Source organism: Pseudohalocynthiibacter aestuariivivens (assembly GCF_018457175.1).
Taxonomy (GTDB): Bacteria; Pseudomonadota; Alphaproteobacteria; order Rhodobacterales; family Rhodobacteraceae; genus Pseudohalocynthiibacter; species Pseudohalocynthiibacter aestuariivivens.
In genome coordinates this window covers 115344-170852 of sequence record NZ_JAGFNU010000008.1, presented here as the reverse complement: position 1 = coordinate 170852, position 55509 = coordinate 115344, and the positions used below count along the sequence as shown (strand labels likewise).

At 53.5% G+C, this 55509-nt stretch carries 55 protein-coding genes and 1 tRNA gene (1 of these 56 cut by a window edge); 28 read left to right on the top strand and 28 right to left on the bottom strand.

Annotation, left to right across the window (positions count from 1 at the left end; genetic code table 11):
- Positions 1-753: the 3' portion of a bifunctional diaminohydroxyphosphoribosylaminopyrimidine deaminase/5-amino-6-(5-phosphoribosylamino)uracil reductase RibD gene (ribD, locus tag J4E70_RS13100; RefSeq protein WP_247077957.1), read on the top strand. Its footprint begins 342 nt before the window's first position; only the last 753 of its 1095 coding nucleotides appear in the window; the start codon falls outside the window, past its left edge; its stop codon occupies positions 751-753.
- 2 nt (positions 754-755) lie between these two features.
- Here ribD and J4E70_RS13095 read toward each other — a convergent pair whose 3' ends face one another.
- From J4E70_RS13095 to J4E70_RS13085, 3 genes are all read right to left on the bottom strand, one after another.
- Positions 756-2813: a capsular polysaccharide biosynthesis protein gene (locus tag J4E70_RS13095; protein WP_213890040.1), complete on the bottom strand. Its 2058-nt coding sequence runs from the start codon at positions 2811-2813 to the stop codon at positions 756-758.
- 8 nt (positions 2814-2821) lie between these two features.
- Positions 2822-3952 carry a polysaccharide biosynthesis/export family protein gene (locus J4E70_RS13090; RefSeq protein ID WP_213890039.1) on the bottom strand — a complete coding sequence of 377 codons (1131 nt, stop codon included), beginning with the start codon at positions 3950-3952 and terminating at the stop codon, positions 2822-2824.
- Between the two features lie 92 nt (positions 3953-4044).
- Complete coding sequence (locus J4E70_RS13085) at positions 4045-5337, bottom strand: capsule biosynthesis protein (protein ID WP_213890127.1); 1293 nt, start codon at positions 5335-5337, stop codon at positions 4045-4047.
- A 179-nt stretch (positions 5338-5516) separates the two neighbouring features.
- Here J4E70_RS13085 and J4E70_RS13080 point away from each other — a divergent pair, with 179 nt between their 5' ends.
- From J4E70_RS13080 to J4E70_RS13050, 7 genes are all read left to right on the top strand, one after another.
- Positions 5517-6119, top strand: a complete 603-nt coding sequence (locus J4E70_RS13080) for a riboflavin synthase (RefSeq protein WP_213890036.1) — start codon at positions 5517-5519, stop codon at positions 6117-6119.
- Positions 6116-6700 carry a hypothetical protein gene (locus tag J4E70_RS13075; protein ID WP_213890033.1) on the top strand — a complete coding sequence of 195 codons (585 nt, stop codon included), beginning with the start codon at positions 6116-6118 and terminating at the stop codon, positions 6698-6700. The genes J4E70_RS13080 and J4E70_RS13075 overlap by 4 nt, the downstream gene beginning before the upstream one ends.
- A 42-nt stretch (positions 6701-6742) precedes the next feature.
- The gene (gene ribB / locus J4E70_RS13070; protein ID WP_213890032.1) at positions 6743-7852 is read left to right on the top strand and encodes a 3,4-dihydroxy-2-butanone-4-phosphate synthase; all 1110 of its coding nucleotides are present in this window, start codon (positions 6743-6745) and stop codon (positions 7850-7852) included.
- Between the two features lie 5 nt (positions 7853-7857).
- The gene (locus J4E70_RS13065) at positions 7858-8409 is read left to right on the top strand and encodes a 6,7-dimethyl-8-ribityllumazine synthase (protein WP_213890031.1); all 552 of its coding nucleotides are present in this window, start codon (positions 7858-7860) and stop codon (positions 8407-8409) included.
- The gene (gene nusB, locus J4E70_RS13060) at positions 8406-8876 is read left to right on the top strand and encodes a transcription antitermination factor NusB (protein ID WP_213890030.1); all 471 of its coding nucleotides are present in this window, start codon (positions 8406-8408) and stop codon (positions 8874-8876) included. Before J4E70_RS13065 ends, nusB begins: the two co-directional genes overlap by 4 nt.
- 374 nt (positions 8877-9250) lie before the next feature.
- Complete coding sequence (locus J4E70_RS13055) at positions 9251-9565, top strand: hypothetical protein (protein WP_213890028.1); 315 nt, start codon at positions 9251-9253, stop codon at positions 9563-9565.
- A 342-nt stretch (positions 9566-9907) separates the two neighbouring features.
- Positions 9908-10357 carry an MmcB family DNA repair protein gene (locus tag J4E70_RS13050; protein ID WP_213890027.1) on the top strand — a complete coding sequence of 150 codons (450 nt, stop codon included), beginning with the start codon at positions 9908-9910 and terminating at the stop codon, positions 10355-10357.
- Here the strand turns inward: J4E70_RS13050 and J4E70_RS13045 are convergent.
- Entirely contained in the window at positions 10341-10526 is a 186-nt protein-coding gene (locus tag J4E70_RS13045) for a DUF6324 family protein (RefSeq protein ID WP_213890025.1), read from the bottom strand. The two genes, J4E70_RS13050 and J4E70_RS13045, sit on opposite strands and share 17 nt — an antisense overlap.
- 117 nt (positions 10527-10643) lie before the next feature.
- Between J4E70_RS13045 and J4E70_RS19620 the strand changes: the two genes are divergently transcribed.
- The 3 genes from J4E70_RS19620 to J4E70_RS13030 all read left to right on the top strand — a co-directional run bounded on the left by J4E70_RS19620 (position 10644) and on the right by J4E70_RS13030 (position 13989).
- Positions 10644-11549: a GNAT family N-acetyltransferase gene (locus tag J4E70_RS19620; protein ID WP_213890019.1), complete on the top strand. Its 906-nt coding sequence runs from the start codon at positions 10644-10646 to the stop codon at positions 11547-11549.
- A 71-nt stretch (positions 11550-11620) separates the two neighbouring features.
- Positions 11621-11697, top strand: a tRNA-His gene (locus J4E70_RS13035).
- A 117-nt stretch (positions 11698-11814) separates the two neighbouring features.
- Entirely contained in the window at positions 11815-13989 is a 2175-nt protein-coding gene (locus J4E70_RS13030) for a DEAD/DEAH box helicase (protein ID WP_246531743.1), read from the top strand.
- Here the strand turns inward: J4E70_RS13030 and J4E70_RS13025 are convergent.
- On the bottom strand, positions 13986-14297 hold the full coding sequence (locus J4E70_RS13025) for a DUF6476 family protein (RefSeq protein WP_213890018.1): 312 nt from the start codon (positions 14295-14297) through the stop codon (positions 13986-13988). The genes J4E70_RS13030 and J4E70_RS13025 overlap by 4 nt on opposite strands.
- Between J4E70_RS13025 and J4E70_RS13020 the strand changes: the two genes are divergently transcribed.
- Positions 14296-15354 (top strand): RluA family pseudouridine synthase, encoded by a 1059-nt coding sequence (locus J4E70_RS13020; protein ID WP_213890017.1) that lies wholly within the window; start codon positions 14296-14298, stop codon positions 15352-15354. The genes J4E70_RS13025 and J4E70_RS13020 overlap by 2 nt on opposite strands.
- Before the next feature lie 158 nt (positions 15355-15512).
- Positions 15513-16409, top strand: coding sequence for an RNA polymerase sigma factor RpoH (gene rpoH, locus J4E70_RS13015; protein ID WP_213890016.1), 897 nt, complete (start codon positions 15513-15515; stop codon positions 16407-16409).
- Between the two features lie 89 nt (positions 16410-16498).
- Here rpoH and J4E70_RS13010 read toward each other — a convergent pair whose 3' ends face one another.
- From J4E70_RS13010 to J4E70_RS13000, 3 genes are all read right to left on the bottom strand, one after another.
- On the bottom strand, positions 16499-18325 hold the full coding sequence (locus tag J4E70_RS13010) for a M3 family oligoendopeptidase (protein ID WP_213890015.1): 1827 nt from the start codon (positions 18323-18325) through the stop codon (positions 16499-16501).
- A gap of 95 nt (positions 18326-18420) precedes the next feature.
- Positions 18421-19353 (bottom strand): alpha/beta fold hydrolase, encoded by a 933-nt coding sequence (locus J4E70_RS13005; RefSeq protein ID WP_213890014.1) that lies wholly within the window; start codon positions 19351-19353, stop codon positions 18421-18423.
- A gap of 3 nt (positions 19354-19356) precedes the next feature.
- On the bottom strand, positions 19357-19644 hold the full coding sequence (locus tag J4E70_RS13000) for an SCP2 sterol-binding domain-containing protein (protein ID WP_213890007.1): 288 nt from the start codon (positions 19642-19644) through the stop codon (positions 19357-19359).
- Positions 19645-19713: 69 nt separating this feature from the next.
- Here J4E70_RS13000 and J4E70_RS12995 point away from each other — a divergent pair, with 69 nt between their 5' ends.
- From J4E70_RS12995 to J4E70_RS12975, 5 genes are all read left to right on the top strand, one after another.
- Positions 19714-20271, top strand: coding sequence for a tetratricopeptide repeat protein (locus tag J4E70_RS12995; RefSeq protein WP_213890005.1), 558 nt, complete (start codon positions 19714-19716; stop codon positions 20269-20271).
- Between the two features lie 24 nt (positions 20272-20295).
- Positions 20296-23028 (top strand): helicase-related protein, encoded by a 2733-nt coding sequence (locus J4E70_RS12990; RefSeq protein ID WP_213890124.1) that lies wholly within the window; start codon positions 20296-20298, stop codon positions 23026-23028.
- Positions 23029-23427, top strand: a complete 399-nt coding sequence (locus J4E70_RS12985; RefSeq protein WP_247077964.1) for an RNA-binding S4 domain-containing protein — start codon at positions 23029-23031, stop codon at positions 23425-23427. It begins immediately after the preceding gene.
- 52 nt (positions 23428-23479) lie between these two features.
- The gene (gene fdxA, locus J4E70_RS12980; protein WP_213890003.1) at positions 23480-23818 is read left to right on the top strand and encodes a ferredoxin FdxA; all 339 of its coding nucleotides are present in this window, start codon (positions 23480-23482) and stop codon (positions 23816-23818) included.
- Between the two features lie 305 nt (positions 23819-24123).
- The gene (locus J4E70_RS12975; RefSeq protein ID WP_213890002.1) at positions 24124-24648 is read left to right on the top strand and encodes a CarD family transcriptional regulator; all 525 of its coding nucleotides are present in this window, start codon (positions 24124-24126) and stop codon (positions 24646-24648) included.
- A gap of 64 nt (positions 24649-24712) precedes the next feature.
- Here J4E70_RS12975 and cobS read toward each other — a convergent pair whose 3' ends face one another.
- Positions 24713-25486: an adenosylcobinamide-GDP ribazoletransferase gene (cobS, locus tag J4E70_RS12970; RefSeq protein ID WP_213890001.1), complete on the bottom strand. Its 774-nt coding sequence runs from the start codon at positions 25484-25486 to the stop codon at positions 24713-24715.
- A 78-nt stretch (positions 25487-25564) separates the two neighbouring features.
- On the opposite strand from cobS, the gene cobT reads away from it, so the two are divergent.
- On the top strand, positions 25565-26578 hold the full coding sequence (gene cobT / locus J4E70_RS12965; RefSeq protein WP_213889999.1) for a nicotinate-nucleotide--dimethylbenzimidazole phosphoribosyltransferase: 1014 nt from the start codon (positions 25565-25567) through the stop codon (positions 26576-26578).
- Here cobT and J4E70_RS12960 read toward each other — a convergent pair.
- Both J4E70_RS12960 and J4E70_RS12955 read right to left on the bottom strand, forming a co-directional pair.
- Positions 26575-28440 carry a cation:proton antiporter domain-containing protein gene (locus tag J4E70_RS12960; protein ID WP_213889997.1) on the bottom strand — a complete coding sequence of 622 codons (1866 nt, stop codon included), beginning with the start codon at positions 28438-28440 and terminating at the stop codon, positions 26575-26577. The genes cobT and J4E70_RS12960 overlap by 4 nt on opposite strands.
- A 10-nt stretch (positions 28441-28450) precedes the next feature.
- On the bottom strand, positions 28451-28924 hold the full coding sequence (locus J4E70_RS12955) for an Lrp/AsnC family transcriptional regulator (RefSeq protein WP_213889988.1): 474 nt from the start codon (positions 28922-28924) through the stop codon (positions 28451-28453).
- Positions 28925-29043: 119 nt separating this feature from the next.
- On the opposite strand from J4E70_RS12955, the gene hppD reads away from it, so the two are divergent.
- On the top strand, positions 29044-30141 hold the full coding sequence (gene hppD / locus J4E70_RS12950) for a 4-hydroxyphenylpyruvate dioxygenase (protein ID WP_213890120.1): 1098 nt from the start codon (positions 29044-29046) through the stop codon (positions 30139-30141).
- Positions 30142-30187: 46 nt separating this feature from the next.
- On the opposite strand, the gene J4E70_RS12945 is transcribed toward hppD, so the two are convergent.
- A complete protein-coding gene (locus J4E70_RS12945) occupies positions 30188-32722 on the bottom strand; it encodes a hypothetical protein (RefSeq protein ID WP_213889986.1) in 2535 nt (844 codons plus the stop codon).
- Positions 32723-32877: 155 nt separating this feature from the next.
- Here J4E70_RS12945 and J4E70_RS12940 point away from each other — a divergent pair, with 155 nt between their 5' ends.
- The gene (locus J4E70_RS12940) at positions 32878-33573 is read left to right on the top strand and encodes an SIMPL domain-containing protein (RefSeq protein WP_213889985.1); all 696 of its coding nucleotides are present in this window, start codon (positions 32878-32880) and stop codon (positions 33571-33573) included.
- A gap of 19 nt (positions 33574-33592) precedes the next feature.
- On the opposite strand, the gene J4E70_RS12935 is transcribed toward J4E70_RS12940, so the two are convergent.
- On the bottom strand, positions 33593-34885 hold the full coding sequence (locus tag J4E70_RS12935; protein ID WP_213889984.1) for an O-acetylhomoserine aminocarboxypropyltransferase/cysteine synthase family protein: 1293 nt from the start codon (positions 34883-34885) through the stop codon (positions 33593-33595).
- A gap of 209 nt (positions 34886-35094) precedes the next feature.
- On the bottom strand, positions 35095-36099 hold the full coding sequence (locus J4E70_RS12930) for a hypothetical protein (protein WP_213889983.1): 1005 nt from the start codon (positions 36097-36099) through the stop codon (positions 35095-35097).
- 166 nt (positions 36100-36265) lie between these two features.
- Here J4E70_RS12930 and J4E70_RS12925 point away from each other — a divergent pair, with 166 nt between their 5' ends.
- From J4E70_RS12925 to J4E70_RS12915, 3 genes are read left to right on the top strand one after another with little or no spacing between them, the layout of a single operon-like run.
- Complete coding sequence (locus J4E70_RS12925) at positions 36266-37042, top strand: LamB/YcsF family protein (protein WP_213889981.1); 777 nt, start codon at positions 36266-36268, stop codon at positions 37040-37042.
- Entirely contained in the window at positions 37039-37743 is a 705-nt protein-coding gene (locus J4E70_RS12920; protein WP_247077968.1) for a 5-oxoprolinase subunit B family protein, read from the top strand. Before J4E70_RS12925 ends, J4E70_RS12920 begins: the two co-directional genes overlap by 4 nt.
- A complete protein-coding gene (locus J4E70_RS12915; protein ID WP_213889980.1) occupies positions 37740-38747 on the top strand; it encodes a 5-oxoprolinase subunit C family protein in 1008 nt (335 codons plus the stop codon). The genes J4E70_RS12920 and J4E70_RS12915 overlap by 4 nt, the downstream gene beginning before the upstream one ends.
- Before the next feature lie 15 nt (positions 38748-38762).
- Here the strand turns inward: J4E70_RS12915 and J4E70_RS12910 are convergent, their stop codons facing one another.
- From J4E70_RS12910 to J4E70_RS12890, 5 genes are all read right to left on the bottom strand, one after another.
- The gene (locus J4E70_RS12910; RefSeq protein WP_213889979.1) at positions 38763-39407 is read right to left on the bottom strand and encodes a DUF3726 domain-containing protein; all 645 of its coding nucleotides are present in this window, start codon (positions 39405-39407) and stop codon (positions 38763-38765) included.
- A complete protein-coding gene (locus J4E70_RS12905) occupies positions 39404-41047 on the bottom strand; it encodes a hypothetical protein (protein ID WP_213890117.1) in 1644 nt (547 codons plus the stop codon). The genes J4E70_RS12910 and J4E70_RS12905 overlap by 4 nt, the downstream gene beginning before the upstream one ends.
- A gap of 80 nt (positions 41048-41127) precedes the next feature.
- Positions 41128-42117, bottom strand: a complete 990-nt coding sequence (locus J4E70_RS12900) for a membrane dipeptidase (RefSeq protein WP_213889978.1) — start codon at positions 42115-42117, stop codon at positions 41128-41130.
- Positions 42118-42121: 4 nt separating this feature from the next.
- Positions 42122-43573 carry an aldehyde dehydrogenase family protein gene (locus tag J4E70_RS12895; protein ID WP_213889977.1) on the bottom strand — a complete coding sequence of 484 codons (1452 nt, stop codon included), beginning with the start codon at positions 43571-43573 and terminating at the stop codon, positions 42122-42124.
- A 137-nt stretch (positions 43574-43710) separates the two neighbouring features.
- Positions 43711-44595 carry a LysR family transcriptional regulator gene (locus tag J4E70_RS12890; RefSeq protein ID WP_213889976.1) on the bottom strand — a complete coding sequence of 295 codons (885 nt, stop codon included), beginning with the start codon at positions 44593-44595 and terminating at the stop codon, positions 43711-43713.
- A 164-nt stretch (positions 44596-44759) separates the two neighbouring features.
- On the opposite strand from J4E70_RS12890, the gene J4E70_RS12885 reads away from it, so the two are divergent.
- Positions 44760-46010 carry an NAD(P)/FAD-dependent oxidoreductase gene (locus J4E70_RS12885; RefSeq protein WP_213889975.1) on the top strand — a complete coding sequence of 417 codons (1251 nt, stop codon included), beginning with the start codon at positions 44760-44762 and terminating at the stop codon, positions 46008-46010.
- A gap of 133 nt (positions 46011-46143) precedes the next feature.
- On the opposite strand, the gene J4E70_RS12880 is transcribed toward J4E70_RS12885, so the two are convergent.
- The 4 genes from J4E70_RS12880 to msrB form a co-directional block, all read right to left on the bottom strand.
- Positions 46144-47580 (bottom strand): FAD-binding oxidoreductase, encoded by a 1437-nt coding sequence (locus J4E70_RS12880; RefSeq protein WP_213889974.1) that lies wholly within the window; start codon positions 47578-47580, stop codon positions 46144-46146.
- A 17-nt stretch (positions 47581-47597) separates the two neighbouring features.
- Complete coding sequence (locus tag J4E70_RS12875) at positions 47598-49118, bottom strand: malonate--CoA ligase (protein WP_213889972.1); 1521 nt, start codon at positions 49116-49118, stop codon at positions 47598-47600.
- Between the two features lie 106 nt (positions 49119-49224).
- Positions 49225-49743 (bottom strand): peptide-methionine (S)-S-oxide reductase MsrA, encoded by a 519-nt coding sequence (gene msrA, locus J4E70_RS12870; protein ID WP_213889970.1) that lies wholly within the window; start codon positions 49741-49743, stop codon positions 49225-49227.
- A complete protein-coding gene (gene msrB, locus J4E70_RS12865) occupies positions 49743-50198 on the bottom strand; it encodes a peptide-methionine (R)-S-oxide reductase MsrB (protein ID WP_213889969.1) in 456 nt (151 codons plus the stop codon). The genes msrA and msrB overlap by 1 nt, the downstream gene beginning before the upstream one ends.
- 205 nt (positions 50199-50403) lie before the next feature.
- On the opposite strand from msrB, the gene J4E70_RS12860 reads away from it, so the two are divergent.
- Positions 50404-51321 carry a fumarylacetoacetate hydrolase family protein gene (locus J4E70_RS12860; RefSeq protein ID WP_213889968.1) on the top strand — a complete coding sequence of 306 codons (918 nt, stop codon included), beginning with the start codon at positions 50404-50406 and terminating at the stop codon, positions 51319-51321.
- Here J4E70_RS12860 and J4E70_RS12855 read toward each other — a convergent pair.
- Positions 51318-51635 (bottom strand): phosphoribosyl-ATP diphosphatase, encoded by a 318-nt coding sequence (locus tag J4E70_RS12855; RefSeq protein WP_213889966.1) that lies wholly within the window; start codon positions 51633-51635, stop codon positions 51318-51320. The two genes, J4E70_RS12860 and J4E70_RS12855, sit on opposite strands and share 4 nt — an antisense overlap.
- On the bottom strand, positions 51632-52393 hold the full coding sequence (gene hisF, locus J4E70_RS12850; protein ID WP_213889964.1) for an imidazole glycerol phosphate synthase subunit HisF: 762 nt from the start codon (positions 52391-52393) through the stop codon (positions 51632-51634). The genes J4E70_RS12855 and hisF overlap by 4 nt, the downstream gene beginning before the upstream one ends.
- A gap of 105 nt (positions 52394-52498) precedes the next feature.
- Here hisF and J4E70_RS12845 point away from each other — a divergent pair, with 105 nt between their 5' ends.
- Complete coding sequence (locus J4E70_RS12845) at positions 52499-52942, top strand: DUF302 domain-containing protein (RefSeq protein ID WP_213889962.1); 444 nt, start codon at positions 52499-52501, stop codon at positions 52940-52942.
- Here J4E70_RS12845 and hisA read toward each other — a convergent pair.
- Entirely contained in the window at positions 52939-53661 is a 723-nt protein-coding gene (hisA, locus tag J4E70_RS12840; protein WP_213889961.1) for a 1-(5-phosphoribosyl)-5-[(5-phosphoribosylamino)methylideneamino]imidazole-4-carboxamide isomerase, read from the bottom strand. The two genes, J4E70_RS12845 and hisA, sit on opposite strands and share 4 nt — an antisense overlap.
- A 155-nt stretch (positions 53662-53816) precedes the next feature.
- On the opposite strand from hisA, the gene J4E70_RS12835 reads away from it, so the two are divergent.
- Entirely contained in the window at positions 53817-54206 is a 390-nt protein-coding gene (locus J4E70_RS12835; protein ID WP_213889960.1) for a DUF2147 domain-containing protein, read from the top strand.
- On the opposite strand, the gene hisH is transcribed toward J4E70_RS12835, so the two are convergent.
- Positions 54203-54841, bottom strand: a complete 639-nt coding sequence (hisH, locus tag J4E70_RS12830) for an imidazole glycerol phosphate synthase subunit HisH (protein WP_213889958.1) — start codon at positions 54839-54841, stop codon at positions 54203-54205. The genes J4E70_RS12835 and hisH overlap by 4 nt on opposite strands.
- Before the next feature lie 3 nt (positions 54842-54844).
- Positions 54845-55432: an imidazoleglycerol-phosphate dehydratase HisB gene (gene hisB, locus J4E70_RS12825; RefSeq protein WP_213889955.1), complete on the bottom strand. Its 588-nt coding sequence runs from the start codon at positions 55430-55432 to the stop codon at positions 54845-54847.
- Between the last annotated feature and the right edge of the window lie 77 nt (positions 55433-55509).

Genomic DNA, 55509 nt, shown 5'->3' with positions numbered 1-55509 from the left:
GAAAAGCTTCGCCAAGCTGGTATTGAAGTTGCAACGGGTGTGATGCACGCCGAAGCGGAAGGCCTAAACCGTGGCTTTCTTTTACGCGTCGAACAAAACCGGCCATTGCTGACGCTGAAGCTTGCCAGCAGTTTTGATGGGCGTATCGCAACCGCGACAGGGGAAAGCAAATGGATCACAGGGCCGGATGCGCGCCGTGCCGTTCATGCGATGCGTGCACGGCACGATGCGGTGATGGTTGGGGCAGGTACTGCACGGGCGGATGACCCGTCGCTGACGGTGCGTGGACTCGGCGTTACGCGCCAGCCTGTTCGTGTTGTCGCGTCGCGCAGGCTCGACTTGCCGCTTTCCAGTCAACTTGCCAGCACGGCAAAAGAAGTTCCGGTCTGGATTTGTCATGGACCCGAAGCCGATTCATCTCTGGTTTCTGCCTGGCAAGGGATTGGTGCGAAAACCTTGGTCTGTAAAACGGTTTCCGGGCAGCTTGATGCTGCATCTATTTTGCAGGCTCTGGCGGAACAGGGTCTTACGCGGGTTTTTTGTGAAGGCGGTGGCGCGCTTGCTGCATCGCTTCTGAGCGCTGATCTCGTTGATGATCTGATTGGCTTTGGCGCGGGCGTGACAATCGGCGCTGAAGGCCAGCCCTCGATTGGGGCTTTGGGCCTTGCCCGGCTTTCCGAAGCGCGCCGTTTCAGGCTGCTCTCCGTTCGTTCAGTTGGCTCTGACATCCTGCATCACTGGACGCGATCCTGAGGCTATCGCCATAAATACGCGTAACTGGAGAAAAGCCCCTGCAGCTTTGAAAGCGTACGATTTAAGGGGCCATGATTTGGCAACTCTCCGGTTTCCAGCCGATCAAGAATAACCTCGATCGGGCAGGGGCGATTTGTGACCGGGTCATGATACCGCGGATAGTCAATAAGCGCGGCATAGGCCAAAGCTTCCAAAGAAACTCTTACATTTCGTCTTGCCGGAACTGGGCCAAAATCCTGTGTCAAACCCCAGCCCGCATAAAACGGCGCACCGAGGCAAGTCACTGGTTTTCCGCGTAATAGTGCCTCAAAACCCAGTAATGACGTCATTGTCCAGACTCTGTTGCACGCCTCGATCAGGGCGATAGGGTCCGTGTCTGACATAACCTGATCCGCATGTCTTAATGCCTCGATCTCAGGGATTGCCCCCTTTCGCAGACCCGCCATGACGTCGGGGTGTGGTTTGTACAGGATCGTGGCATCAGGATTCGCCTCTCGTACCGCTTCCAGCAGTTCGAGATTGCTTTTAATGTCATCACATCCCTTTATGATCGACGCGTCATCTTCAACCTGGCCTGGAACCAGAATAAAGGCGCCTTCCGGAAGGTTCAAAGAGCTATCGGATTTTAGGTTGTACTTCGAAATTCCAGAACGCCTAATGCGTTGTAGAATATCAGTTATCCGACTTTCAGCGCCACTTTCCAATTCGGCCCGCGCTGCGATCATCTTCTCCAGACGGCTCTCGCGTTCCGGGTCATAGTAAATACCCAGATCATCGACAACCAGTGAAAGCGGCGGAACAAGCTCTGCTCCCAACCCTTTGGAACGAAGAAAGCCGTCTTCAATGCGCGCTACAGGTAATTCGTTTGCGGCATTTACCAGTTCGAATGTTTCCTTGCCGGCCCAGACCAACATGTTTCGGCCTTCGGCGCGCGCACGTTCTGCTGCGCGGTTTGGCCTATCTTCAAACCGAAGTTTCCGCGTCTGGCCAAAAAAGGCCTGCAGCGACTTGCGCTTCCAAAGGCGCATGCCGACCGCGACATATCCAGCGTTATCTTCGCGCCATGCGCGTGCCTCTGCGCCTAAGGCGTTCATTGCACCTTCAAGGTCGCAAAGCCGGTCATGGTAAGGGTCGTACCAGGTGGGATAGAGGATCATCGTTGCAGCAAACAGTTGCGCACGCGAAAGCTTGCGTTCACGGCGGGCAACCGGGTTTTCGTCTTGTGTAAGGCCCCAGCCGGAATAAAACGGCTGGCCAAAGACACGCGGTTTGTGACCCGCAAATATTGCCTCAAATCCGAGTTGTGAGGTGACTGTATAGACAGCAACCGCACCTTCCAGCAGTTTCCAGGGCGATACAGCGTTGCTGAGCAGCGAAACCCGGCCACGCGCGTCGGCCGTGTTGAAATGCCCTTCTCGGTGCCCTGCCTGAGTGTCCGGATGGGTTTTGATGACAATGCGCGAGGCCGGGTTCTCCGCCTGTGCAAAAACCAACATTTCGCGGAACATTGCTTCGTTTGCCGCACCGTACGTGATTGAAGCGTCATCTTTTGTTTGGTCGATGACAAGGACGTAACCTGGCTCGGGTACAGGAAGAGACGGATCAAACGCATTGTATTTGGATAGATGGGCGTCACGAAGGCGCGCGATTGCGGCGCGGGCCCTATTAAGAAGTGCTGTATCATCAAGCGCATGCGTTGTCAGCAAATGTTCAAGGTCACTGGGGTGCGCGCTGTCAAAATAAACCCCGCGTTTGTCGAGATGAAGACCAATCGGTGCACTGCCGGATCGCCCCGGGTGGACCGAGCGCAAAAGCGCATCTTCAACACGCAGTATTGGCGTTTCCTGCTCTGCAGCAACTTTTTCACCGCGCGGCGAAGTAGGGCTTTTCCCCCAGACACCAATCATGTCGCCGTTTTTTGGGCGCCCTACACGAATCTTGTAGCCCGAGAGTTCCAGAATGCGACGGACACGCCCTTGCGTGAGGAAGCCACCGTTGTAAACGAGCAATCGCTGAGGAGAGATCTCCTCAGCGACTTCTGTATCGTTTTTCGCTTGCATGAACCGGCTTAGTTTTCAGCCAGAGAGCTTACCGATTCCACAGCTGTGAGTGAGCCGGTGATCGACCCGAGGGTTTTGCTCCACTGTACGAACGGCGCTTCTGTAACATAGACGGTATCGCCATCCCGGATTGAAAAATCCCGTGCCATAAACATGCCCGAAGGTTCCGTTAAATCAAGCACATAGATAACCCGTTGCGCACCAACCAAGTCGTCGCGTCCGAGGACGATATTGGCGATTTCTGCGGGCTCATTTCTGAACACAAAAACACCGGTCGGATCAGCAATTCCGCTTTGCAGGCCGCCGACCTGAGCGATAGCTTCAATCGCAGACATATTTTGACGTTGGAAGTTTACGCGGCTTTGCGCACCGGTTGCGCCAAGCGCGGTAAACGAACGTGTATCCTGTTCGACCAAAATACGGTCACCGGGGCGCAGCGCAATATCCAACTCAGGGTTACTGTAAAGATCTTCAAACCAAATTTGGCCCATAACATCGCCGCGGCTGACCTTGATCAATGCAATTTCGGGTTGGATTGCAATGCCGCCCGCCCGCGCAAGCATTGAAGATAGCGTTCTTGTTGGTCGCTCGATCGGGTAAACGCCTTGGCCAGCGACCCCCCCAACGATAGAAACCGTTGCCCCGTCACCCGCCAACCGGCGGACCATGACCTGCGGGTCTGGTGTCTGGGTATCAAGTTTCGACGTGATCAGACGGCGCAGTGCCTCTGGCGTATTGTCAGCGGCCCGTATGCGTCCGGCGTAGGGTACAAAGATAAACCCGGCGCTATCGACCTGTACCTCTTCCAATGATGCGGGAACACCTGCGGTTGTTAAGATACCGTCGTCCACGTTTTCCCAGAAGCTAAGACCCAAACGGTCGCCCGGGCGGATCGTATCGGACCCAACAAGTCTTGCGTTCTTGAATGCATCCGAGAAGCCGAGCGATGGTGTTACGGCGGTTGCGCGCGTTACCCTGTCGTTCACAGAAATGACAAAGGCATCACCCTGCTGTTGTATCGAGCTGCTATAAATCTCGCGTTTATTCGGGCCCGAACGGGGCAACCCGCACGAAGATACTGTGGCAACAAGCGTGATAAGGGCCACACTTTTAGCCCACCGCGAAGACGTGATTTTCACTGCCCTGCGCTCCTTATTATAAAATTCTGCCTCAACTTTTCGTGCAAACTACGAGAATCTCGTATGAAAAGCTAGTTCGGCCTTTTTCAAGTTTACGTCACCAATCGAAACTGTTGCCGTGGAGTCGCGTTGCCAGAATCGAGTGCATCGTAGGGATCATTGTGTTCCAGCATCATATCAACCACCTGACGCAGCAGTTGTCGTCGCCCACGCGCCGAATAAAAACCACCGGGTACTTGTGATGTTTGTAGCAGGTATTTGCGATAGTCTTTATATGCGCGTGCATCGGGGCCATTTGGATCAGAGAAGAATGCATCAAGCGCTTGGTGAGATACAAATTCTGGTTTGGCGTAGACAGCACTGCCAAAAACTTTGATCGGTAGCCCGCGCCATAGAACCTGTTGCGCAGCGGTCGAGTTTACTGTGACAGCACTTCGGGCGTGGTCCAGCAGCCGGGCGAGTTTTCCGCCACGTACGTAGTGTACCCTGTCTGATACACCGTATTTCGACGCGTCTTTCTTGATGGTCCGGCGTTGTGGTGCGCGTCCGTCTTCAAGAGGATGCGCCTTGAAAACAAGGTGATGATGACGGGGGGCACCCTTGGCGAACCCTTCTATGGTCAGGTCAATGAACTCAGAATTTGAGTCAAACGGGCTATGGTTTTGAAAACTACTGTCATGTTCCAGTTGAAGCAGCGCAAGATGATAAGGAAAACCACCCTGTTTAATGCGCCGAGTTGCCAGAATACGTTTGACTGCGTGCCAAGGCATTAACAGAAGGCTGAGCAAATAAAACTGAAATTCCTTGGTGACGGAAAGCGCCCTGTGGGGGCGGAAATTTTGGTAGGCACCGTTTCGGAACATGACAAACCAATGGTAGAGCGCACCGTAAAACACGTGCTGGCGCATATCACCCCAGTGGGCAGGGACCTCGTGAACATCAAGATCATTGTCAGCCAACGCAGTTTGCATTTCTTTGACGTTGATATTCATCAGGCGCGAATGGCCATTTATCCCGTCCCGTTCATAGGTCACCCAATAGGGCCTTAAGTACCCCTCTTCAAAAACATGAACCGTCAGGTCAGCTGATTTGGCACGTTTGATAGCCTCAGCGTGAATTGGGCGTGTATCCCCGTAAAGCACTATGTCTGTTATGTTTTTTTCTTCAATCAGCGCATCAAAGTGCGTGGGCCATTCCGATTGTGTGCTTTGAAAAGGAATGAAGCTTTTTTTGTCAAACCAGAACGCCTTGTCGCCAGCGTTGAACCCGACACGCCACACGTCTGCCCCTGCGGCGCGCAGCATATTGCCCAGCCGATAGAAAATGGGCCCGTGGGGTCCCTGTAAAAACAGGAATGTTCGGTTGGATCCGGTAATTTTACCCATCATGTCATTTTGCTATCATATCAATCGTGCCGGGCTACAGTACTTTTTGTTCTGTGAGAGGGGCCAAAGTAAGGCGAAAATAGTTAACAAGTCGTTATTTTCTGTGGTGTACAAGGCTTGCGCACATGCAGTGCAAAGGCTAGGTCAATGGACTAGGTCAGAGGGCAGAGAGGGCCAATATGTTTACCGGCATTATTACAGATATCGGACGTATTCTGGAACTGGAACAGCGCGGTGATTTGCGTGCACGGATCGGCACCAGCTACGATATCAGCGGGATCAACATCGGCGCGTCTATTGCATGTGATGGTGTTTGTCTGACTGTTATTGAATTGGGGACGAAACCTCAAAACTGGTTTGATGCCGAAATTTCTGCGGAAAGCGTGTCAAAAACCAATATAAAAAGCTGGACAATCGGCAAGCGCCTCAACCTGGAACGCGCCTTGAAAGTTGGTGATGAACTCGGCGGTCATATTGTTTCGGGGCATGTGGACGGTGTTGCTGAGATTACATCGATGACTGACGAAGGGGACAGTACACGTGTGATGTTCCGCTCACCCACGGAACTTGCAGGTTTTATTGCACCTAAAGGATCGGTTGCGTTAAACGGCACCTCCCTGACCGTGAACGAAGTAGAGGGTGTAAACTTCGGTGTGAACTTCATTCCACACACTAAAATTGCGACAACATGGGGTGATGTTTCGGTCGGTGATATGATCAATCTCGAAATTGATACGCTTGCCCGCTATGTTTCAAGGCTTCGGGAATGGAACGCTGCATGAACCTGATTGGTCACAACAACGGTCCCACGATCGAGAAAGGTCAGGGCTGGCGCGCACATTGCTGGAAAAAAGCACGCCGTGAGTTGCTACCGCAATTGCCGCTCGAAGTGATCCGAATGCGCGTGAAGCGAGCGAAACAACTTGGGCTGGAATATAAAACCTACGCGTCGCTTCGCTCTGCCTCGGGCCGGGATGTTATCGCGTTTCTGTTTTCCTCGAATTCTTTGCGTATATTTAAGACGAACGAAGCTTTGCCGGAAGACCGGGAAGCCAGGCTGAAAGCTGTTCAGAAATGCGGTAAGTTACTGCTTGTTTCCAAGCCCCTTCAGCCAGAGATCACAAAGGCGCGGATATTACAGGACCATGGCATTGTTCTGGATGATGTAAAATCGGCACCTCGGTTCACAGACGGCTGGGCTGAGGTTAAGTCGGGCGTACGCGCCGTGCTTGATCCGATGAAGTTACCCGGTGCCGCAGTTGTCATGGTCGGAGACACAAGCTGGGAACGCGAATGGACTGTTGCAGGTAAGCTTGGTTCCTATCTGCCTGCTGAAATTTTCTTTGGCGACAGAACAAACTGATAATCTGCCCAGCGGGCACTACGAGATAGAAAGTTAAAGCGGATGGCCGAAGGCAACTACAGCGACCATATTTCTCCAATAGAAGATATCATCGAAGACGCCAGAAACGGGCGTATGTTTATTCTGGTCGATCATGAAGATCGCGAAAACGAAGGTGATCTGGTGGTTCCTGCAGAAAAGGCGACGCCAGAGGCTATTAATTTCATGGCAAAACACGGGCGCGGGCTTGTCTGTCTGACGCTGACGGGTGAGAGGATTGACGCGTTGGGTCTGCCTTTGATGGCGTCTTACAATTCTTCGCGTCATGAGACCGCTTTTACAATCTCGATTGAAGCGCGCGAAGGTGTAACCACCGGCATATCCGCGCATGACCGGGCGCACACGGTCGCCGTTGCAATCGATGAAGCAAAAACAGGTGCGGATATTGCAACACCTGGTCATGTCTTCCCGTTGCGCGCGCGCGATGGCGGGGTTCTTGTACGCGCGGGACATACGGAAGCAGCAGTAGATGTAAGCAGGCTCGCGGGTCTTAATCCCTCTGGCGTGATCTGTGAAATCATGAACGAAGACGGGAGCATGGCCCGGTTGCCAGATTTAGTCGGCTACGCGAAACAACACGGCCTTAAGATCGGAACGATCAGCGATCTGATTGCCTATCGGTTGCGTCACGACAACCTCGTTCGCGAAACTGTGCGGCGCGACGTTACATCGGCTTATGGTGGAGAATGGGAGTTGCGGGTCTTCACAGATCAGGTTGAAGGAACAGAGCATGTCGTGTTGTCCAAGGGTGACATCACAACACCGGAGCCGGTTCTGGTGCGAACGCACGCGCTGAAAGTGCTTGAAGATGTTCTTGGGCTTGGCCCAAGCGCGCCCGATGAAATGGCGCTGGCAATGGAACGTATTGCAGAGGCTGGGCGTGGTGCCGTAATCCTGTTCCGCGAGGCGCAACCCAAGTTGCATCTTGACGAAGCCGCAACCCCGCGCACCCTGCGCCACACAGGGCTTGGTGCGCAGATCATGTCGACCATGGGTTTGCGGAAAATCATTTTGCTTAGTGATTCACCCATGCCGAAAGTGATTGGTCTTGAAGCCTATGACCTGGAAATTGTGGGGACGCATCCCATCACCGGTGATGGCAGCAAGGAGTAAAACTGATGGCCACTGCAGAGCAGCATTACATCCTTGAGCGACCAAGTTTTGACAAACCCGTCAAACTGCTGATCGTCGTGGCACCCTACTACAAAGACATCGCCGATAATCTGGTTGCCGGTGCAAAAGCGGAAATTGAAGCTGTGGGCGCAGGCTGGGATATTGTGGAAGTGCCCGGCGCGCTTGAAGTTCCAACGGCAATCGGCCTTGCCGAACGACTTTCAAATTATGATGGGTTTGTTGCGCTCGGATGTGTCATTCGAGGCGAAACCACGCACTATGATACCGTTTGCAACGACAGTTCACGCGCTTTGCAATTGATGGGGCTGCAAGGTGTTTGCATCGGAAATGGCATACTGACGGTTGAAAACCGCAAGCAGGCCGACGTGCGCGCCGATGTCAAAGATCAGAATAAAGGGGGCGGGGCGGCGGCGGCAGCCTTGCATCTCGTTGCGCTTTGTCGCAAATGGGGTCGCCAAAGCAAGGATGTGGGTTTTAAACCTTCACCAGACAGCTTTCGGATAGCCGATGAACAAAGCAGGCCTAAAAAAGTATGACTCAAGACCGCGGCACTCAAAGGCGGCAGATGCGCGCCGCAGCACGATACTATGCCGTACAGGCGCTGTTTCAGATGGAACAGTCCGATAGCAGCGTTGATGATGTACGTCGCGAATTTGAAGATTTCCGGTTTGGGGAAATCTTTGAAGACGTTGAAATGGCCGAAGGCGATGTGAAGCTGTTTCGTAAGCTGATTGAAGACGCAGTCACGCATCAGTCAAGGATCGATCAAATGACAGACCGCGCTTTGGTCGCCAAATGGCCAATCGCGCGGATTGATCCAACCCTGCGCGCGCTGTTTCGCGCGGCTGGCGCCGAGCTTTGCGAAGGCGCCGCACCTCCGAAAGTTGTGATTAACGAATTTGTCGATATTGCCAAGGCGTTTCATCCAGACGGGAGAGAGCCCAAATTTGTGAACGCTGTTCTGGACCATATGGCGCGTGAAGCGAAATCCGACGCGTTTTAAACAGATGGCGCACTGAAGTTTTTCTGACGGCAGAGCCAAACAGGTTTTTTATTTTTTATATAGCGCTACTTTCAAATTGAGGCGTGCAAACGCACCAAATCTTTTGGCACTTCGTGCGGTTTGCGTTTCGCGCGAAGATATTTAGAGGATAAAGAAATGTGCCTGAATTGTTTCTTTTTCCCATAAATATCCCCGCCGGAGGCTAATATCACCCAAAGGGCGAAAACAAAAACGGTGCGGAACACACCTCGATTTTGATTATTTTTGGCAGGACAGTTATTTAGGCCCCAGTGGTGCGCTGCGACCAATAAGCACGTTTATTTTGGTTTTGATTCCAATATCTTTAGGGGAGCGCGTGCTTTGGAGAGGGTGCTATGCCTAAGCTTGTTCGTCTTTACATCATTCACGTCTTGATTGGATTCTTGCTTTCAGCGGTATTCGTTGCGTTGCTGTTAGTAAGTAATGTTGGCAATCTTTGGCACCTGATCTCAACCAGTTCTATGGGTTTGGTTGCGGTTGTTATGCTGTTCGTGTTCAACGGAATCGTTTTTGCAGGTGTGCAATTTGGTTGGGCGATTATGCGAATGTCGTCTGATGATACCCCGTCTGGCGGAACCCGGATGCGTATTAAACGCCCAATTGGCGGCCCGATCAGGGTTCAGGCTGAGGTAAAATCAAAACCTTGGTAGACGTGAGTGGCGGGCCCGCCGCAGCCGTTGAGGTAAGCTAATTCCCGAGGACCTGGTTTTACAGGTGGGCGCCGGGTAATCGGACCAGGATCTGAACAGAGCCAGCTCCCTCGGAGTTGCTTAAGGCCACTGGAATTTGACCTCAGGATACGAGAAGGGCAGAACCCGCCGATCCCCTATCTATGGGTGTCGGAGCTGCGGGGCAAGGTCATGCTTGCTTATTTTACAAAAGCGTCGCGGTGAATTGTTTTTGGGTTTCGCAATGTGGCGTTTGAAATGAGTCCGTCGACGTGTTTTGAAAAACAACTTGCTTAATGTTCCCCTATTGTTCATGTTTTTTCTATGATTGAGACGCTTAAGCCTGGTCAATTGCTTGCGCGCGGTGTGTGTCGGCACCTGCGGCAGCATAACTTTGTTTCAATAGAAGAATTTGTCCCGGAACGGGGTTTGCGCGTTGATATTATGGCGCTGGGTCCGAAAGGTGAAATTTGGGTGGTTGAGTGTAAATCGAGCCGCGCTGATTTTCAGACCGATCAAAAATGGCAGGGATATCTTGATTGGTGTGATCGATATTTTTGGGCCGTAGATGAGGCGTTTCCGACAGAGTTGCTGCCAGATGAAACCGGGCTTTTGATTGCTGACGCTTATGACGCAGAAATCATTCGCATGGGACCGGAAGAGAAACTAGCAGCCCCGAGGCGCAGGCAATTGACCCATAAGTTCGCGCGTCATGCAGCACAGAGGTTGCTCGACTTCCGTGATCCGGGCGTTGCGGCTATTTCTGTGCTTTGACTGCCTCTGCAGCGACGCGCAGTTCCTCAGCGATCTCAAGCGCCTCTTCCGGATCAAAATCCAGCGGGAGTTCGACGCCTTCTGCCTCAATGTAAATCCGGACCATTCCAAGTGATGTAGGTCCTATTTGAAGATTTGCGGCGGCGTCGCTTTCGCTGTCGATACCCATAGGCGTGTCTCCTCTTTATAGGTGCGACCTAGCGCCAAGAGTGAGGGCTGGCAAGACGACAAAAGCTTGACTTAGGCAAGGAAACTGGCAATCGTGATCTTAAATCTGGAGGGATTGATGAACACTGTTTCCCGAATTCGAGCATTCAACAGGTTTTACACACGACATCTGGGTCTTCTTGAGAAGAGTTATCTGGGCAGCGGTCACAGCCTGAGCGAAGTTCGCGTCCTGTACGAGATTTCAAACAACCAAGGAATGACCGCACGGCAGTTGATAGAGAGCTTAAATTTAGACGAGGGATACCTGAGTAGAATTTTAAAACGTCTGGAAACAGAGGGTTGGATTGAGAGGGCGCAGTCGAAAAAAGACCGACGCCAATGGCTTTTGGCCATGTCGCCTGCAGGGTACGAAAAGATTGCAACGCTTCAACATCGATCAAACAGCGAAATTGAAACCATGTTAAGGCCGATTTCAGAAAACGATCAGTCCGCATTAACGGGCGCGATGGCAACGATAGAGAACGTACTGACGAAACAACAGCAATGCGATGTCCAGTTTCACGATCTGAGAACTGGTGATGTGGGCTGGATTATTATGCGTCACGCAGAGCTTTATGCCGAAGAAGAAGGGTTTAAAGCGGAGTTTGAGGTGCTCGTCGCTGAGATTTTGGCGGCGTATATGCGAAATCACGATCCTGATTGTGAGAGAGCCTGGATCGCAGAGCAGGGTGGTCAAAGGCTTGGCTCTATTTTTTGCGTCCGTCAAAGCCGGAAAGTCGCAAAACTGCGGCTGTTTTTTCTGGAGCCACAGGCGCGCGGTCTTGGCCTTGGGCAAAAAATGCTGGACATGTGCATGGGTTATGCACGTGGCAAAGGCTACGAGAAAATGGTGCTCTGGACGCACGAAAGCCACGAGGCCGCCTGTGCCCTCTATCGCAAGTTTGGCTTTGAACTGATTGACAGCAAACCTGAACGGTCCTTTGGTCGGGATCTCGTCACGCAGAACTGGCAGATTGCGTTATAAAGCAATTCATATGCTTGTTCTTCAATCTGGCACTTGCATTAAAAGAGAGCTAACGCTAAATCACGGCGTGTGCCGCCTTAGCTCAGTAGGTTAGAGCGCTTGATTGTGGATCAAGAGGTCCCCCGTTCGAGCCGGGGAGGTGGTACCATTCTCAAACTTGTAAAGATCGCCTCTACCCGAACGGTCATTGCTTTCTTTGGCGGGCAGGCGTAAGAGGCACGCTTCCCTGCTGGCTAAACCCGCTTCCGTATCTGAAAGACCCGAAATGACTGAATTTGAAGGCATCCCCGCGCCGCTGTCCCGAGCGCTGGTCGCGCGTGGATACACAGCGTTGACTCCGATACAGGAAGCGATCTTGGAGCCAGACCTCGAAGAGCGCGACCTGCTGGTCTCTGCTCAGACGGGTTCGGGCAAAACAGTTGCATTCGGGTTTGCGCTGGCGCCAACGTTGCTGGGGGAAGAAGAACGTTTTGAGCGGGCAGGGGCTCCTCTGGCTCTGGTCGTTGCGCCGACGCGCGAACTGGCTTTGCAAGTCGAACGTGAATTGCAGTGGTTGTTTGCGGAAACAGGTGCACGCATCGGTTCTTGTGTCGGTGGGATGGACATGCGCACGCAAAGGCGGATGCTCGACAAGGGCGCACATATTATCGTTGGAACGCCGGGTCGTTTGCGCGACCACATTGAACGCGGCTCTCTTGATATGAGCGAGCTGCGCGCTGCGGTTCTCGATGAAGCAGACGAAATGCTTGACCTCGGGTTTCGCGAGGACCTGGAGTTTATTCTGGGTGCGGCTCCGGAAGACCGGCGTACATTGATGTTTTCTGCAACCGTGCCAAAGCAAATCGCACAACTTGCGCAGACCTATCAAAACAATGCGCGGCGTATTTCAACAACTGCAGAGCAGAAACAGCATGTCGATATTGAATACCGCGCGCTGGTGACAACGGATAAAGATCGTGAAAACGCCATTATTAACGTGCTGCGCTACTATGATGCGCCAACAGCCATCGTTTTTTGTGCAACCCGAGCGGCGGTGACGCATTTGACTGCGCGGTTCAACAACCGCGGTTTTACTGTCGTCGCGTTGTCTGGAGAATTGAGCCAGACAGAGCGCAGCCATGCCTTGCAAGCCTTGCGGGACGGACGTGCTCAGGTCTGTATTGCAACGGATGTTGCGGCGCGTGGGATCGACCTGCCGGGGCTCGAGCTCGTCGTGCACGCTGACCTGCCGCAAAACAAAGAAGCATTGTTGCACAGATCAGGCAGAACTGGCCGCGCTGGCCAAAAAGGGGTTAGCGCGATTATTGTTCCCGTCCGGGCGCGCAAGAAAGCAGAGCGCTTGCTGCAATTTGCCAAAATCAACGCCTCTTGGGCAAACCCGCCCACCGCCGCCGAGGTCAGCGCGCGGGATGACGAACGCTTGATTGCAGATATGGCTGCTGCGGCCAGTTCAGAGTTGGAACTGACCACCTTGACGAAAGAATTACTGGAACGGTTTTCACCGGAACAGATTGCGACGGCCTATGTTCAATTGCATCAGTCGCGCAGATCAGCGCCAGAAGAATTACAAACACTCGATCTTGGCGCAGCGCCGGAACAGCGCAAAGCGCGTGAAGGATTTGCAAAAAGCACCTGGATCAGGCTTTCGATCGGGCGTGATCAGCGTGCAGAGCCGCGCTGGATTTTACCGATGCTGTGCCGTGCCGGAGACATTACCAAGGACGATATTGGTGCGATCCGGATGCAGCAGAATGAAACCAGCGTAGAGTTGGAACATAGCATCGCCGAAAAATTCTTTGGGTCCCTTGGCCCGAAGGCCGAACTGGAAGATGGCATCAAAGTAACGGAAATGGATGGTCCGCCAGCGGGTCAATCTAGTTTTAAACCTCGCGATGGAGCGCCAAAAGAAAGGTACAAGAAGCCTTTCGGCAAGCCTCGTGGTGACAAAACGAATGAAGAACGGGTTAAGCCCGGTAAATTTACAAAGCCCGGAAAACCCGAGAAAGCAGAACGCGCGCCACGGCCTGCGTATGCGGACAAGCCCCGTGCCAAGCCAGCAAAGCAATGGGAGTCGAAATTTGGGGGCGCAGCCGACGCAGCACCGCGACGTCCGGGTTCTGAGGCATCAAATAGAGCTGAGCCAGCAGAAAATGCGCCGCGCAAAGCACGCCATGTTTCAAAAACCCCGGGCGCAAAGTACAGTGGGAAGCCAGGCGTAAAATCTGATGCGAAATCTGGTGGTTTTGGTGACAAACCTGCGGGCAAGCCTTTTACGAAATCGGGCCCTAAACCTGCGGGAAATGCAGGCGGAACACCGCCTGGCAAACCGAAGCGTAAGGGAAGCGCCTACAGCGACCCCAGCAAGTCGTTCAAAGCGCCAAAATCAAAAGCGCGCGCAGGCGGATCAAAACCAAAAAGCAAGATCAAACCACGCGACTAGGGTTCTATACGGATCGTCTGGCGCAAGGTGCCAGACGTGCGATCAAAGATCAGGATTTCGTCGCTTGCGGTGACGACTGCATACCAGTCGCGCCCTTGTGTAAAGGCTGTGGCTGTGGTGCCATCCGGTAAAGTGATTGCCTCTGGTAGTGGTGCAGACTGAGCTACAGGTTTCTCACTGAAGCGGATGACAAACAACGCGATGATGATTACAAGTCCCGCAATCATAGTGCCGGTCAGAACGGTCACCAACAGGCGCAGAAATTTCAGGTTTGCCGGAAGCTCTTCCGGTGTCGGAGCATCGTCCATGGCCAAGCCATCCCTTTCTATCATCACGGTCGTGATTGCGGCTGATCCGCCGCCCCGCCTTGATAAGGCGCTTTCGCGTGACGTGCCAGAGGAAGCGTCGCTTTCGCGCTCAAGGCTGGTGAAACTGATCGGGGCGGGTGCCGTGTCGCGGGGTGGTGAAAAATTGACTGACCCCAAGGCAAAGGTTTCCGAAGGAGATGAGATTACCATAGAAATTCCGATTGCGGAGGAAACCCACATGAAGCCCGAGGATATCGCGCTTGATGTGGTCTATGAAGATGACGATCTTATTGTTGTGAACAAACCTGTTGGCATGGTCGTTCATCCGGCACCGGGAACACCATCGGGTACGCTGGTAAATGCGCTGCTCGCGCATTGCGGTGATACGCTGTCGGGCGTTGGCGGGTCTAAACGCCCTGGAATCGTACACAGGATCGACAAAGATACCTCTGGTTTGCTCGTCGTTGCCAAATCAGACAAGGCGCATCATGGGCTGGCTGAGCAGTTTGAAAAACATAGCGTTGAACGGCACTATCTGGCGGTTGTTTACGGTGCACCGGACGCTGCGGACCCGCGTGTGCGTGGCACAAAAGGCGTTAGCTTTGAAACTGGCAACATCATGCGGATTACAACACAGCTCGCGCGTCACAAACATGATCGCCAGAAACAGGCAGTTCTTTTTTCAGGTGGACGTCATGCGGTTACACGTGCGCGGATTGTCGAAACCTTTGGTACGCCGACTGTTGCGTCTCTGGTGGAATGCTGGCTGGAAACAGGTCGGACGCACCAGATCAGGGTTCATATGGCGCATGCGGGGCATGGCCTTATAGGGGATCCAACCTACGGAGGGCGGCGCAAACTGGCGCTGAAGGCCGTGGGCGAAGCAGGAACCGAGGCCGCCAAACATTTTCCGCGTCAGGCGCTGCATGCTGCGACTTTGGGGTTCAAGCATCCTGTTACAGGCGAAGTGCTTCGCTTTTCAGCCCCTTTACCGGATGATATGCAACAGTTGGTCGCTTCATTGCGGGGTGAAACATCCGTAACAGTTTCGCGATAATACGTTTCAATCACTGGCATTTGACATCTGGTGTTCACAGTTTGTGGTAATCTTGTTTGGTAACGATTTCGACCTTGAAACCGAGTGCTTGGATACTTAGTTAATGCTATGTTAATGCCCTATACATGAGGGCAAGAGGAAGGAATAGGGGCCGCAAAATGAGCAATTATACAACGCTACCGGCACCATCGCCGGAACAAGGCTTGAACCGCTATTTACAGGAAATCCGTAAATTCCCGCTTTTGGAGCCGGAAGAAGAATACATGCTGGCCAAAAGCTGGGTCGAACGCGAAGATAGTGAAGCCGCGCACAGGCTCGTCACATCGCACCTGCGTTTGGCCGCAAAGATTGCGATGGGTTACCGTGGCTACGGGTTGCCGCAAGCAGAAGTGATTTCCGAGGCGAATGTTGGCCTGATGCAGGCTGTGAAACGCTTTGACCCGGAAAAAGGCTTTCGCCTCGCGACTTACGCGATGTGGTGGATTCGCGCCTCGATTCAGGAATATGTGCTGCGCTCCTGGTCACTTGTAAAGCTTGGGACGACATCGGCACAGAAAAAGCTATTTTTCAATCTGCGCAAGGCCAAAAGCCGTATCGGCGCTTTGGAAGAAGGGGATCTTACGCCTGATCACCTCACCAGAATCGCGACGGATCTGAATGTGACCGAAAACGAGGTCATCTCGATGAACCGGCGTCTGTCGGGCGGGGACGCGTCATTGAACGCTGTAGTCGGCTCTGAAGGCGAAGGCACGATGCAATGGCAGGATTGGCTGGAAGACGAAGACGCTGATCAGGCAGGTGACTATGAGGCGCGAGACGAGCTTGAAGTTCGGCGCGAACTGTTGTCAGAGGCCATGGATGTGCTGAATGAGCGCGAGCGTGACATTCTTATGCAGCGCCGCCTGCAAGACCAGCCGCTTACGCTGGAAGAACTTTCAGGCCAATATAACGTTAGCCGCGAACGTATTCGCCAGATCGAAGTGCGCGCTTTTGAAAAGCTGCAAAAACGTATGCGTGAATTGGCCCGCTCAAAGGGTATTCTGGAAAGCACCTAAAAATTGCCCGGCCAGTGGAAGCTTTGAGAGCATCTGGCCGGGCTTTTTGTATCTTGCATAGCAATGAGAAACTTCTTGGTTTTGGCGTCTCAGCCTTCCATTGCTTCAAGCTCGTCAATCATACCTGAAATCATTGAGAGCCCCTTTTCCCAGAATTTCGGGTCAGAGGCGTCAAGACCGAAGGGTGCAAGCAGTTCTTTGTGATGCATGGAGCCACCTGCTTTCAGCATCTTGAAATACTTCTCCTGAAAGTCTGCATCACCTTCTTCGTAAACCGCATAAAGCGCATTCACGAGGCCGTCGCCAAAGGCATAGGCATAAACGTAAAACGGCGAATGCACAAAATGCGGAATATAGCTCCAGAAGGTTTCATAGCCGTCCATGTACTCGAAAACAGGACCCAGACTTTCGGCCTGAACAGACATCCAGAGCGCGTTGATATCTTCGGGCGTCAGTTCACCACCAGCACGGGCAGCGTGAAGTTTGCACTCAAAATCATAAAACGCAATCTGGCGGACCACCGTGTTGATCATGTCTTCGACCTTGCCGGCCAAAAGCGTTTTACGCGCTCCGTCGGTTTTTGCGCCTGCCAGCAGTTTGCGGAAGGTCAGCATTTCGCCAAAAACGCTTGCGGTTTCAGCCAAAGTAAGCGGCGTTGACGACAGAAGTTCGCCCTGATCTGCAGCAAGAACCTGATGTACGCCGTGCCCAAGTTCATGCGCCAGCGTCATCACATCGCGGGGTTTACCAAGATAGTTCAGCATCACGTAGGGATGCACGTTGGTTACGGTCGGGTGTGCAAAGGCACCGGGGGCTTTGCCGGGTTTTACTTCGGCATCAATCCAGCCGTCGGTAAAGAATGGCTTGGCGATTTCGGCCATTTCGGGTGCAAAATCAGAATAGGCGTCGAGCACTGTTTTCTCAGCCTCGTCCCAGCCAACGATCTTTTCGTCTTCGACGGGCAGGGGGGCGTTCCTGTCCCAGACCTGCATTTTATCAAGCCCAAGCCATTTCGCTTTCAGCGCGTAGTAACGGTGCGAAAGTTTTGGATAAGCGGCGACAACCGCATTGCGCAGGGCTTCGACAACCTCGGGTTCCACATGGTTTGACAGATGGCGCCCTGTCTGTGGTGTTTCCATGCCGCGCCAGCGGTCTTCGATCTCTTTTTCCTTGGCTAATGTGTTGTGGACGCGGCCAAAAAGTTTCACGTTTTCACCAAATACCCGCGCCAGTTCACGTGTCGCAGCCTCGCGTTTGCTGCGATCCTGATCTGTCAGGAAATTGAGCGTTGCTTCGATGTTCAGCTCTTCGCCTTCAATTTCGAACGTGAGGCCGGCAATGGTTTCATCAAACAGCTTGTTCCAAGCCGAAGACCCGACGCTGGATTGATCGTGCAAAAATTTTTCAAGCTCATCCGAAAGCTGGTAAGGCTTCATCGTGCGCAAACGGTCGAAAATAGGTTTGTACCGCGCAAGCGCGGCGTTCTTGTCAAACAAAGCCTGAAGCGCGCTGTCATCTAGCCTGTTGATTTCAAGCGAGAAAAACACAAGCTTCGAGGTGAAATCGGTAATCTTTTCCTGACAGTTTTGCATGAACTGCGCACGCCCACCGTCCGTTGTAAGCTGGTAATAGCGTAGACCCGCAAAAGACATGACGCGCCCGGCAATCATTTCAATCTTCTCGTAGGCTTCGATGCATCCGAGCAGGCCATCAGCATTAAGCGTGTTCAGTTTACCTTCGTAGCTCTCAGCGAAGTCTGCACAGGCTTTTTCCAGCCAGGTCATATCGTTCGTCAGTTCGACAGCGTCTTCACCCTTGTAAAGATCGCTGAGATCCCATTCAGGCAGCTTCCCCAGGTTTCCGCTGGCCGGGCTGGCGTTGGCATCAAAAACGGGGCAGGGCAGATCAAAACGCATTGGAACCTCATCTATGTTTCAGAACCAGAGATAGGGCGCGTTGCCGGGGGGGTGCAAGTCGCCATTCTGAATTGTCACTAAGAATTTGAGAAAACTTACCTGTTTCCGGCAAAAAATGCGGTGGTTTGATCGGTTATGGACCGTCTCGTTTCCGGCCCTTCCATCATGACCTCATGTTCAGCGCCATCAACAATTACGAACTGCCCTGATGGCCAGTTTGCCATTCTTTGGTGTACGGCCTTGCTATCTACAATGCGTTCGTTGCTGCCAAGAAACGTCAAAACCGGTGTATCGGGTGCAGACATCAAGCCCAGAGAGCGCGTTTCAGTCAGCGCTTCGTACAACCATTGCAAGCTTGGCCCACCGAGGGCGAGGTCTGGGTGTTTCGCAACCTGATCCTGCATGTATTTATACATGTCAGCATCCGTGGTTAGCAGGTTATTCTCATACTGTGCTGCCGAGACATAGGTTTCAGGTCTCGTGCCCGGTGCGTATTTGTGCCCAAATCCAAGCTGCGCACCCGCCCAGGACAAAGCCCAGGCGGCGGGTCGCACAGGTGGCCCCATGAGGATGCCCCACATAGGCGCACTGAACATCGCTGCTTTGACATCAAAGCCTTCGATTAGCGATCGAAGCCCAATGCAGCCTCCCATGGAGTGTGCGGCAAGGTAGTAGGGTTCCGGTAAACCAAGGGTGCGCGCAGCCTTAACAACAGCGTCAACGTCATACTGGTAGTCCTTGAACTCAACGACATGGCCGGTAGCCGGGTCATCAAGCGACCGGTCGGCCAGGCCTTGTCCACGCCAGTCGATAGATAGCATTGCATAGCCGCGCGTGGCAAAGTCACGCGCGGTCCGGCCGTATTTCTCGACGTATTCCGTCCGGCCCGGGAACAGCAAAATTGTACCCTTGTTGCCTTTGTCCCAGACCCCAATCCGAATACGTACGTCATCGACAGTGTTCAGCCAGTAGGCTGCGCCTCCATCCGGTGCATCGGCGACATCTGAGTAAAGCGGGGCCGGTTGCATCGCTTAGCTCAGCACAGCGCCAAGCTGCATTGCAAGGCCCATATCGCCGTCAACGCTCAGTTTGCCAGTCATAAATGCGGTGGTTGGGTTTACGTCACCATCCAGAATACCTTTGAAGGTATCTGCGTCGGAACTCAGCGTAACCTCTGCCTCTTCGTCACCCGCGCGGGCGCCATCAGAATCGATCATAAGCGCGCCTTCGCCCTCGATCACAAATTTTGCTGTTCCGCTAAAACCGGCAATACCTTTTCCGTTCAATGTGGCTACAGCTGCCTCAACAACATCGCTCATGCGCGATCCTCCAATTGTGAACTGCGGGTTCTGGATTTCCCCGACAGTTAGGTTACACTCGCACTCGTTATGAGCGTATTTTTCAACATACTCAAACCTATCGTTGCGTTATTTTGCGTATTGTTAACTTTTTCTGTACCTGTTCGGGCTGAAGAGGGTCTGGATGATCTTTTTACGCTTCTCGCACAGCCTGATTTACAGAATTGGGAGGTTGTGGAGGAAAAGATCTGGCAAGAATGGTCGCGTAGCGGATCGGCCTCGATGAATTTGCTGCTTCAACGCGGCAATCAGGCGCTTGAGGAAGAAGATTACGAGGCCGCCATAGAGCATTTAACTGCTCTCATTGATCATGCGCCAGATTTTGCCGAAGGGTGGAACGCACGCGCGCGCGCTTATTATCAGATAGGTCTGTATGGTCCTGCAATGGCTGATCTTTACACCACGCTTTCCTTAAACCCGCGCCATTTTGCAGCCCTCACTGGATTGGGCGTGATGCTCGAAGACCTTGAAAGGCCTTCAGAGGCGCTGGCTGTTTTTCGTCAGGTCACCGCTATACATCCGCATCGTCCTGACGTAATTACTGCCATCGAACGGCTTGAAAGCCAGGTGGATGGTCAGGATATCTGACGACAGCTAAGATTGGTTATGACGATGGGCGAGCAGGCTCGGATTACGGCTGTTCTGGGCCCGACAAATACCGGAAAAACCCATTATGCGATTGAACGCATGTTGGCACACAGAACGGGTGTGATCGGCCTGCCTTTGCGTCTGCTTGCGCGCGAAGTATACGATAAGATTGTCACGTTACGCGGGCCCAGCGTGGTGGCGCTTGTAACTGGCGAAGAGCGGATTGTGCCAGCGCGGGTTCAGTATTGGGTTTGCACTGTCGAAGCGATGCCAGATGGCATGGGTGTTGATTTTCTGGCGGTCGATGAGATTCAGCTATGCGCCGATCCGGAGCGCGGGCATGTCTTTACGGACCGGCTATTGCGGGCACGCGGGCAATTGGAAACCCTGTTCATGGGCGCATCCACGATGAAAAGCGTTATCGCTGATCTTGTTCCCCGGGCTCAATATCTTTATCGCGAGCGGTTTTCAGAGCTAAGCTATTCAGGTTCGAAAAAGATAAGCAAAATGCCACCCAGAAGCGCAATTGTCGGGTTTTCAGTCGAAAACCTTTACGCGATTGCAGAGCTTTTACGCCGGCAAAAGGGTGGGGCTGCTGTTGTTATGGGGGCTTTGTCACCGCGCACGCGGAATGCTCAGGTCGAAATGTACCAGAATGGGGATGTGGACTACCTTGTTGCGACAGACGCGATTGGAATGGGGCTGAACCTGGATATTGACCATGTCGCTTTTTCAGGACTCAGCAAATTTGACGGGCGCCGTATGCGCGCGCTTGCCCCAAATGAGCTTGCGCAAATCGCGGGACGTGCCGGGCGCCACATGAGCGACGGTACTTTTGGCGTGACGGGCGAAGCAATGCCCTTTGACGACGGTTTGGTCGACGCCATTTGCAATCATCGCTTCGCGCCACTGAAGAAACTGCAATGGCGCAATGCTCGGCTTGAATTCGGGTCTGCTGAACGGTTGATCACATCGCTCGAACAAAACACGGACGACCCGCGTCTTGTGCGGGTGCGCGATGCAGATGATCTGCTTGCCCTGCGCAGCATTTCAGAAACGGGAGACGTTCGGCAAAAGATAGGATCGGCAAAAGATGTGCGCTTGCTTTGGGACGTGTGCCGGATTCCTGATTTCCGGGGAATCTCGCACGCGGAACATGCCGCCTTGCTCGCGCAGATTTTTGAATATTTGCATGATCTTGGCCGGGTCCCGGATGGCTGGCTTGCGGCACAGATAAAAAGGATAGACCGCGTCGATGGCGACATTGACACATTGTCGAAAAGACTGGCTTATATTCGCACCTGGACATATGTCGCGCAAAGAAGCGGGTGGGTCGATGACGAAAACCATTGGCGAGAGGCGACGCGCGCTGTAGAAGATCGCCTGTCAGATGCGTTACACAATGCGCTGACCCAAAGATTTGTTGATCGGCGTACAAGCATTCTGTTGCGGCGGTTGAAGCAGAAGGAGGGCCTGGTGGCCAACGTAAATGATAAAGGTGAAGTGACGGTTGAGGGCGAGTTTGTCGGCCGTCTCGAAGGGTTTCGTTTCAGTCAGGATAAAACCGCCTCTCCGGATCAGGCAAAAACGTTACGCGCGGCCGCATTTCAGGCGCTGGCGCCGGAATTTCATCTGCGTGCTGACAGGTTCTACAATGCTCCCGACACAGAGATAGATTACACTGAACAGGGTGGTCTGATGTGGGGCGCGTATGCGGTTGGTAAGGTCATGGCTGGCGACGAAGCAACCAAACCAAGCGTTGAAGCCTTTGTTGACGAAGAGGCAGGATCTGACGTCGCGGAAAAGGTGAATCGCAGGCTCCAGCATTTCATCGACAGAAAAATTGCTACGTTGTTCGAACCCCTGATGGCGATGTCACGTGATGAAACACTGACTGGCATTGCACGGGGGTTTGCGTTTCGGATTGTCGAGGCGAACGGTTTGCTGCCACGCGAACAGGTCGCTGCCGAGGTCAAAGAACTTGATCAGGATGCACGGGGTGCGCTGCGTAAGCACGGAATTCGGTTTGGGCAGTTCACGATCTTTATGCCAATTTTGCTTAAACCTGCGGCGACACGCTTGCGCTTGTTGTTGTGGTCCATAAAGCAAAATCTTTCAGAGTTCCCGGAAAGCCCACCACCTGGTCTGGTAACGATTCCTGCCGTTAAAGATGCCCCCGAAGGCTATCACCTGATGGCCGGGTACCGCCAAGCCGGAGAACGTGCAATTCGTGTTGATATGCTGGAACGGCTTGCCGATTTGCTTCGGACGGAAGATAGCCGGAACGGCTTTGAGGCCAAGCCCGACATGCTTTCGATCACCGGAATGACGCTTGAACAGTTCAGCGACCTTATGAAGGGTCTGGGGTACAACGCCGAACGCGGCGAACGTGATAAAATAAAAGCCGAACCCGTCGTAGAGGCGGTTGAACCCGCTGAAATATCGCAAGAATCAGCCGTTCCAGAACTTGTGGATAAACCCGAAACCGCAGAGGAAGCGGAATCGCCGGCAACCAGTGACGGCGAAGCTGAACAAGTGGAGCCAGTCGAGAAGGAGGTGTTCTACACCTTCACCTGGGCGCGCAGCAAACCGCAGGTTAAAGCAGGTGCCAAGGGCAAACCACGTGGAAAACCCAAGCCAAATCGCGCGTCGCATCAAAATGCCGTACCGGTACAGTCCCGGCTGCAAAAGAAAGACCGGATTGATCCGGACAATCCATTTGCGGCCGCACTTATGGGGTTGAGGAACAAATCGTAAGTGGCTCAGAGGCAAATACAGCCGGAAGAGGGCAAACACCCATCTATCAGGCTCGACAAATGGCTCTGGCACGCAAGGTTCTTTAAGACACGTGGCCTTGCAACCAAGCTGGTTTCTGGTGGTCACGTACATGTAAATGCTGACAAAGTATCAAAACCGGCATTCGGTTTAAAGGTGGGGGATATCCTCAGTTTCCCGCAAGGCAAGACCATAAGAGTGGTGAAAGTTCTTACGCTTAGCACCCGGCGAGGCCCTGCAACTGAGGCGCAGGCGCTTTACGAAGATCGCACTCCCATTCGGGAAAGCGTTCCGGGTGCGCCAAGAACCGAAGGAAAAGGTCGTCCAACTAAGAAAGATCGCCGCACTATGCTTCTTTCCAACCCTAGAATGCTTGAATGATCCGCGCCTCTGCACTAGCTAGGCGCAAAGTCACATCAGCCTGAGTATCCGCATGACCTATATTGTCAACGACGCCTGTATCGCCTGCAAATACACCGATTGTGTAGAAGTATGCCCGGTTGATTGCTTTTACGAAGGCGAAAACATGTTGGTTATCCATCCGGATGAATGCATCGACTGCGGTGTTTGCGAGCCTGAATGCCCTGCAGACGCGATCCGCCCCGATACCGAGCCGGATATGGACAAGTGGGTTGAATTTAACCGGAAGTATTCAGAGCTTTGGCCAGTCATCATCACGAAAAAAGACCCGTTGCCAGAGGCAGAAGATCGTGACGGGGAAGAAGGTAAGCTCGAGAAGTATTTTTCGGAAACGCCGGGTGAAGGTGGCTGATAAGGTGATTCGTTTTTCTGCGGCGTAGACACACGCTGAATGACACAGTTTTACTGGAAGTTTATCTTATAAGTCATTGAAATATATGTCTTAAGAGACTCTTCTGCGCTGCGGCGCTTTCGAAGGAGCCGTTTTTCTGTTATACTGGCACTATAAATGTTGAAAGATACCTGAATCACCATCCTGGGGGCGGCGAGCCTTGAGGGTGGTTTTATTAGCGCCAAAAACTAGAAACCGGGAAAAGTGTTTTTTCCGTTTATTTTTTTTCGCTGACTTTCAGGTGCAATCGAGGAAGACAAGAACATATGAGTAAATCTAAAAAGCCTGACTTTCGTCCGAATGATTTTGTTGTGTACCCATCTCATGGTGTCGGAAAAATCATATCGATTGAAGAGCAGGAAGTCGCAGGCCTGAATCTGGAGCTTTTTGTGATCTCTTTTGAGAAGGACAAGATGACTCTGCGTGTGCCAACGAACAAGGCAACAGAAGTTGGGATGCGGTCTCTTTCCTCGCCTGATATCGTAGCGCGCGCCATGGCCACGCTAAAAGGCAAGGCGAAAGTGAAGCGCGCAATGTGGTCGCGCCGGGCGCAAGAGTACGAGCAAAAAATCAACTCTGGTGATTTGATTGCGATTGCTGAAGTCGTGCGCGACCTTCATCGTACGGATGATCAACGCGAGCAGAGCTATTCGGAGCGTCAGCTTTACGAAGCAGCGCTTGAACGGATGACCCGCGAAGTTGCAGCAGTTTCCGGCGCAGATGAGCTGAGCGCACAGCGCGAAGTTGGCGATGTTCTTGCACGCAGAGCGCCGCCACCTGCTGCTGCCTGAGTTAAATAACTGCCCAAATTGGGCGATACATCAAAATCAAGCCGTTCCTTCGGGGGCGGCTTTTTTAGAGCGTAATTTGTGAACAGAGCACCGCAAGAACGGTGATTTCGCAGATTTGTTGGGTTGCGCCAAGGATGTCACCCGTCTGGCCGCCGATTTTTGCACGCGCAAGCAGCGCTACTGAAAAAGCTGCAACGCAAATCCAGAGTACCGCCCAAACTGCCGTGCCCCCCAAAATCAAAAGGCCAAGCACAGCTGCGAGACCAGTTGCTATCCAGACTGTTCGTGTCTGAGGTTTACCAACCGTTGCAGAAAATCCGCCCTGCCGTGCATTTGGAAGCCAGGACATCACCGCAACCATTGGCGCACGGGAAAGCGCGGCGGTTGCAACGAGAAACATCAGTCCGGAACCGCCCGCGATCAAGGCACTGATCGCCGCCCAGCGGGCCAGCAATGACAGAACAAGCGCGACAACACCGTAGGTTCCGATATGGCTGTCTTTCATAATCTCAAGACGTTTTGCCCGGTCCCATCCCCCCCAAAGACCATCGGCGGTGTCGGCAAGCCCGTCTTCGTGCATCGCCCCGGTGATCATGATTTGCGTGCACAAAGTAAAGGCAGCGACAAGCGGCGCAGAAAGGCCCAGCCAAAGTGCGACCCATCCGACAATCATTGCTATGGCGCCCAGTACTGCCCCTACAAGCGGGTAGGCCCAAGCGGCGGCAGCACCGCGCAAGGTTGCGGCATTCGTGTCGACAGGGATGGGCAATCGGCTGAGCAGACCAAGGGAATTCAAAAAATCCCCTGCCGCAATCAGTTTTGTGTCGGCTTCGGCCATTAATTTGCCTTTCTGTCTCTTTCCAAGTCTGCGCCAAGCGTTAAACAGAGCGCAACGCATATTCAACGAGGCCCATACATGTCAAACGCTGCCTTTTCCACGCTCGCAGAATTTCGCGCCTGCCTAAAGGCGGGGCCGAAGCTTGATAGTGGGTCGATGAAAGCTGCCGAGGCACGCAACGGTCAATTGACCAAACCCCCTGGCGCGCTTGGCCGACTGGAAGACATTGCGATCTGGTATGCCGGATGGCGCGGCACGGACAGGCCTTCGCTGGATAATCCACAGATTATTATCTTTGCGGCCAATCATGGCGTGACGGCACAGGGGGTCTCTGCGTTCCCGGCCGAAGTCACCGCGCAGATGGTTTTGAATTTCGAGCACGGCGGCGCCGCTATAAACCAGTTGGCTGATTGTTTTGGTGCAAAACTGGATGTGCACGCGCTGTCGCTTGACACACCAACGGCTGATTTTACCAAATCGCCAGCCATGAGCGAAGCAGAAGTGGTTGACGCGTTGGCCACGGGGTGGAAGGCGGTTGATCCGGCGGCGGACCTTCTGGTTACGGGCGAAATGGGGATCGGAAATACAACGTCAGCCGCCGCAATATTGACGGCGCTTTTTGGCGGGGATGGGTCTGTATGGACGGGCCGGGGAACAGGTGTCGATGATACGGGGCTGGACAACAAGACACGCGTTGTGAACGAAGGTGTCACGCTTCACGCAACCTCTGACCCGCTTGAAATCTTGCGCTGCCTTGGCGGGCGCGAAATAGCAGCAATGGCCGGGGCAATCGCGCGTGCCCGTTCAGAGGGTATTCCGGTTATTCTTGATGGCTTTATCTGTTCATCCGCAGCGGCCGTTCTGCACCGGGTTGCGCCAGAGGCACTTGACCACGCAATCGCAGGGCATCTTTCGGCAGAGGGGCCACATGCAGATGTCCTGTCGCACCTCGGTAAAGAGCCGCTTCTGAATTTGGGTATGCGATTGGGCGAGGGGTCTGGCGCTGCATTGGCGATAGGCGTGCTGAAAGGCGCGATCGCCTGCCACTCGGGAATGGCTACCTTTGCCGAAGCAGGTGTGAGCGACGGTTAACTTTGCTCGCTATCTTGTTTTTTCTGCTGATCATCTGAAATTTCCTGTAAGATTGCGGCCTCAAGCTCTATGCGAAGCTCATTCGAACGCTCCATATATGCCTTGTTTTCCAAGACTGGGATACCTGGGTCCCACAGCGCTGCAGTTTCACGGAGCGCATAGCGGTCAAGTTTGTAGAATGCTTTTTCATGAGCTGCTGCTTCAAATTCGCTTAGCCCCGTGTTTTCAAGAACATAGCGCCCGGCACGTAGCGAACCATCAAACATCTCGCGCACGATATCATTCGCGCCAGCCCGATATAATTCGTAGGTGTGAATACGGTCATGCGCGCGGGCGATAATATGCAAATCCGGGCGTTCACGCCTTGCAAGCTGCACCAATTTGGTTGCCGCCTTGGGGTCGTCAACGGCAACAACAAGAACCTTTGCTTCTTTAAGACCAGCCGCATGCAGGAGTTCAGGGCGTGTCGGATCACCAAAAAAACCTTTCACGCCAAATTTGCGCATGACCTCTATCGTGCCGAGGTCATGATCTAGAACGGTTGTCTTTTTGCCTGCAAGCTGAACCATCCGATTCACAACCTGCCCAAATCGTCCGACACCAGCAATTATGATTGGTGATTGTTCGTCGATCTGATCATGTTCGGGTGCTGTGGTCGCCTCTTTCATGCGTTTGCTCAGGACATCGTAGAGGATGAAGAACAGTGGCGTCAGCAACATCGACAACGTGATGACCAGAAGAATTCTGTCTTCATATTCGCCTGATATAACGTTCACCTGTGCCGAAAAACTGGTGAGCACGAATCCGAACTCTCCGGCCTGGGCAAGACCAAGCGTGAAAAGCCATTGGTCGCGGCCTTTTAGCTTGAAGACTTTGCCAAGCATAAACAGAATGATACCCTTTACCATCATGATCGAAAGAGCGAGGCCAACGAAAAGCAGAGGGTCGGCAAAGAGGGTCGAAAAACTGATGCCAGCACCCACCGTGATGAAGAACAGACCAAGCAGCAGGCCCTTGAAAGGCTCGACATCCGCTTCCAATTCATGACGAAATTCTGTGTTTGCCAGAACGACACCCGCTAAAAACGTGCCAAGCGCAGGTGAGAGCCCGACAAGCGTCATGAGAAACGCAATTGCAATAACGATCAGCAAGGCAACTGCAGTATACATTTCACGTAAATTGGCGGTGTGAATATAGCGAAACAGGGGGCGTGTCAGAAATATGCCTGCAAGTACGACCGAAGCGATCGCGCCGAGCGTCACTAGTGTTACGCCCCAGCCGGGCAACCCTGCAACCAGTGAAAAGCTGTGTGACTCGTTAACATGTTCAAGGCCGTAGATCTTAAGATCAGAGACACCCAGCAACGGAATTATCGCGAGCATCGGGATAACCAAGATATCCTGCGCAAGCAGAACCGAGAATGCAGATCGTCCACCGCCCGTCTGCATGAGTTTCTTTTCATTGAGCGTTTGCAGGACGATCGCAGTCGAGGACAGCGAAAAGATCAACCCAATGGTCAGCGCAACTGTAAAGGGTTGACCCAGCCAGATCGCAATTCTGGTGATGACAGACGTTGTTAGAACAACCTGAAGACCACCAAGCCCGATCAGGCGCATCCGCATGTTCCACAAAGCGCGCGGGTCAAGTTCTAGCCCGATCAAAAACAGCATCATGACAACACCGAATTCAGCAAAATGCTGTAAATTCTGTGATTCGGTGCCAATGAAACCCATGATTGGCCCGATTACGATACCTGCAAGCAAATACCCAAGGACCGACCCAAGACCCAACCGCGCAGCAAACGGAACCGCGATAACGGCCGCCGCGAGGTAGATTGTCGCAAGAAACAAAAAACTGTCCAAAATACTTACCTCAGGTTGGCAGTGGCGCGTCGGACTTGAACTGGTCCATTACAATTTGGCTTTGCACCCGCCCAACGGTGGGGTGAGTTAAAAGGATATCATGAATAAGCGTGTTTAGCGCTGGTAGATCGTCACAGAAAACCCGCAAAAGGTAGTCTGCTTCTCCGGTGAGTGTCCATGCGCTAATAATTTCCGGTCGTGTTTCAATTAACGTTGCAAAGCTTTTTGCCGTATCCGCGGCGTGGTTGACCATCTGAACCTGAACAAAGGCCTGAACGGTCAGTCCAACACGCGAGGGGTCTAGCCGTGCAGAGTAGCCGACGATGTAGCCTTCGCTTTCCAGCCGTTGTCTGCGCCGGCCCACCTGGCTTGCGGAAAGATGCAGAAGGTCGCCCAATTCCTGTGCGGTCAGATAGGCATTCCGCTGCAATTCCGAGAGAAGGCGGCAATCAGTTTGGTCAATGGTTGCGCGAGATACTTGCATGTTTTGCAGTTTATATGCGGGTACTCCGCAAATCAATCTGTTTATTATGGGTAAGACGCGCACATAAGGCGCGATAGGTGCGGTATCATTACACCCAAATGTGAACAGGAGTTGTCGCACTGGGACCTTTTCCACATAATGCGCCGAAATCAAAGATCAGCACAGAGAACCCGGCAGGTACGGACGGGTTTGAATTTGTAGAGTTTGCACACCCTGAGCCGCAAGAATTGCGTGAATTGTTTGCGCGTATGGGCTACGTCCACGCCGCAACCCATAAAACACGTCAGATTGAACTATGGCGGCAGGGGGACATTACCTACATCCTGAACGCAGAGCCCGATTCCATGGCGATGCGGTTTGTCGCGGAACACGGCCCCTGCGCGCCTTCGATGGGATGGCGTGTGGTGGATGCCAAGGTTGCTCATGATCGTGCCGTCTCCAAAGGCGCAACACCTTACACAGATGCGGATAAAACGTTGAACGTGCCTGCGATTGTTGGAATTGGTGGATCGCTGATTTACTTTGTTGACACCAATGGCGGTGACGAAACAGCCTACGATACAGATTTTGACTGGATTGCCGAAAAGTGGCCTGAGGGCGTTGGCTTTCACTACATCGACCACCTGACGCACAATGTGCACAAAGGCAATATGGATATCTGGTTTCATTATTATGCGGATATCTTCAATTTCAAAGAAATCAGGTTCTTCGATATCGAAGGCAAGTTTACAGGGCTTCTCAGCCGCGCGCTAACCTCGCCCTGTGGGCGTATCCGCATTCCGATTAACGAAGATCGCGGGGAAACCGGACAGATTGTTGCCTATCTGAAAAAATATAACGGTGAAGGCATTCAGCACATCGCTGTCGGAACAGATGATATTTATAGCTCTACCGATGTGATTGCTGGAAATGGTGTGAAGTTCATGCCCGGCCCACCGGAATCTTACTACAGGAAGAGCAAAGAGCGGGTGGTTGGGCATGACGAACCTCTGGACCGGATGATGAAACATGGCATCCTGATCGACGGCGAAGGTGTGGTCGATGGGGGCGAGACCCGAATCCTGCTCCAAATCTTTTCAAAAACCGTGATCGGGCCGATCTTCTTTGAATTTATTCAGCGCAAAGGCGACGATGGCTTTGGCGAAGGCAATTTCAAAGCACTGTTTGAATCAATTGAACAAGATCAGATTGATCGGGGAGAGATTGCAGCGGAATAGATGCTCAAACAATCTCGAACTGGGCCTCGTCTTTTGGCGGGGCCTTTTATATTTCGGGCATCCTTAGTGTAATATTCCGCCCGCCTTTAACGTATCTCAATTCTTGCGCGCCGATCGCGGCGACCCGACCGCCGTCGACCCTTTCGCCAATTTCGACCTTAACGTAACGCCCGCTTGGCAACCTCACGAGCGCACGGCGCTGAGATGATGTTCCGTAGACGCCGATCAGGCTGATGCGGCGCAGGTTGATCGCATTTGTAACTGTCGCCTGGTTCGCAACGGACGCACGGGTTGGGATTGTCGGGGCTCTGCCTGTCGGCACAGCGGCAACTGCGGTAGCTGCTACTGTCGCATTTTGGGTGTTTGCGCGGGCGGCAGCAACGAGTTCACTTATGTTACCGGGCCGGTTTCGCGGGGCAGGAGAACGTGACACAGCAAGCGCTGTTGGCGTGTTGTCAACCGTAGGTTCGGTTTGCGGCGATGCCGGTCGTGCAACAGGTCGTTTCGACGATAGCTCTGAAAGAGTCAGACCACCGAACCGTCCTCGTTCGTGCTGTTGTTGCAGATCCGCAGGGCGGGCTGCAGGGCGAAACCCGGCGAGAGCGGTGTTTTGCCCAGTTACGGTTTCGTCGATCTGAACAGAGTTTGGCAATACAGCGCTTCGTGGACGCGAAGGTGTCACGACCGGAGGTTTGCCTGCGAAGACCAGAATACCATCCGCGTTTTCTGTTCCTTCTGCTGAGGGAATAACTAGCCCACGGTCATCAAGTGTAAAGACCGTTCCGGAACTTGCCGGATTGTTCAGCGCTTTGATCTGGCCAGCGCCGGGTTCCGGGTCAAACGCGGGCAGGGCAACGGCGTCATGTGTCGTGGTCGGCGTATCAATCGACCCGATGTAAAGTTCTTCAATGCTTTCAGGCAACAAGAAGTCCGGTGCATCGGGAGCGCGTTGCCAGATACCAGAATCGGCATAAGCTTCCTCTGCTTCTTCCATCGTCATCGGCACAACAGGCTCCGGAGCCTCTGTAATTTCGATCTCGGCCTCTTCGGTGAGTAGCTCAGTTTCCTCTGTGAGGATCGTGTCCTGAGCACCTTCAATCGCATCGTCGATAGCGGCCAGAACTTCCTCTGAGTTTTGAGCTAGGGAAACCTCTGGTATCTCGGCAGTTGACGCTGTCTCGTTGATGCTTGGATTTTCCTCGTTCAACCCGCTCGTGTTATCGTCCAGGAAAACAACCGACCAGACGGCCAAGAGCGCCATGATGGCGATCAGGACGGCGGTTAACACAAGGCCTAGATGCGGGGGTTTACCCCCCTGAAAGTATTTTTTCCGCGCGCCAAACACGGCCACCGCTGAATCAGGGATATTTGTCGCAAATGCAGATGAAGGTTCAGACAATCCGAAATTTTCGCTTTGATGGTCGGGTTTGGGCGCAATCACCGGCGCTACAAGCTCTGGTGTTTCGGTGGGCGTAATGGTTGGCGCTGGCGTGTGTCTGATCTTTTCGATCGGCGGCATGTCTGGCGCCACAGCCGCCGTTACAATCATCGGCTTTGCTGCAGCGGCCACCTTGGGTGGCGAACCTTCACTATCGCCCGGCAAAACCACAAGACGCGCAGCAGGAAGATCTGCCGACATATCGGACTCGGGTGTGCCCAACTGGTCCGTGTCCTGCCGGCTTGAGGTGAATGCCGGAACAGGGTCGCGTTCAGCCTCAGCCTCTGTATCTTCGGGTTCAAGTGATAGCTCCGGGAGTTCGTCTATAGGCTCGCTATCGTCATGATCCTCAAGCGCTATGGCGCTATCTGTGATATGCGGTTCAGTTACCTGAACGTGATCGGTCTCCTCAGCGTCTTCAGTTTCCTCAACGTGATCGGTGTTCTCAACGTCTTCGATTGCCTCGACGTCATTGGTTTCCCCAACGTCTTGGATTGCCTCGACGTCTTCGGTTACCTCAACCTCTTCAAGTTCTTCAAGCTCTTCCAAAACCTTTTGTTCTGTTGGTTCGGGCCGTTTCAGGGGGGCGGCTTCGGGTAAAGGTACAATTTTAACGGCAAAAGCATCACGCTCTAACTGCTCGCCTTTGTGTAGCAGGGAGGATGCGATCTGGGTTTCTCCAAAAAAGGGTTCACCGTCAAAATCGTTCGCTTCGGGATTCGCTACAAAACTCAGCGGGTTGAATTTGTGCTGGACGGCGAAATCCTCTGCTTCTTCCAGCGTTTCACGCGCGACCGCTGCAAGCTTTACTTTGTCACCGGCTGGTTTCCAATCAAACACCAGTTCGTCAACTGCATAAGGGGTCATGCCCGCGAGCGCGGCGCGAATTTGAAATTCGCGGTCACTGACGCTCGGACCGGGGGCATCAATCAATGAATACAGGATTTGCGTATTGGGCAAGATTAGTTTTGTTGTGACACCAGCAGAGTCCAGACCAGCGGCCGTTTGCCGCAAAAACCCAAGGGTATCCGCAAGATCAGCGCTCTCTACATCAACCTCGCCAACCAGATGCCACCCACCGGGGGTGCGGTGCAGCAGGCTAATGCCTTCGAGCGAGAGATTAAGGGCGAAACTTGGCTTCATCTTGTTGATCTATCACAGTAACCCAAAGTAACGAACACATCCCGAAGACAGTTATAGTTCTAAAGCAGGAAATAGCTCAAGAAAATATAATGCCAAGGAATTGCTTGTGGGCTGCGTCAAAGAGAGGAACTGTGCGGGATATGAAAGGAAAAATCATGCGGTTTTTGGGAATATTGATGGTTTCGGTTTTTTTGTGCTCAGGTGCAATGGCCGATGGGATTTTACGACAAATCGTCGTTACTGGTGACGGACGGGTAGAAGGGACACCAGATATGGCGACCATATCAATGGGTGTCACTACCGAGGGCAAAACTGCAGCCGAAGCGATGGCCACTATTTCTGTCCAGGTTGCCGAAATGCTCGACGCGTTGACAGAAGCGGGGATAGAAGCGCGTGATGTGCAAACAAGTCAGTTAAATCTTTCGCCACGGATAGATCACAGCGGCTCAAGTCGTGGCGAGGCTCCGAAAGTTGTGGGTTTTACCGCCTCGAATATGCTGAATGTTCGAATCCGGGACCTTGATGCAATGGGCGAAATTCTGGATGCCGTGCTCAATAGCGGTGCGAACCAGTTTTTTGGGCTGAGTTTTGGTCTGAATGAACCGCAGGAAAGTGAAGATCTCGCAAGGCAAAGAGCTGTAGAGGATGCGATGCGCAAAGCTGCGCTTTATGCGCAGGCGGCGGGGGTGGAACTTGGCGCCGTTATTTCGATTTCTGAGGCGGGCCAGCACGTTGCTCAACCCATGATGATGCAGGCGGAATCGATGGTGCGCGGTGCAGTGCCAATCGCGCAGGGCGAAATCACAACCACCGCAAGCATCACTATCGTGTTTGAGATTGGCGGAGCATAAACCCCGCCAATTAAAAATTTTAGCTTAATGCCTTGGTCAGTGCTTGATCCAGATCTGCGATCAGGTCCTTTGCATCTTCAATTCCGATAGACAGGCGTACGACATTTGCCCCGGCACCTGCTGCTTCTTGCTGTTCCGGTGACAACTGGCGGTGCGTCGTTGAGGCAGAGTGAATGACAAGAGAACGAGTATCGCCAAGGTTTGCGACATGGCTGAAAATTTCCAGACTGTCGACGAGCTTTACACATGCGTCGTAACCGCCTTTGACCGCGATGGTAAAGAGAGCACCAGCGCCCTTCGGACAGATAGAAGCGATACGGCCATAGCAAGGATTTGACGGTAGCCCTGCGTAGGTCACAGCTTCGATCCGCGGGTCCGTTTCAAGCCAACTCGCAACTTTCACTGCGTTTTCAACGTGCCGCTCCATCCGCAGAGAGAGCGTTTCGATGCCCATCAGCGTATAATGTGCACCTTGCGGATTCATGGTCATACCCAAGTCACGCAATCCGATCGCGATGGAGTGGAATGTGAACGCAAGGTTTCCGAATGTCTCGTGAAACTTCAGGCCGTGATACGCAGGCTCTGGTGCGCTGAGGGACGGAAACTTGTCTGACGCGGACCAGTCAAAATTGCCTGAATCCACAACACAACCACCTGTGACCGTACCATTGCCAGTCAGGTATTTGGTGGTTGAGTGCACAACCAGCGTCGCACCGTGTTTGATCGGGTTGCAAAGGTATGGTGTTGCAGAGGTGTTGTCGACGATCAGCGGTATGCCTGCTTTGGCCGAAATCGCTGAAAGCGCGTCAAGGTCAGCAATGTGGCCACCGGGGTTGGCGATCGATTCACAGAATATAGCGCGGGTATTGTCGTCAATCGCTGCAGCTACAGCGGCTTCATCATCGATGTCGACAAATCTTGCTTCCCAGCCAAAGCGCTTGATGGTCTGGCTGAACTGGGTGACTGAGCCACCATAAAGACGGGTCGATACCACAACGTTCTTTCCGGGCTCCATCAGCGGGAACAGCGCCATAATTTGCGCTGCGTGACCTGATGAACAGCAGACCGCCCCTACGCCACCTTCCAGGGTTGCGATCCGTTCCTGTAAAACGGCAACCGTTGGGTTGGTCAGGCGCGAATAGATAAACCCGACTTCTTGCAAGTTAAAAAGCGCAGCGGCGTGTTCGGCATCGCGAAACACATAGGCCGTCGTTTGGTAAATCGGCGTCTGGCGCGCGCCTGTTGCCGGGTCTGGGCGGGCGCCCGCGTGAACTTGCAGGGTGTCAAAGCCGTAAGAGGCAGTATCGGACATAAAGGTTCTCCGCTGTTTCAATTATCCGACCAGAGACTAGGCGATCAGTTCCGCCCACACAACTGAATGTGTTGTTGATCAGAACAACGTTCACCAAATTGGCCTGCTTGCGGAACTGGTGTTTTCCGAAAATGTTCCATATCGGATATTTCAGCAGGATTGCGCCTGGAAAAAACCTTTTTGCATCACATCCGGAGGGGCGACGCGATTCACCGCATCCAAAGGTTTGCGCGTTTAATCTGGTTTCGGATCATCTTTTCACGCCGGGGCAGAGCGTTGCGGTTAAACATGTCACGCACTCTTTTTCCCTTACGCTGAAAAATCATACGCTTGAACGGGTCATACTGTTTGATGATTTTCTTGATCTTGTTAGGGGCTGTTATTGTTTCCAATATCTCGATTGCATGGTCATTTTCGCGCGCGTAGAGCAGGGGAAGTACCCGGTAGTGACAGCTTACAGACCCATCCAATAGGCCGGGTGAAATAGTGTCGCGCCCACCCCCGAAAGAATGAATAACCAGTGGCAATACCACCTGATCAAGCCACGGGTTCATTTGTTGGCAAACCAGTGCATCTGGCGGGTCGTCACGCACGGCAACGGCGTATTCGGTGAAACGCTCACCAAATTCATGGGGGCAACGGTAAAAAAACCATCCCGCGTTAAAATAGAGATAACGCTCCCAATACTCATCGGGCTGCGTCAGATCGAGCGAGCTCTCGAACTCGAGCCCAAATTTATCATAGAGCGATTTCCAGATTTCGGTGTAGCCGGGACCGTAGAGTTCAATTGTTGGCCATGTCCCTTCACGTCGCATGGACGCGCTGGGCCGATCAAAGTCGAAAGGCACATCGGACAGGGGCCCTGTGATTAGCGTATCTGTGTCAAAAAACACAAACGGCTCACCCTTGGGCAGCGCTTTCAGGCCTTCGATCTTGTTTCCATAGGGGTAACTCTGGCCGAAATGTTCGTTTTCGAACGCGACAATTTCAGCGCCTAATGCCTCAAGCGTTTCCCGGACCTGAACATCCTTTATACGCGGGTCCCGTTCCCAGAGGTCGCCGGGCTGAGGCTCGGCGACAAAAAGACGACCTTTGAAATTCGGATTGGTGTGTTGCAACGAGGCTGCGAACATCACCGCCTCATACTGCAGGCGGCCCGACTGCCCAACGATCATGATGTTATAGGCTTGGCTTTTTTTGCTTTTCTTTGCCATGCACAATCTGCCCGATGTTTGTTTTGAAACGGACTATAGCCGGGTTTGCCAGTTGTCAAAAGGCATGTCTTGGTGTTTTTTGAATAAGTGCGTAGATCAACATTCTCCTACAGGTAAACGCAAACCCAGCATTGAGATTGCGAGAATCCATGCCTAGTATATCCTAATGAAACAGATTGATCTGAACGCCGATCTTGGCGAAGGCTACGGCCCTTGGAAAATAGGGGACGACGCCGCGATGATGCGGATTGTGACCAGTGCGAACATCGCTTGCGGTGGTCACGCGGGTGACAATTCCACCATGTTTGAAGCTTTAAGCTGCGCCAAAGAAAATGGTGTCAGCATCGGCGCGCATCCCGGCTTTGAAGACCGTGAAGGGTTTGGTCGCCGTCGCCTGCCGCTGACAATGGCCGAGGTGGAGCGGTTATCAGCTGCGCAGATCGGTGCGCTCTGTGGTGTGGCTGCGCTCGCCGGGACAGAGGTTGCTTATGTCAAACCGCATGGTGCGCTTTGCAATTGGGCGGCAGAAGTGGCTGACGTTGCTGATGCGATTGTGCGCGCGGTTGTTGCCGTTATGGGGTCGGATGCAGCATTGCTCGCGATTTCGGGGACCGAGCTTGAGAAATCGGGCCTCAGGCATGGGCTGCGCACCTATTCAGAGATTTTTGCGGACCGTGGATATACATCCGGGGGCCTGCTTGTGCCGCGCGGAACGGAAGGCGCGATGATCCACGACGAGGCGGTTGCCACCCAGAGGTTGCTTGGCTTCTTTGAAAGCGGGCTGATGCCAACGGTTGGGGGGGAACCGGTTGCACTCAAGGCGCATTCGATTTGCGTACACGGCGACGGGCCACGGGCGCTTGATATCGCGGGTAATCTGCGTGCTGCACTTGAAACAGCTGGACACGCGGTAAAGCCCTTCGCCGCAAGCATCCCAGCGTGAACCAGTCTCTGATCGAGCCCGCGATACAACCGGTTGGTGACAGTGGTTTGATGGTGCGGTTTGGCGCAGCGGTTGATCCAGACATTCATGCGCAGGTTCTTGAGGCAGATAGTGCAATAAGTGCCGCCGGGATTGAAGGGGTGACCGAATTGATCCCATCATTTGCGGCCCTATTTGTTGGCTACGATCCCTTGCAAACAGATTTTGAAACAGTTTCGGCGGCGGTCCGGGCGTTGGGGCCAATGAAGTCAAAAGAACGCACCAGCGGGCAAATCTGGCAAGTTCCCGTCTGCTACGGTGATGGTTTGTCACCCGATCTGGCTGAGGTTGCTGTGCGCACAGGGCTAAGCGAAGAAGAGGTCATCAACGCGCATCTTAGTGGCGACTACCTTTTATACATGTATGGGTTTGCGCCGGGTTACGCCTATTTGGGCGGTGTTCCCAAGGAAATTCAGCTTCCGCGCAAAACCGCACCCGTACGTGATATTCCAGCAGGCGCCGTGATGATCGCCGGGCCGCAGGCTCTGGTCACGACCATAAAAATGCCGACAGGTTGGTGGATTATCGGACAATCCCCCTTTCAATTCCTGCGACCGGGAGAGGACAACCCCTTTCCGCTCGCTGTCGGTGACAGGGTTCAGTTCACGCGCATGAGCCGCGATGATTTTGAACGCGCGGTCGGGCAGGGGGCAAAGACATGAGCGCCAAGTTCACGGTGTCTTTCGCGGGTCCTTTGGTTTCAGTTCAGGATTACGGTCGCCCCGGTTCTATGCGCTTTGGTGTTCCGCGTTCCGGGCCGATGGACCGCACCAGCTTTGCGGTGCTTCGCCGCGCCCTTGAACAAAACGAAGGATTTGCCGCGATCGAAGTATCAATTGGCGGAATGGTTCTGAAGTGCACGGAAGGGAATGTCACGGCCGGGTTTGTCGGCGGGAACTTCAGCGTCAGCCTTGATGGGCAACCGCAATCCCCTTGGTCTGTCTTTACAATCAGGGCAGGTTCAACCCTGACGATCCGTCCTGGGTTAGAGGGCAGTTGGGGGTATCTCGGCTTTTGTGGAAAAATCAACAGTTCTGAGTGGCTTGGCAGTCAGGCGACACATCTGGCATCAGGGCTTTGCGGTCACCCGCTTGCTGCAGGCGCGACTATCGAAGTTTCAGAGGCGAAGGTTGAGGCAGGGTTTACCTGCAGTTTGCCAATTCCGGATTTCGCCAGGTTTTCAGGAAACGTCAGGATCGTGCCCGGCCCGCAGGATGATTGCTTTGCACCAGAAACGTTGGGCGCGCTCGTGTCCGAACCCTATGAGGTGACGCAGGATTATGACCGGATGGGGATGCGCCTAAAAGGGCCAAGCCTGCCAATCGCTGAAGAGCTTTCGATGCCGTCTGAAGCATTGGTTCGCGGAGCAGTTCAGGTGCCGGGGCACGGAGATCCGATAGTTTTGCTTGCAGATCATCAAACGACGGGTGGGTATCCGAAGATATCCACCGTTATAACCGCAGATCAGGATCAGCTTACGCAAGCACGGGCGCGCGACAAAGTGCGGCTCGCGTCTGCAACTCCAGCCGAGGCAGTTAAACTGGCACGCGCTCAGCACGCGAAAGTGACCACTTATCTTGAATCGATTGCCGAATTGCGCGGCTCATTTGAAGACCGACTTCGTCGCTCAAACCTAATCAGCGGTGTTGTTGGTGACGAGTTCTAATTTGAGCGTCTGAATTTAGTCGTTATCACTCAGACCTGCACCCGCACCCGCGAGCCTGGATTCCTCGGTCGCCGGGGCATAGGTGCGATGGGCGAATGCGCCAAGTGTTGCCCAAGCCTTAGCATCGACGTCTTGCTTTCTGTTTTTATGAGAGTCAGTGCACTTTGACGGGTCTGTCCCTTTGCACAGAACCGCCTTGGTAACGGAAGCAGCAAGATCGCCCGAGTGCGAGACTCTAAGGCCACCGTCTGACGAGACGCAGATTTCAGTATTATCCCAGCTTAGCGTCAGCGCCGTGCCAGAAACCTTTGCTGCTGTTGCAACGAAAGGTACGAGGAAGATTGGATAGCTTGTCTGTCCTAGCGTAACCCCTGCATCCAAACGAGCAGCGAGGTCACAAAGTACAGTTCCCGCGATGAGCGGGCATAGCGTTCCTGTGCTTGCATTCCAGACATCGTTAACATCAATCGGTGACAGGCTGGCATATGGGTGTCCGTCATTTTGAGTCAGCAACGCTGCTAACGTTTCTGGCCCGGCAAAGCCCTGTTCACTTAGCCAGCGTGTTGCCTTTCCGGCTTCTTCCGCCAGACCCCAGTCAAACCCGGCACCGCGTGCGGCGCGTTTGCTCATGGCTTCGATTTCGTTTAGCGAATAGGTCATGCGTTACCCTCTGACAAAGTGGGGTAAGACCAGTCTTCAGCCGACATTGCGAGTTCTTCGGGGTAGGGTGCGTTACGGTACATATTGATGCGTACCCAGCGGTCAGACCGCGGGTCAAAATGGGTCGCTCCAAAAAACGCAAGCTTGCAGCGCAGCATGTCGATTGGCAGGACATCAGCATCTATCGTGTTGTCGCGGATTTCGGCATATGGGAAACGCTCGCTAAGTTGCAGCCGACGCACGATGTGTCGATGTTCAGGATGGCGCAGAACGAAAGCGGCGACTGTATCGTCCCCCTCCCATGTATCCAGATCTTCGACCATGCGCATAGCGTCACGTGCGGGGGAAAGGGGTTGTTCATATTCGGCGATCGGCTCTTCAAACCGTTCACCAAGCCGGGGTTCCAGCTTTTCTTCTGACACATACCAGGCGCGTGCCTGCGCGGCGTGTGACTGCCAGTCAATTTTCTTCGCCCAGCCGTAAACTTCGTCGCAAAGTGCACCCAAATGGGACAGTGACATGGCCCCATTTATTGGGAAAACAGTGGTTTCATCGGCGCTCATACAATCTGCCAGCTCGTCGATCAGATCGCCGTAAGGTTCCATCATCAGGGACACGAGCAGTTCCTGACCTTCCGTCGAAAGGTTTTCCGCTGCCCAAAGATAGAGCTGGTTCCAAGGTGCATTTTCCTTGAGGTTCGCTTTGGTCACATGTGTTGTGAGAAGTTTCAGGTCAGCTTTAAGGGCCGCGAGTTTTTCGATCTGGATCGGATGCTCCGAATGCCAGTCCGCGACGTTTTGTACGGCGCGTGGAAGCAAGGCGAGAAAATGCGAAACTTCGCTGTCAGATGCCGTTGCGACACTGCGCACGCGTGCCAGTGCCTCTTCACGGGCCGCGACCCAATTGTTCAGTAACACCGGATGGTTGACCAGAAATGGCGCCATGCCAAGCCCGGTTGAATTTCCAATACCCAGACGGCGACGCAATGCAGGGTCCATCTTAACAGCAGTATCTGGTGATCGCGCTGCCGCAAGATGTTCAGCAAGATCAAGAACGAAAGTGCGTGTCAGAAAAACAGACAGCATTTCGCATTGAAATGGAGCGGTGAATTCTGGCCGGTCGCAAATCATTTCACGATCTGCAGCCCCAAGCTTGCCAGAGCCATAGACCGCAGTTGTCCGCATCAGATAGCCCACGCTTTCGATCATTTTGGCATCGGGTTGATGCCCGGCAGCAAGGCTTGAAATGACATGTTCAAACAGGCGGACCGATCTGTTGGCACGTGAAACAGAAAGCTCTTTGCTGCTGACGCGACCGACTTCTTGCAGGGGGACATTTCTGGACAGCCGAATGATATCTTCTGCCGTCGGAAACCCGTCAAACAATGTAAATGTAGCATCCCATGCTGTTGCGATCACCCGGTCAGAGCGCATTTCAGGTGGCAGGTCATGCGCAAATGCAACAAGGCTGTATGTGCGTTTCGGGCCCTTGGCTGTGTAAACCGCATGACCCACACCTTTTGCATCGACCTCAAAGACAGGGCGATCAAAAGTCCAGTTCTCGTGTTTCATACGGCGTAGCAGGATACGCATGAACGACAGGCGGCATTGATGAATTGAACCCATACGCGACAGACGCATAACCAGGGAAGGCGGTCGTAACGCAGCCTTTTCGCAGGTGTTTTCAGCTTTTTCCACGTTTGCCTCCGTTCGTTAAAAAGTTAAGCCGATGTTCCCGCAGGACCAAAGCTGTTTTCGAAAAACTGCATCCAATTATCGCCCATCAGGCCAGAGACCTCTGCGTCATTAAAGCCTATGGTTTTCAGACCAACCTCGATATTCCCAAAATCGCGGTTGTCGCGAAACCAATCTGGCATATCCGGAAATCCGGGTGCCGAGGCAGAGCCTTCGCCATAGTCGATTTCCTTGGACCAGCGTCCAACCCGCATCCATTCAACAACGCTGTCGGGGTGGTCCTGACAAAGATCTGAACCGATGCCCAGGTGTTCCACACCCACCATGTCAGCCGTTTGTGCGATCATTTCGCAGAAACTTTGCAGGGTGCAGTTTGATTTGTCTTTCAGGTGATGCGGGTAGAGCGAGAAGCCAAGCATACCGTCAGCAGACGTCAGCGCGCGGATCACATCATCCTTTTTGTTCCGCAGGGCAGGTTGCCAGAAATACGGGTTGGCATGGGTGATTGCGATGGGACGCTCAGAAATTTCGATAGCCTCCAGTGTCGAGCGATCTGCAGAATGGCTCATGTCGACAACGAGGCCCGCGCGGTTCATTTCCCTTATCACCTGCTTGCCCATTCGAGTGATGCCGGGGTCTTCGGCCTCGTAACACCCGGTCGCAAGCAGGGATTGGTTGTTGTAACTTAGCTGCATGAAGCGTGCGCCAAGCGTATGTACAATCCGGACAAGCCCAATGTCATCTTCAATTGGTGACGGGTTTTGAAAACCGAAAAAGATCGCGGTGCGCCCCGTATCGCGCGCGAGTTTCACGTCGCTTGCCCAACGCCCCTGAAAGATCAGTTCAGGGAATTGTTCAAACCAGCGGTTCCATCGCTCAATGTTCAGGACCGTTTCGCGAAAGTTTTCGTGATAGGCGATGGTCACATGAACTGCATCAACATTTCCTTCGCGCATCTGGCGAAAAATCTTTTCCGACCAGTTGGCGTATTGCAGGCAGTCGATGCGATAGGTCATGGGTTTACTCCGGTGTGCCAGAGGCGATGTAAGCAGTTTTTACGGTCGTATAAAACTCTGCTGCATAAGACCCCTGTTCTCGTGGGCCATATGAACTGTCGCCACGCCCGCCAAACGGAACGTGGTAATCCGTGCCTGCGGTTGGCAAATTGACCATGACACATCCGGAACGAGCGTTGCGGCGGAAATGTGTGGCGCGGGCAAGTGAACGCGTGACAATACCAGCCGTCAGGCCGAAATTCGTGTCATTCACAACGGCCAACGCCTCGTCATAGCTGTCAACTTTGATCACCGAGGTCAGTGGCGCAAACATTTCTTCGCGATTGATCCGCATATCGTTACTTGTGCCAGCAAACACACCGGGCGACATGTAATAGCCATTAGTCGCCATCTCCAACCGCTCTCCTCCGCACAGCAGTTCTGCGCCTTCGGATTTGCCGATTTCGACATAGCCAAGGTTTTCGTTCAATTGCTGTTCGGAAACGACGGGGCCCATCTGGGTATCTTCCGCGAATGCGTGGCCTACCTTCATGGCACGGGCACCGGCAACCAGACGTTCGACGAATTCGTCATGCACGGCGGCATGTACAACAAGGCGTGATGACGCCGTGCATTTCTGCCCAGACCCGCCAAAGGCGCCACCAAGTGCTACGGCCACTGCAATATCAAGATCTCCGTCATCCATAACGGCCAGCGCGTTTTTGCTGCCCATTTCCATCTGGATTTTTGTGAGGTTCGGGATAGCTGCCATTGCAATCCCTTTGCCAACCGGAACGGATCCGGTGAAGGAAATCGCATTCACCTTGGGGCTTTCGACCAGCCGTTGACCAACACTGCGGCCCGCGCCCATCACAAGGTTAAACAAGCCGTCCGGGATGTCCTGCTTCGCGATAATCTCTGTTAATGCGACGGCAGAGGCAGGCGTTATGTTCGCGGGTTTCCACAGCACAGCATTTCCAAAGGCGAGGGCAGGGGCAATTTTCCAGCTGGCGGTTGCGGTTGGAAAATTCCACGGTGAAATGATTGCAACGACACCCACAGGTTCGCGACGCACGTCAACTTCTATGCCGGGCCGGGTTGAGTCTGCGTTATCTCCGATTTGACGCAGGGTTTCAGCGGCGTAGTAGGTGAAGAACTGACCGGCGCGGAAAACTTCACCCTTACCCTCGGCGAGCGGCTTGCCTTCTTCGCGCGACAGTAATTCACCAAGTTCTGGAGCGCGTGCCATCAGTTCATTTCCGATGGCCATCAGAACGTTGTATTTTCGCTCGATACCATAGGTGGCCCATTCGCGCTGAGCCTTCGCTGCAGCGTCAAGCGCGGTTTCAAGCTGATTTGCGCTTGCTTGCGCGAACATGCCGATCAGATCGGTCAGGTCAGACGGATTGCGGTTCTTGATCTCGCTTTCGCCAGAAACCCACTGTCCCGCGATATAGTTTTGTTTGCAACTAGCCATGAAAACCCCAAATTCCAAATAGAAGGCCCCGTGATGGGGATAGCCCGTAGTTTGGTGTCGCATGAAAGTTTAAGCAAACTCATAATACTGAATGATAATTCAGAATAACTGAAATTTCGGGCCGGTAGTGGATTCCTTCATATGGATACTGCGTCGTAATCGACCTCACGCAGGGCGGCAATAAATGCTTCAACTGCCGGCGCGTGGCTTGCGCGTGCGCGAGTCACGATGCTTACCCGCCGCATCGCCAACGGATCACTCAGTGGAACAAAAGAGAGGTCATGAAAGTTACCAAGAACCGCGAGTTTTGGAAGCACCGTAATTCCGACACCCGCCTGAACCATCGCCAATAGCGATGTCGTATTGGGAACCATCAGGTTCGAGCCGGCTAAGACTGCTTTAAATTTAGCATTTTCAATTTGTCGGCACAGCCCGTTGGCGATGAATGTACATCCTTCTAAATCAGCCCATGTTGGTGGATCAGCCGAGTTTGCGAGCGGATGGTCGAGCGGACAGACAAGGCCAAAACGGTCAGAGAAAAGCGGTTCTGCAACGAGATCACTAACAGTGCCCGACATGCTGGCAAGGCCAATGTCAGCGCGTTCCCGCGTGAGTTCGCGCAACACTGAGACGGAATCCATGTCCCGTACATCAATATGCACGTTCGGCCGCTCAGCGCGAAATTGGCGAAGGACATTCGGCAAGACAGCGATTGCCACCGAAGGGGTCGCTGCAATCCGCACGAAACCATGCTCCGCCCTGGCGAAGCCCTCGATCATGGCGATTGTTCGGTCGAAATGCACGAGTTCACGCTCTGCCTCAATCAAAACCATTTCGCCAAGCTGACTGAGATGAGATTTTCGCCCCGTTTCAAACAGCGGCGCCCCGATATGATCCTCGAATTGTTTCAGCATCATTGACACGGCCGAAGGTGTTCTGTGCAACGCATCCGCCGCTTCCGCAAGGTTCCCGCTTTGCGCAACCGTAGCAAAGCATCGCAGCATTTCGATTTTGATCGCCATTTGAGTTTTTCTGTAACCAAAGGATATTTATCTCATAGTTACTGAAATATCCGGATACGTCCATGATCTCGTTCGAGCGGCCGTCATTAACCAGTTGAATGCTCTGGAAATCTGATCAATGTGTTGGAACGAGCCAAGGTGGCAAGCGGTTAGGGTAAGCATTGATGGCTAAGGCGAAGGAAAACAGGATTGTCGTGGTTGGCGCCGGCATTGTAGGTGTATCAACGGCAATCTGGCTAAGACGTGCGGGCAAGGACGTAACCCTGATTGACAAAGGTGCGCCGGGACAGGGTACATCTTTTGGCAATGCCGGTCTTTTGGCGGCAAGTTCAATTGTAGCTGTGACCGTGCCTGGACTCATAACGAAGAGTCCCAAATATCTGTTTGATCCTAATTTTCCACTGTTCCTGCGGTGGTCCTATTTGCCGCGTCTTACGCCTTGGTTGATACGCTTTCTCAGCCATGCGAATGACAAAGATACCCGGCGTATCGCTGTGGGCCTTGCTCCTATCCTTGGTGATACAGTTGAGCAGCATCAGGCCCTTGCGCGGGGTACAAGAGCTGAAAAATGGGTTGTCGAGAGCGATGTGGGTTACGCCTATGCAGACCGCGCCGGATTTGACGCCGATGCCTACAGTTGGGGGTTGCGCCGCGAGGCAGGATTTGTTCCCGAACTGATCGAAGGTCGCGCTGTGCAAGAACGCGAGCCGTGCCTGAGCTCTGATATCACCCTGCTCGCTGTGATGAAAAACCACGGCTACATTCGGGACCCGGGCCAATATGTGGCGGATCTTGCGGATGAGTTTGTCGAAATGGGCGGGACGGTGCTTCAGGCGGACGTCCGTGACTTCGATCTGGCCAGCGGATATGTAACGGCTGTTGAAACAGACAAGGGGCGGTTTGATTGTGAGAACGCAGTGCTTACAGCTGGCGTGTGGTCTAAGCCCCTTATGAAAAAGCTGGGGCTTTATATCCCGCTCGAGAGCGAGCGAGGCCACCACATTCTTTACAAGAACCCATCCGTCAAACCTTCTATGCCGATCATGATCACCACTGGAAAATTCGTGGCAACCCCAATGGCTATGGGGCTTCGATGTGCCGGAACGGTAGAGTTGGGCGGCCTCGAGGCTGGTCAGTCCAAAGCGCCACTCGCCTTTTTGCGCAAAAAAGTAAAAGCGAGTTTTCCAGACCTCAAAGCCGAAGGCGAAGAGGAATGGCTTGGCCACCGCCCAAGTACGACGGACAGCTTGCCGCTCATTGGTGAAATTCGTGGCACAGGGGTTTACGCAGGCTTTGGCCATCAGCATATCGGTCTCACAGCAGGGCCGAAAACCGGCCGACTTATCGCTGATCTAATTGATGGGAAAAGGCCAAATATTGATCTTTCACCTTACGACACGGCGCGCTTTCGCTAGATAACCCAGGTCGGATGAAAAATACCTTTTTGGCTTTAGATCCTAATACCTTTTTCAAAAAATATCCCCGCCGGAGGCATTAAGTTTCTTGCCTCCGGCGAGGATATTTATGGGAAAAAGAAAGGCTTGGACGCTAGGGCAATACTTTGCCGGGGTTCATGATGTTTTTCGGATCGAGGGCGTGTTTAATCTCTTTCATAACATCTAGGGCGGGGCGATCTTTGCGGCGTGCCATTGAGGGGCGTTTGGACAGCCCGATACCATGTTCCGCGCTGAAGCTTCCGTTAAGTTCAGCGATTACATCTTCGACCAGAGACGTAACATTTTCGGCCAAAGCCGGATCAATCCCATCGTGATTTTCCGCAGGTACGACAGAGTAGTGCAGATTTCCATCACCCAGATGTGCAATCACACAATCGCGGGCTTCCGGTGCAATTTCTGGCAGACGCCGGCGCATTTCGCGCAGGAATGTATCAACCTTTCCAAGGGGTACTGAAATATCGTGGTCGATCATGGGGCCATACATCGTCGAAAGTTCAAACGCACTTTCCCGGCAATGCCAGAACGCAAGTCGTTGGGCATCAGTCTGCGCGACTACAGCGTCTGATATTTTGCCCTCTTCAACCAGCTTGGCAAGCGTTTCTTCCAGCACGCCATGAACTGCTGCACGACCACTGCTATCCGGTCGGGCCAAGAGAGCGGAACTCGCGCCGACTTCGACAAGAATATTGACCTTGTCCGGATTTTTGAGCGGCGCACGGCAATCTGGGTATTTCTTGACATAGTCCTTAAAATAGCCCGCTGGCATATACTCAAAGGCCTCCACGGCATTGCCCGTTAAATCCTGCAGCGAACGAAGCAGGGACAATGCGTCTGCCATGTTACCCATCGCAAGATAGGCGGTTGCGTAGGCACTAGGGCGCGGAAAAAGTTTGAGCACCGCGCCAGTGATGACCCCTAAGGTGCCTTCGGCACCGATGAAAAGATCTTTGAGGTCATAGCCCGTATTGTCTTTTAAAAGCTCGGACATCAGGTTCAGCACCCGACCATCTGCCAGCACCACCTCTACCCCCAACACAAGAGCGCGCGTATTTCCATAACGCAGCACATTGGAGCCGCCTGCATTCGTGGAAAGATTGCCGCCAATCATGCAGCTGCCCCGTGCGCCAAAAAACAGTGGGAAAATCAGGTCATGCTCTGCTGCGGCGTTGTGCAATTTTTCAAGCACGACGCCCGCTTCAACGCGTGCAATACGTGTATCTGCGTTGATCTCGGTGATCTTGTTCATGCGCGCCAGTGACAAGATGATCTGATTTGCACCGGCACCCGGGGACGCCCCGCCCGCAAGTCCGGTGTTTCCACCCTGTGGGACAACCGGGATACCGTGAAGATGCGCAAGTTTCAGGATTTCGCTGACTTCGGTAGTTGTAGCCGGTTGCGCAACCGCCCAGGAATGCCCCTCATGTTTGCCAATCACATCGTTGTCGTAGGCACGACGATCATCAGACCCTGCGAGAAGGTTCTTTTCTCCAACAACCTCGCGAAGGGCATTCAGTACTTTTTCCGTCATTCGGTTCTGGTCCTGTTTCAGGTGAAGAGCGTTCCGTATGTTTTTCTGAGGTCCGCTTTTTGTACTTTTCCCATGGTGTTACGTGGGAGCGCGTCAACCTGGATGATTTTCCTGGGTTGTTTGAATTTCGCTAACGAGTCTGAGAGTGCATTTGAAATTGCCGCGGTTTCAAGGCTGCCGTCTTCCGGCACAACAATTGCTACGACAGCTTCGCCAAAATCCGGGTGCGGAACACCGATCACGGCACTTTCGACAACACCGGGCAGATCGTCAATCAGTGTTTCAACCTCTTTCGGATAAACGTTGAACCCCCCGGTGATGATCAGATCTTTGGAGCGACCGACGATATGCACATAGCCGTCCTCATCGATTTTCCCTAGGTCACCGGTGATGAAAAACCCATTCTCCCTAAGCTCTTCAGCGGTTTTCTCTGGCATCTGCCAGTAGCCGGAAAAAACGTTGTCGCCGCGAACTTCGAGAATGCCGATTTCGTTGACACCCAGCGGGGTTCCGGTTTCGGGGTCCGTTATCTTTAGCTCGACACCCGGCAAAGGAAACCCAACAGTACCAGCGCGTCGTGCACCGTCATAAGGATTGGACGTGTTCATATTGGTTTCAGTCATGCCGTAGCGTTCAAGGATCTCGTGGCTCGTCTCAGCACGCCAGCGATCATGTGTTTCGGCCAAAAGCGGGGCGGAGCCGGAAACAAACAAACGCATATTGTGCGCGGCCCCTTGCAGGCCGTCACATTCCAACAGACGCGTGTAAAAAGTAGGAACCCCCATAAGGGCGGTTGCGCGCGGCATGGTTTCCAGTATTTTTTCAGCATCAAACCTCGGCATGAAGATCATCGATCCGCCCGCCATCAGGGTAATGTTTGTGGCGACGAACAAACCATGCGTGTGAAATATGGGCAAAGCGTGGATCAGCACATCTGACGCATCAAAATGCCAGTAATCCTTCAGGACTTCAGAGTTTGAGGCAAGCGCGCGATGGGTGAGCATTGCACCTTTTGATCGTCCTGTTGTTCCCGACGTGTAAAGTATTGCCGCAAGATCACCCGGCTCTCGCGAAACAGCCGAAAAACCCAATGTTTCCGCGTCTCTGGCGTCTTTCAGGCTACCGTTTTCGTTCGAGGCCAGTGTCCAGATCGTGTTCACGCCGCAAGCTTCGGCGATTTTTGCAAGCGCGCCTTGTTTTTCAGGATCGCAGACGAAAAGAGCGGGTTTCGCGTCGCCAAGAAAATACTTCACTTCCTGGGGGGTGTAGGCGGGGTTAAGCGGTAGAAACACAGCACCGCTCAGAACGCAGGCGACATAAAGCTCCAGCATCAAAATGGTTTTTGGAGCCTGAATGGCAACTCTGTCACCGGGTCGAACGCCCGCGCGCACCAGTGCTGCTGCGATTTGTTCGGCGTTCGCGAAAAACGCCTTATAAGTAACAGTCTGGCCAGTATCATGATGCGTAAGAAAAAGCGCATCGCCCGGGCCCTCGGATGCCCGGCTGATGCGTTCTGCCAGATAGTTGCCCTGATACATGACCATCTCCGTGTTCTTTACCCTATTGCGTTAGCTTTGGGTGAACATGGGGTCAATGGGCAAGCCATTGACGCCGGAAATTTTGTTACCCGGCGCCAGATATCCATTAACCTGCGCGGCGTTGCAGAACCCAGTTTGGTCGCACGAAATGGCAGGTGTATCCGTTTGGAACGCGTTCCAGATAGTCCTGATGTTCAGGCTCGGCTTCCCAGAATTCGGTGGCGGGGGAGAGTTCTGTCACCACCTTGCCGGGCCACAGGCCGGACGCTTCCACATCGGCAATTGTATCTTCTGCGACATCCTTTTGTTCGTTCGTCAGATAGAATATTGCGGAGCGATAGCTTGCCCCCCTGTCATTGCCCTGACGATCAACCGTTGTTGGATCGTGAATTTGAAAGAACAGTTCAAGCAGGCCCCGGTAACTCATGATTGAGGGGTCAAAGATTACCTCAATCGCCTCTGCGTGTCCGGTTGTGTCGTGTTTCATCATTGCGTAGGTGGCATTGGGTGCTGTGCCACCGCAATAGCCGACACGGGTCGAAATGACCCCCGGGACTTTGCGGATCAGATCCTGCATGCCCCAAAAGCACCCGCCTGCAAAAACTGCGCGTTCTGTATCAGCCATCAGGAATTCTCCTCTTTCTCAAAAAGTGACGCGTATTCGCCGTAGCCTTCCTTTTCTAAGGAGTCAGCCGGAATGAAACGCAGCGAGGCAGAGTTGATGCAATAGCGCAATCCACCCCTGTCGGTAGGTCCGTCCGGAAAAACATGGCCCAAATGGCTGTCGCCATGTGTCGAACGCACCTCAACCCTTACCATACCAAGGCTTGCATCACGCAACTCTTTCACATACGTGTCTCCGACGGGCTTGGTGAAGCTTGGCCAGCCACAACCGCTGTCGAATTTATCCATAGACGTAAACAAGGGTTCCCCTGATACGATATCAACATAAAGTCCCGGTGCTTTCATATCGTTGTATTCGCCGGTAAAGGGACGCTCTGTGCCGCTGTTTTGCGTTACATGAAACTGTTCACGTGTCAGCCGCGAAATGGCCTCTTCGGTTTTGCTGTATTTTGTCAAACTATGATCCCCTTTCGTTAGTACGCCCGTAAGGACGGTTCTTGAACTCTACTAGGATGGGGATGGCCGGGCGTGATGTCCACAATTGTTACGCCACTACATATACTTGTGATCAGGGACGGCCTGCCGCAACGAAACAGCGCCTATTTCCGTTGTTGTGAAATCAGAATAGACAAGCACAAAGTAAAGTACATGGGAGTCGGGTATGAAACTGGTCACATATGAAAATGCGGGACAAATGGTGCCGGGCTTGTTACTTGAAGGCGAGGTTGCAGATACCCGCGCCGTTGCTGAAATGGCCGGTTGGTTAGCAATCGATGTGGCGGCGCTCCGCTCCAATCGGGATGTGCTTGGCTACGGAATGGCGAAGATTAATGAGCTTACCAGTGTTGCGCAGGAAAACCTGTCGCAGTTGCGGAAATCCGGTGCCGCCTTTGCTGTATCATCAACACGGTTTGGTCCGCCCGTTCCTGACCCTGAAAAAATTATCTGTATCGGCCTAAACTACCATGATCACGCCGAAGAATTGGGTATCGCACCACCAGATGCCCCAATATTTTTTGCAAAATACGCGAATTCGCTTGCTGGTCCCGCAGATGATATTTTGCCGCCCGCGCATACCGATAAGCTTGACTACGAGGCAGAGCTTGCGGTGGTGATCGGACGCCGCGGGCGTAGTATTTCTAAGGATGAGGCGTTGGACTACGTCGCAGGGGCGATGGTGCTGAATGATGTTAGTGCAAGGGATTTGCAGATGGCAAACCAGCTTTGGACGGGTGGAAAGGCGATCGATACATTTGCCCCCTGTGGTCCAGCGCTTGTTCTGGGCGAAGCCATGGGGGATTTGCAAAACCTGGGTGTCCAAACCCGTGTGAATGGGGATTTGTTGCAGGATGGGACAACCGCGAAACTCATCTTCTCTGTCGCTGAAATCATAGCGTTTTTATCGCGGATCATGACGCTTGAGGTTGGTGACATCATTGCAACTGGCACACCGGCAGGGGTTGCAGCAGCGCACACCCCGCCGCGTTTTCTGAAAGAGGGCGATGTTGTCGAAACCTGTGTCGAGGGGGTGGGCTGCCTGCGCAACACAGTGGGTCCGGCTTGGGGCGCTCCTGACTAAGCTTTTGGCCGGGCAGCTTTTTCTTCGATGCCAGACTTGCCTTCACGGCGTTCAAGCTCTGCCAGAACGTCAGCAAGTTCCACGTCTCGCGCTGCCAGCATGACCAACAGATGATAGAGCACATCTGCCGCCTCGGCGGTTAACTCCGCCTTGTCGTTCTTTACTGCTGCAATGATCGCCTCAATCGCTTCTTCGCCAAATTTCTCGGCGCATTTCTCTGGTCCTTTGGACAAGAGTTTTGCTGTCCAGCTATCATCAGCAGAGGCTGATTTGCGAGCGGCAATAGTCGCTGCGAGTCTTTCAAGTGCACTCATTCCAACCTCATCGGGATGCCCGCGGCGGCCATGTATTCCTTGGCTTCGCGGATGGTGTAGTCGCCAAAATGAAAGATTGACGCGGCAAGGACAGCGCTGGCGCCGCCCAGGGTCACGCCCTCAACCAGATGATCCAGCGTGCCAACACCGCCCGATGCAATGACGGGCACCGAAACAGAGTCAGAAATTGCGCGTGTCAGCGGGATATTGAAGCCTGCACGCGTGCCGTCACGGTCCATGCTGGTTAGAAGAATTTCACCTGCGCCCTTACCAACGACTGTGCGGGCGAATTCAACCGCATCAATCCCTGTCTCGCGGCGGCCCCCGTGGGTGAAAATCTCCCATTTGCCTTCACTGACAGACTTGGCGTCGATCGCGACAACAATACACTGGCTGCCGAATTGGTTGGCTGCTTCTGCAATCACGTCAGGGTTTGCAACCGCGGCTGAATTGAAGCTGACCTTGTCCGCCCCTGCGAGGAGCAAATCCCGCACGTCCTGTGCAGAGCGTACCCCACCGCCGATGGTCAGCGGGACATAGCACTGCTCGGCCGTGCGGCGTGCGACGTCAAACATTGTGCCACGATTTTCGTGCGTGGCCTTGATGTCGAGAAAGCAAATCTCATCAGCACCGGCTTTGTCATAGGCACGTGCGCTTTCAACCGGGTCGCCCGCGTCTATCAGATCGACAAAGTTCACACCCTTCACAACGCGCCCTTCAGCGACGTCAAGACAGGGGATGATACGAGTTTTCAGCATGGATCGGCCTTTCAAGTCACGCGCCTTTTACTGGCCTTCTCTTGCCAAGGCCAGAGAACTAAGTGAGTTTGAGGGGTATTTCGTTGAAATCAATCGGAGTTTATTATGAAACTGCCATTTCTTGCCGCTATTCTGAGTTTAACCGCAACGCTTGCAGGTGCTGACCCGGTAAAGGTCGCGAGCCCCTTTACGGTCGCAGAGACGATTGATCGTCTTGAGGCTACAGTGACCGGCGCAGGCGCCACGGTTTTCGCGCGTATCAATCATGCTGGCGGCGCCGAAAGCGTTGGTGAAAGTTTAAATCCAATGGAATTGCTGATTTTTGGTAACCCGAAACTTGGAACCGCCGCGCTGCAGGCTGATCCACAAGCGGGAATGTTGCTCCCGCTGCGAGTCTTGGCCTATCAGGACACGGACGGGCAAGTCTGGCTGTCTTATGAACAGCCCGTTGAAATGCTTGAAGGGTTTGATGTGCCTGCGGATGCGATGGTCGTCCAGAAAATGACCGGGGCACTGGCAAACCTGACGGCCAAGGCTTTGGAAAACTAACCTTTTAGCAAGGAAACCGCTGCAGCAAGATCGATTTGTCCATCATAAAGCGCGCGTCCGGAGATTGCGCCATCCAAAGGCGCGCCGCAATTTTTCAATGCCTCAAGGTCGGCCATTGACGACACCCCGCCACTGGCGATCACCGGAATCGAAACCGCGTTGGCAAGGGCGGCTGTGGCTTCGACATTCGGGCCCTGCATCGCGCCATCGCGGTTGATGTCAGTATAGATGATGGCCGCAACGCCGGCGTCCTCAAACGATTTGGCAAGGTCCATTACCATCATATCGGTTTCTTCCGCCCATCCGCGTGTCGCAACACGCCCGTTGCGCGCATCAAGACCGACCGCGACATGACCGGGAAAGGCGCGCGCCGCATCGCGGACGAGATCGGGGTTTTCAACGGAAACTGTGCCAAGAATAACCCGCTCAAGCCCCTTGCTCAGCCACATCTCGATTGTCGCCATATCGCGAATACCACCACCAAGCTGGGCCGGGATAGAGCAGCTTTTCAAAATCGCCTCAACCGGGACCGCATTAACCGGCTCACCCGCGAAAGCCCCGTTCAGATCAACCAGATGCAGCCATTCGCACCCCGCATCTTCAAAGGCTTTGGCCTGCGCTGCAGGGTTGTCGTTAAAAACGGTGGCCTGTTCCATCTCACCTTTGTAAAGGCGCACGCAGTTGCCGTCTTTCAGGTCAATGGCTGGGTAAAGGATCATGGCTGATAGTCCCGTTAACTTTAGTTTCGCGCTGTTTTGCATGATGGGCCCGGAATTGCAAAGCCAAGATCAAAATCCCGAGAGGACCCAACGTCACACTTGCCTTGGAGCAAAAGGTCCACTCAGACTGCGCCAAAGTTTTGGGAGGAAATTAAATGAAACGAATAGCTATCATCGCCGCATTTTCAATCGGATTTGCCACTGCGGCATTCGCTGACCCGCTGGAAGGAATGTGGCGCACTGCCCCCGATGACAATGGGGACTCTGGCCTGATCGAAGTCACGCCCTGTGGTGATGCGCTATGCGGAACGCTGGTTCGTGCCTTTGATTCCAGCGGTGCAGAAAGAGCGTCTGACAACATCGGTCGTCATATTATTTCCGAAACCCGCCCGCGTGGCGATGGTGCATATCGCGGAAAAATTTACTCCCCTGATCGGGACAAGACCTACAGTTCACGCCTGCGGTTGAACGGGGACACCTTGCCGGTGTCAGGCTGTGTCTTTGGGATTTGTCGCGACGGCGGAACGTGGCAGCGTTCGAACTAAGGCGCCCAGCTCAGAAAATTCGCAATCATCCGGAGCCCGGTCATTTGGCTTTTTTCCGGATGAAACTGCATCCCGATCATATTTTCACGCGTGATTATGGCGGTTAGCTTTCCACCATAATCGACATGCGCCAGCAGATCGGCTGGGTCTTCAACCCGGTAATGGTAGGAGTGCACGAAATACGCATGGCACCCTTCGACCAACCCTGAAAGAACAGGGTGATCACCGTCAAACACCAGATTGTTCCAGCCCATATGGGGAACTTTCAACTTTGGGTCGCTGGGCTTGATTTCGACGACATCTCCCTTGATCCAGCCAAGACCGGGCGTGTCCACATATTCGCGCCCCCAGCTGGCCATCAGTTGCATCCCGACACAGATGCCCAGAAAGGGGTGGGCACGGCGAACGACAGCGTCTTCCATAGCTTGGAAAATGCCCTTGTGGTCGAACAGCTCTGCGCGACACGCCGGGAAAGCACCATCGCCGGGCAAAACGATCCTGTCAGCCCCGGCAATGACATCAGGGTCAGAGGTTACCACGACCTGACCGGCGTTCACCTCGCCTGCCATCCGTTGAAAGGCCTTTTCTGCCGAATGCAGATTGCCTGAGCCGTAGTCGATTATCGCAGTCAGCATTTCCTAGAGCGCGCCTTTGGTCGATGGAATTGCATCCGCTTTACGCGGATCAACCTCAACCGCCAGACGCAACGCGCGCGCTACGGCCTTAAAGGCAGCTTCTGCAATGTGGTGGCTGTTAAAGCCATGCAACTGATCAACATGCAGCGTTATGCCGCCATGCGTGCTGAGCGCCTGAAAGAACTCGCGCACAAGCTCTGTATCAAAGGTGCCGATTTTTGGCGTTGGCAGGCTGACGTTCCATATCAGATAGGCGCGCGCAGACAGATCAAGTGCCGCCCGCACTTGTGCGTCGTCCATTGGAAGGTGGCATTCGCCGTAGCGGCGGATGCCCTTTTTGTCGCCCAGCGCTTTGCTCAACGCCTGACCCAGCGCAATGCCACAGTCTTCGACCGTGTGGTGGTCATCAATGTGAAGGTCGCCCTTTGCGCGGATTTTCATGTCGATCAGCGAATGGCGCGCGAGTTGGTCAAGCATATGGTCAAAGAACCCAACACCGGTATTATTGTCGTATGATCCGGTTCCGTCGAGGTTCACCTCGACCGAAATATCGGTCTCAGCTGTCTTGCGCGTGATTGTTGCCGTCCGCATCTGGACCTCCGCTATGTGTTCGTTCGGCTTATAGGCTGCAAGTACAAATAATCCAAGCTACAGAAATTCACTGTTGT

What these genes read in the sequence shown, in the direction of transcription:
- J4E70_RS13095 (WP_213890040.1), bottom strand. Translation starts at nt 2,813, where the DNA reads ATGCAAGCGAAAAACGATACAGAAGTCGCTGAGGAGATCTCTCCTCAG.
- J4E70_RS13085 (WP_213890127.1), bottom strand. Translation starts at nt 5,337, where the DNA reads ATGGGTAAAATTACCGGATCCAACCGAACATTCCTGTTTTTACAGGGA.
- J4E70_RS13080 (WP_213890036.1), top strand. Translation starts at nt 5,517, where the DNA reads ATGTTTACCGGCATTATTACAGATATCGGACGTATTCTGGAACTGGAA.
- J4E70_RS13075 (WP_213890033.1), top strand. Translation starts at nt 6,116, where the DNA reads ATGAACCTGATTGGTCACAACAACGGTCCCACGATCGAGAAAGGTCAG.
- ribB (WP_213890032.1), top strand. Translation starts at nt 6,743, where the DNA reads ATGGCCGAAGGCAACTACAGCGACCATATTTCTCCAATAGAAGATATC.
- J4E70_RS13065 (WP_213890031.1), top strand. Translation starts at nt 7,858, where the DNA reads ATGGCCACTGCAGAGCAGCATTACATCCTTGAGCGACCAAGTTTTGAC.
- nusB (WP_213890030.1), top strand. Translation starts at nt 8,406, where the DNA reads ATGACTCAAGACCGCGGCACTCAAAGGCGGCAGATGCGCGCCGCAGCA.
- J4E70_RS13055 (WP_213890028.1), top strand. Translation starts at nt 9,251, where the DNA reads ATGCCTAAGCTTGTTCGTCTTTACATCATTCACGTCTTGATTGGATTC.
- J4E70_RS13050 (WP_213890027.1), top strand. Translation starts at nt 9,908, where the DNA reads ATGATTGAGACGCTTAAGCCTGGTCAATTGCTTGCGCGCGGTGTGTGT.
- J4E70_RS13045 (WP_213890025.1), bottom strand. Translation starts at nt 10,526, where the DNA reads ATGGGTATCGACAGCGAAAGCGACGCCGCCGCAAATCTTCAAATAGGA.
- J4E70_RS19620 (WP_213890019.1), top strand. Translation starts at nt 10,644, where the DNA reads ATGAACACTGTTTCCCGAATTCGAGCATTCAACAGGTTTTACACACGA.
- J4E70_RS13030 (WP_246531743.1), top strand. Translation starts at nt 11,815, where the DNA reads ATGACTGAATTTGAAGGCATCCCCGCGCCGCTGTCCCGAGCGCTGGTC.
- J4E70_RS13020 (WP_213890017.1), top strand. Translation starts at nt 14,296, where the DNA reads ATGGCCAAGCCATCCCTTTCTATCATCACGGTCGTGATTGCGGCTGAT.
- J4E70_RS13025 (WP_213890018.1), bottom strand. Translation starts at nt 14,297, where the DNA reads ATGGACGATGCTCCGACACCGGAAGAGCTTCCGGCAAACCTGAAATTT.
- rpoH (WP_213890016.1), top strand. Translation starts at nt 15,513, where the DNA reads ATGAGCAATTATACAACGCTACCGGCACCATCGCCGGAACAAGGCTTG.
- J4E70_RS13010 (WP_213890015.1), bottom strand. Translation starts at nt 18,325, where the DNA reads ATGCGTTTTGATCTGCCCTGCCCCGTTTTTGATGCCAACGCCAGCCCG.
- J4E70_RS13005 (WP_213890014.1), bottom strand. Translation starts at nt 19,353, where the DNA reads ATGCAACCGGCCCCGCTTTACTCAGATGTCGCCGATGCACCGGATGGA.
- J4E70_RS13000 (WP_213890007.1), bottom strand. Translation starts at nt 19,644, where the DNA reads ATGAGCGATGTTGTTGAGGCAGCTGTAGCCACATTGAACGGAAAAGGT.
- J4E70_RS12995 (WP_213890005.1), top strand. Translation starts at nt 19,714, where the DNA reads ATGAGCGTATTTTTCAACATACTCAAACCTATCGTTGCGTTATTTTGC.
- J4E70_RS12990 (WP_213890124.1), top strand. Translation starts at nt 20,296, where the DNA reads ATGGGCGAGCAGGCTCGGATTACGGCTGTTCTGGGCCCGACAAATACC.
- fdxA (WP_213890003.1), top strand. Translation starts at nt 23,480, where the DNA reads ATGACCTATATTGTCAACGACGCCTGTATCGCCTGCAAATACACCGAT.
- J4E70_RS12975 (WP_213890002.1), top strand. Translation starts at nt 24,124, where the DNA reads ATGAGTAAATCTAAAAAGCCTGACTTTCGTCCGAATGATTTTGTTGTG.
- cobS (WP_213890001.1), bottom strand. Translation starts at nt 25,486, where the DNA reads ATGGCCGAAGCCGACACAAAACTGATTGCGGCAGGGGATTTTTTGAAT.
- cobT (WP_213889999.1), top strand. Translation starts at nt 25,565, where the DNA reads ATGTCAAACGCTGCCTTTTCCACGCTCGCAGAATTTCGCGCCTGCCTA.
- J4E70_RS12955 (WP_213889988.1), bottom strand. Translation starts at nt 28,924, where the DNA reads ATGCAAGTATCTCGCGCAACCATTGACCAAACTGATTGCCGCCTTCTC.
- J4E70_RS12945 (WP_213889986.1), bottom strand. Translation starts at nt 32,722, where the DNA reads ATGAAGCCAAGTTTCGCCCTTAATCTCTCGCTCGAAGGCATTAGCCTG.
- J4E70_RS12940 (WP_213889985.1), top strand. Translation starts at nt 32,878, where the DNA reads ATGCGGTTTTTGGGAATATTGATGGTTTCGGTTTTTTTGTGCTCAGGT.
- J4E70_RS12935 (WP_213889984.1), bottom strand. Translation starts at nt 34,885, where the DNA reads ATGTCCGATACTGCCTCTTACGGCTTTGACACCCTGCAAGTTCACGCG.
- J4E70_RS12930 (WP_213889983.1), bottom strand. Translation starts at nt 36,099, where the DNA reads ATGGCAAAGAAAAGCAAAAAAAGCCAAGCCTATAACATCATGATCGTT.
- J4E70_RS12925 (WP_213889981.1), top strand. Translation starts at nt 36,266, where the DNA reads ATGAAACAGATTGATCTGAACGCCGATCTTGGCGAAGGCTACGGCCCT.
- J4E70_RS12915 (WP_213889980.1), top strand. Translation starts at nt 37,740, where the DNA reads ATGAGCGCCAAGTTCACGGTGTCTTTCGCGGGTCCTTTGGTTTCAGTT.
- J4E70_RS12910 (WP_213889979.1), bottom strand. Translation starts at nt 39,407, where the DNA reads ATGACCTATTCGCTAAACGAAATCGAAGCCATGAGCAAACGCGCCGCA.
- J4E70_RS12905 (WP_213890117.1), bottom strand. Translation starts at nt 41,047, where the DNA reads ATGCGTCTGTCGCGTATGGGTTCAATTCATCAATGCCGCCTGTCGTTC.
- J4E70_RS12900 (WP_213889978.1), bottom strand. Translation starts at nt 42,117, where the DNA reads ATGACCTATCGCATCGACTGCCTGCAATACGCCAACTGGTCGGAAAAG.
- J4E70_RS12895 (WP_213889977.1), bottom strand. Translation starts at nt 43,573, where the DNA reads ATGGCTAGTTGCAAACAAAACTATATCGCGGGACAGTGGGTTTCTGGC.
- J4E70_RS12890 (WP_213889976.1), bottom strand. Translation starts at nt 44,595, where the DNA reads ATGGCGATCAAAATCGAAATGCTGCGATGCTTTGCTACGGTTGCGCAA.
- J4E70_RS12885 (WP_213889975.1), top strand. Translation starts at nt 44,760, where the DNA reads ATGGCTAAGGCGAAGGAAAACAGGATTGTCGTGGTTGGCGCCGGCATT.
- J4E70_RS12880 (WP_213889974.1), bottom strand. Translation starts at nt 47,580, where the DNA reads ATGACGGAAAAAGTACTGAATGCCCTTCGCGAGGTTGTTGGAGAAAAG.
- J4E70_RS12875 (WP_213889972.1), bottom strand. Translation starts at nt 49,118, where the DNA reads ATGTATCAGGGCAACTATCTGGCAGAACGCATCAGCCGGGCATCCGAG.
- msrA (WP_213889970.1), bottom strand. Translation starts at nt 49,743, where the DNA reads ATGGCTGATACAGAACGCGCAGTTTTTGCAGGCGGGTGCTTTTGGGGC.
- J4E70_RS12860 (WP_213889968.1), top strand. Translation starts at nt 50,404, where the DNA reads ATGAAACTGGTCACATATGAAAATGCGGGACAAATGGTGCCGGGCTTG.
- J4E70_RS12855 (WP_213889966.1), bottom strand. Translation starts at nt 51,635, where the DNA reads ATGAGTGCACTTGAAAGACTCGCAGCGACTATTGCCGCTCGCAAATCA.
- hisF (WP_213889964.1), bottom strand. Translation starts at nt 52,393, where the DNA reads ATGCTGAAAACTCGTATCATCCCCTGTCTTGACGTCGCTGAAGGGCGC.
- J4E70_RS12845 (WP_213889962.1), top strand. Translation starts at nt 52,499, where the DNA reads ATGAAACTGCCATTTCTTGCCGCTATTCTGAGTTTAACCGCAACGCTT.
- hisA (WP_213889961.1), bottom strand. Translation starts at nt 53,661, where the DNA reads ATGATCCTTTACCCAGCCATTGACCTGAAAGACGGCAACTGCGTGCGC.
- J4E70_RS12835 (WP_213889960.1), top strand. Translation starts at nt 53,817, where the DNA reads ATGAAACGAATAGCTATCATCGCCGCATTTTCAATCGGATTTGCCACT.
- hisH (WP_213889958.1), bottom strand. Translation starts at nt 54,841, where the DNA reads ATGCTGACTGCGATAATCGACTACGGCTCAGGCAATCTGCATTCGGCA.
- hisB (WP_213889955.1), bottom strand. Translation starts at nt 55,432, where the DNA reads ATGCGGACGGCAACAATCACGCGCAAGACAGCTGAGACCGATATTTCG.